The organism is Halochromatium salexigens (genome assembly GCF_016653295.1).
GTDB classification, from domain to species: Bacteria; Pseudomonadota; Gammaproteobacteria; order Chromatiales; family Chromatiaceae; genus Lamprobacter; species Lamprobacter salexigens.
Window position 1 is genome coordinate 1 of record NZ_NHSF01000015.1, and the last position, 56,819, is coordinate 56,819.

At 60.7% G+C, this 56,819-nt stretch carries 51 protein-coding genes (1 of these 51 running past the window's edge); 26 read left to right on the forward strand and 25 right to left on the reverse strand.

Features of this window, described 5'->3' with window-relative positions:
* Nucleotides 1-113 precede the first annotated feature (113 nt).
* Entirely contained in the window at nucleotides 114-1,451 is a 1,338-nt protein-coding gene (locus CCR82_RS02395; RefSeq protein ID WP_201243766.1) for a PD-(D/E)XK nuclease domain-containing ATP-binding protein, read from the forward strand.
* Between the two features lie 62 nt (nucleotides 1,452-1,513).
* On the opposite strand, the gene CCR82_RS02400 is transcribed toward CCR82_RS02395, so the two are convergent.
* Nucleotides 1,514-1,732 carry a hypothetical protein gene (locus CCR82_RS02400; RefSeq protein WP_201243767.1) on the reverse strand — a complete coding sequence of 73 codons (219 nt, stop codon included), beginning with the start codon at nucleotides 1,730-1,732 and terminating at the stop codon, nucleotides 1,514-1,516.
* 18 nt (nucleotides 1,733-1,750) lie between these two features.
* On the opposite strand from CCR82_RS02400, the gene CCR82_RS02405 reads away from it, so the two are divergent.
* The 3 genes from CCR82_RS02405 to CCR82_RS02415 are packed head-to-tail and all read left to right on the forward strand — an operon-like array spanning nucleotide 1,751 to nucleotide 4,380.
* On the forward strand, nucleotides 1,751-2,308 hold the full coding sequence (locus CCR82_RS02405; protein ID WP_338073082.1) for a DUF29 domain-containing protein: 558 nt from the start codon (nucleotides 1,751-1,753) through the stop codon (nucleotides 2,306-2,308).
* Nucleotides 2,309-2,340: 32 nt separating this feature from the next.
* Nucleotides 2,341-2,796: a Uma2 family endonuclease gene (locus tag CCR82_RS02410; RefSeq protein WP_201243768.1), complete on the forward strand. Its 456-nt coding sequence runs from the start codon at nucleotides 2,341-2,343 to the stop codon at nucleotides 2,794-2,796.
* 42 nt (nucleotides 2,797-2,838) lie between these two features.
* Nucleotides 2,839-4,380 (forward strand): PD-(D/E)XK nuclease domain-containing ATP-binding protein, encoded by a 1,542-nt coding sequence (locus CCR82_RS02415; RefSeq protein ID WP_201243769.1) that lies wholly within the window; start codon nucleotides 2,839-2,841, stop codon nucleotides 4,378-4,380.
* 9 nt (nucleotides 4,381-4,389) lie between these two features.
* Here CCR82_RS02415 and CCR82_RS02420 read toward each other — a convergent pair whose 3' ends face one another.
* On the reverse strand, nucleotides 4,390-4,554 hold the full coding sequence (locus CCR82_RS02420) for a hypothetical protein (protein ID WP_242513197.1): 165 nt from the start codon (nucleotides 4,552-4,554) through the stop codon (nucleotides 4,390-4,392).
* Nucleotides 4,555-4,565: 11 nt separating this feature from the next.
* Complete coding sequence (locus CCR82_RS02425) at nucleotides 4,566-6,533, reverse strand: hypothetical protein (RefSeq protein WP_201243770.1); 1,968 nt, start codon at nucleotides 6,531-6,533, stop codon at nucleotides 4,566-4,568.
* Nucleotides 6,534-6,665: 132 nt separating this feature from the next.
* Here CCR82_RS02425 and CCR82_RS02430 point away from each other — a divergent pair, with 132 nt between their 5' ends.
* The 11 genes from CCR82_RS02430 (at nucleotide 6,666) to CCR82_RS02480 (ending at nucleotide 15,798) form a co-directional block, all read left to right on the forward strand.
* On the forward strand, nucleotides 6,666-7,922 hold the full coding sequence (locus tag CCR82_RS02430) for a hypothetical protein (protein WP_201243771.1): 1,257 nt from the start codon (nucleotides 6,666-6,668) through the stop codon (nucleotides 7,920-7,922).
* Nucleotides 7,923-7,943: 21 nt separating this feature from the next.
* A complete protein-coding gene (locus CCR82_RS02435; RefSeq protein ID WP_201243772.1) occupies nucleotides 7,944-9,197 on the forward strand; it encodes a hypothetical protein in 1,254 nt (417 codons plus the stop codon).
* 81 nt (nucleotides 9,198-9,278) lie between these two features.
* The gene (locus CCR82_RS02440; RefSeq protein WP_201243773.1) at nucleotides 9,279-9,431 is read left to right on the forward strand and encodes a Uma2 family endonuclease; all 153 of its coding nucleotides are present in this window, start codon (nucleotides 9,279-9,281) and stop codon (nucleotides 9,429-9,431) included.
* Entirely contained in the window at nucleotides 9,428-10,267 is an 840-nt protein-coding gene (locus CCR82_RS02445) for a PD-(D/E)XK nuclease family protein (protein WP_201243774.1), read from the forward strand. Before CCR82_RS02440 ends, CCR82_RS02445 begins: the two co-directional genes overlap by 4 nt.
* Before the next feature lie 72 nt (nucleotides 10,268-10,339).
* Nucleotides 10,340-11,461, forward strand: coding sequence for an RNA/DNA-binding domain-containing protein (locus CCR82_RS02450; protein WP_201243775.1), 1,122 nt, complete (start codon nucleotides 10,340-10,342; stop codon nucleotides 11,459-11,461).
* A gap of 158 nt (nucleotides 11,462-11,619) precedes the next feature.
* Nucleotides 11,620-12,195 (forward strand): Uma2 family endonuclease, encoded by a 576-nt coding sequence (locus CCR82_RS02455; RefSeq protein ID WP_201243776.1) that lies wholly within the window; start codon nucleotides 11,620-11,622, stop codon nucleotides 12,193-12,195.
* Nucleotides 12,196-12,444: 249 nt separating this feature from the next.
* On the forward strand, nucleotides 12,445-12,759 hold the full coding sequence (gene relB, locus CCR82_RS02460) for a type II toxin-antitoxin system RelB family anti-toxin (protein ID WP_201243777.1): 315 nt from the start codon (nucleotides 12,445-12,447) through the stop codon (nucleotides 12,757-12,759).
* A complete protein-coding gene (locus tag CCR82_RS02465) occupies nucleotides 12,752-13,990 on the forward strand; it encodes a type II toxin-antitoxin system HipA family toxin (RefSeq protein ID WP_201243778.1) in 1,239 nt (412 codons plus the stop codon). The genes relB and CCR82_RS02465 overlap by 8 nt, the downstream gene beginning before the upstream one ends.
* A 216-nt stretch (nucleotides 13,991-14,206) precedes the next feature.
* Nucleotides 14,207-14,527, forward strand: coding sequence for a nucleotidyltransferase domain-containing protein (locus tag CCR82_RS02470; protein WP_201243779.1), 321 nt, complete (start codon nucleotides 14,207-14,209; stop codon nucleotides 14,525-14,527).
* Nucleotides 14,524-14,907 (forward strand): HEPN domain-containing protein, encoded by a 384-nt coding sequence (locus tag CCR82_RS02475; protein ID WP_200348903.1) that lies wholly within the window; start codon nucleotides 14,524-14,526, stop codon nucleotides 14,905-14,907. Before CCR82_RS02470 ends, CCR82_RS02475 begins: the two co-directional genes overlap by 4 nt.
* A gap of 348 nt (nucleotides 14,908-15,255) precedes the next feature.
* Nucleotides 15,256-15,798 (forward strand): Fic/DOC family N-terminal domain-containing protein, encoded by a 543-nt coding sequence (locus tag CCR82_RS02480; protein ID WP_201243780.1) that lies wholly within the window; start codon nucleotides 15,256-15,258, stop codon nucleotides 15,796-15,798.
* Nucleotides 15,799-15,864: 66 nt separating this feature from the next.
* Here CCR82_RS02480 and CCR82_RS02485 read toward each other — a convergent pair whose 3' ends face one another.
* Nucleotides 15,865-16,419, reverse strand: coding sequence for a Uma2 family endonuclease (locus CCR82_RS02485; RefSeq protein WP_201243781.1), 555 nt, complete (start codon nucleotides 16,417-16,419; stop codon nucleotides 15,865-15,867).
* A 570-nt stretch (nucleotides 16,420-16,989) separates the two neighbouring features.
* Between CCR82_RS02485 and CCR82_RS02490 the strand changes: the two genes are divergently transcribed.
* Genes CCR82_RS02490 through CCR82_RS02500 form a run of 3 tightly spaced genes read left to right on the forward strand, consistent with a single transcriptional unit; the run spans nucleotide 16,990 to nucleotide 20,269 of the window.
* A complete protein-coding gene (locus CCR82_RS02490; RefSeq protein ID WP_201243782.1) occupies nucleotides 16,990-18,099 on the forward strand; it encodes a Coenzyme F420 hydrogenase/dehydrogenase, beta subunit C-terminal domain in 1,110 nt (369 codons plus the stop codon).
* On the forward strand, nucleotides 18,096-19,364 hold the full coding sequence (locus CCR82_RS02495; protein ID WP_201243783.1) for a polysaccharide pyruvyl transferase family protein: 1,269 nt from the start codon (nucleotides 18,096-18,098) through the stop codon (nucleotides 19,362-19,364). Before CCR82_RS02490 ends, CCR82_RS02495 begins: the two co-directional genes overlap by 4 nt.
* The gene (locus CCR82_RS02500) at nucleotides 19,361-20,269 is read left to right on the forward strand and encodes a hypothetical protein (RefSeq protein ID WP_201243784.1); all 909 of its coding nucleotides are present in this window, start codon (nucleotides 19,361-19,363) and stop codon (nucleotides 20,267-20,269) included. Before CCR82_RS02495 ends, CCR82_RS02500 begins: the two co-directional genes overlap by 4 nt.
* On the opposite strand, the gene CCR82_RS02505 is transcribed toward CCR82_RS02500, so the two are convergent.
* The 3 genes from CCR82_RS02505 to treZ all read right to left on the reverse strand — a co-directional run bounded on the left by CCR82_RS02505 (nucleotide 20,258) and on the right by treZ (nucleotide 23,583).
* Complete coding sequence (locus CCR82_RS02505; RefSeq protein ID WP_201243785.1) at nucleotides 20,258-20,461, reverse strand: type II toxin-antitoxin system HicB family antitoxin; 204 nt, start codon at nucleotides 20,459-20,461, stop codon at nucleotides 20,258-20,260. The two genes, CCR82_RS02500 and CCR82_RS02505, sit on opposite strands and share 12 nt — an antisense overlap.
* A 33-nt stretch (nucleotides 20,462-20,494) precedes the next feature.
* A complete protein-coding gene (locus CCR82_RS02510; protein ID WP_201243786.1) occupies nucleotides 20,495-21,454 on the reverse strand; it encodes a glycosyltransferase family 2 protein in 960 nt (319 codons plus the stop codon).
* 104 nt (nucleotides 21,455-21,558) lie between these two features.
* Entirely contained in the window at nucleotides 21,559-23,583 is a 2,025-nt protein-coding gene (gene treZ, locus CCR82_RS02515) for a malto-oligosyltrehalose trehalohydrolase (RefSeq protein ID WP_201243787.1), read from the reverse strand.
* A 225-nt stretch (nucleotides 23,584-23,808) separates the two neighbouring features.
* Here treZ and CCR82_RS02520 point away from each other — a divergent pair, with 225 nt between their 5' ends.
* Complete coding sequence (locus CCR82_RS02520) at nucleotides 23,809-24,927, forward strand: NAD(P)/FAD-dependent oxidoreductase (protein WP_201243788.1); 1,119 nt, start codon at nucleotides 23,809-23,811, stop codon at nucleotides 24,925-24,927.
* Between the two features lie 65 nt (nucleotides 24,928-24,992).
* Here CCR82_RS02520 and CCR82_RS02525 read toward each other — a convergent pair whose 3' ends face one another.
* Together CCR82_RS02525 and CCR82_RS02530 are read right to left on the reverse strand one after the other, a co-directional pair.
* Nucleotides 24,993-25,643: an SOUL family heme-binding protein gene (locus tag CCR82_RS02525; protein WP_201243789.1), complete on the reverse strand. Its 651-nt coding sequence runs from the start codon at nucleotides 25,641-25,643 to the stop codon at nucleotides 24,993-24,995.
* A 28-nt stretch (nucleotides 25,644-25,671) separates the two neighbouring features.
* Nucleotides 25,672-26,736, reverse strand: coding sequence for an HVO_0234 family beta-propeller protein (locus CCR82_RS02530; protein ID WP_201243790.1), 1,065 nt, complete (start codon nucleotides 26,734-26,736; stop codon nucleotides 25,672-25,674).
* A 137-nt stretch (nucleotides 26,737-26,873) separates the two neighbouring features.
* On the opposite strand from CCR82_RS02530, the gene gltX reads away from it, so the two are divergent.
* Nucleotides 26,874-28,298, forward strand: a complete 1,425-nt coding sequence (gene gltX, locus CCR82_RS02535; RefSeq protein WP_201243791.1) for a glutamate--tRNA ligase — start codon at nucleotides 26,874-26,876, stop codon at nucleotides 28,296-28,298.
* Between the two features lie 87 nt (nucleotides 28,299-28,385).
* Here the strand turns inward: gltX and mepK are convergent, their stop codons facing one another.
* From mepK to CCR82_RS02550, 3 genes are all read right to left on the reverse strand, one after another.
* Nucleotides 28,386-28,922 (reverse strand): peptidoglycan L,D-endopeptidase MepK, encoded by a 537-nt coding sequence (gene mepK / locus CCR82_RS02540; protein WP_201243792.1) that lies wholly within the window; start codon nucleotides 28,920-28,922, stop codon nucleotides 28,386-28,388.
* 219 nt (nucleotides 28,923-29,141) lie between these two features.
* Nucleotides 29,142-29,360 (reverse strand): hypothetical protein, encoded by a 219-nt coding sequence (locus CCR82_RS02545; protein ID WP_201243793.1) that lies wholly within the window; start codon nucleotides 29,358-29,360, stop codon nucleotides 29,142-29,144.
* Nucleotides 29,361-29,520: 160 nt separating this feature from the next.
* Entirely contained in the window at nucleotides 29,521-30,378 is an 858-nt protein-coding gene (locus CCR82_RS02550) for a pentapeptide repeat-containing protein (protein ID WP_338073083.1), read from the reverse strand.
* Nucleotides 30,379-30,530: 152 nt separating this feature from the next.
* Here CCR82_RS02550 and CCR82_RS02555 point away from each other — a divergent pair, with 152 nt between their 5' ends.
* Nucleotides 30,531-31,829 carry an O-acetylhomoserine aminocarboxypropyltransferase/cysteine synthase family protein gene (locus tag CCR82_RS02555; RefSeq protein ID WP_201243794.1) on the forward strand — a complete coding sequence of 433 codons (1,299 nt, stop codon included), beginning with the start codon at nucleotides 30,531-30,533 and terminating at the stop codon, nucleotides 31,827-31,829.
* A 60-nt stretch (nucleotides 31,830-31,889) separates the two neighbouring features.
* On the forward strand, nucleotides 31,890-32,618 hold the full coding sequence (locus CCR82_RS02560) for a type 1 glutamine amidotransferase (protein WP_242513198.1): 729 nt from the start codon (nucleotides 31,890-31,892) through the stop codon (nucleotides 32,616-32,618).
* Nucleotides 32,619-32,669: 51 nt separating this feature from the next.
* On the opposite strand, the gene CCR82_RS02565 is transcribed toward CCR82_RS02560, so the two are convergent.
* Genes CCR82_RS02565 through CCR82_RS02580 form a run of 4 tightly spaced genes read right to left on the reverse strand, consistent with a single transcriptional unit; the run spans nucleotide 32,670 to nucleotide 39,188 of the window.
* Nucleotides 32,670-34,160 carry a ribonucleotide-diphosphate reductase subunit beta gene (locus CCR82_RS02565; protein ID WP_242513199.1) on the reverse strand — a complete coding sequence of 497 codons (1,491 nt, stop codon included), beginning with the start codon at nucleotides 34,158-34,160 and terminating at the stop codon, nucleotides 32,670-32,672.
* 34 nt (nucleotides 34,161-34,194) lie between these two features.
* Nucleotides 34,195-34,767, reverse strand: a complete 573-nt coding sequence (locus tag CCR82_RS02570) for a phosphate-starvation-inducible PsiE family protein (RefSeq protein WP_201243795.1) — start codon at nucleotides 34,765-34,767, stop codon at nucleotides 34,195-34,197.
* A gap of 46 nt (nucleotides 34,768-34,813) precedes the next feature.
* Nucleotides 34,814-35,035 carry a hypothetical protein gene (locus CCR82_RS02575; protein WP_201243796.1) on the reverse strand — a complete coding sequence of 74 codons (222 nt, stop codon included), beginning with the start codon at nucleotides 35,033-35,035 and terminating at the stop codon, nucleotides 34,814-34,816.
* A 46-nt stretch (nucleotides 35,036-35,081) separates the two neighbouring features.
* The gene (locus tag CCR82_RS02580; RefSeq protein ID WP_201243797.1) at nucleotides 35,082-39,188 is read right to left on the reverse strand and encodes a ribonucleoside-diphosphate reductase subunit alpha; all 4,107 of its coding nucleotides are present in this window, start codon (nucleotides 39,186-39,188) and stop codon (nucleotides 35,082-35,084) included.
* A 605-nt stretch (nucleotides 39,189-39,793) separates the two neighbouring features.
* On the opposite strand from CCR82_RS02580, the gene CCR82_RS02585 reads away from it, so the two are divergent.
* On the forward strand, nucleotides 39,794-40,606 hold the full coding sequence (locus CCR82_RS02585) for a c-type cytochrome (RefSeq protein WP_242513200.1): 813 nt from the start codon (nucleotides 39,794-39,796) through the stop codon (nucleotides 40,604-40,606).
* A 42-nt stretch (nucleotides 40,607-40,648) separates the two neighbouring features.
* Here CCR82_RS02585 and CCR82_RS02590 read toward each other — a convergent pair whose 3' ends face one another.
* Complete coding sequence (locus tag CCR82_RS02590; protein ID WP_201243798.1) at nucleotides 40,649-42,481, reverse strand: oxygen-binding di-iron domain-containing protein; 1,833 nt, start codon at nucleotides 42,479-42,481, stop codon at nucleotides 40,649-40,651.
* 162 nt (nucleotides 42,482-42,643) lie between these two features.
* Nucleotides 42,644-43,564 (reverse strand): transglycosylase SLT domain-containing protein, encoded by a 921-nt coding sequence (locus CCR82_RS02595; RefSeq protein ID WP_338073084.1) that lies wholly within the window; start codon nucleotides 43,562-43,564, stop codon nucleotides 42,644-42,646.
* Between the two features lie 88 nt (nucleotides 43,565-43,652).
* Here CCR82_RS02595 and CCR82_RS02600 point away from each other — a divergent pair, with 88 nt between their 5' ends.
* On the forward strand, nucleotides 43,653-44,057 hold the full coding sequence (locus CCR82_RS02600) for a GtrA family protein (RefSeq protein WP_201243799.1): 405 nt from the start codon (nucleotides 43,653-43,655) through the stop codon (nucleotides 44,055-44,057).
* A gap of 43 nt (nucleotides 44,058-44,100) precedes the next feature.
* A complete protein-coding gene (locus tag CCR82_RS02605) occupies nucleotides 44,101-45,087 on the forward strand; it encodes a glycosyltransferase (RefSeq protein WP_201243800.1) in 987 nt (328 codons plus the stop codon).
* A 49-nt stretch (nucleotides 45,088-45,136) separates the two neighbouring features.
* On the opposite strand, the gene lpdA is transcribed toward CCR82_RS02605, so the two are convergent.
* The 7 genes from lpdA to CCR82_RS02640 form a co-directional block, all read right to left on the reverse strand.
* Complete coding sequence (gene lpdA, locus CCR82_RS02610) at nucleotides 45,137-46,567, reverse strand: dihydrolipoyl dehydrogenase (RefSeq protein WP_201243801.1); 1,431 nt, start codon at nucleotides 46,565-46,567, stop codon at nucleotides 45,137-45,139.
* Nucleotides 46,568-46,591: 24 nt separating this feature from the next.
* Complete coding sequence (locus CCR82_RS02615; RefSeq protein WP_201243802.1) at nucleotides 46,592-47,062, reverse strand: DUF29 domain-containing protein; 471 nt, start codon at nucleotides 47,060-47,062, stop codon at nucleotides 46,592-46,594.
* A gap of 36 nt (nucleotides 47,063-47,098) precedes the next feature.
* Nucleotides 47,099-48,892: a dihydrolipoyllysine-residue acetyltransferase gene (aceF, locus tag CCR82_RS02620; protein WP_201243803.1), complete on the reverse strand. Its 1,794-nt coding sequence runs from the start codon at nucleotides 48,890-48,892 to the stop codon at nucleotides 47,099-47,101.
* 136 nt (nucleotides 48,893-49,028) lie between these two features.
* A complete protein-coding gene (gene aceE / locus CCR82_RS02625; protein WP_201243804.1) occupies nucleotides 49,029-51,710 on the reverse strand; it encodes a pyruvate dehydrogenase (acetyl-transferring), homodimeric type in 2,682 nt (893 codons plus the stop codon).
* A gap of 214 nt (nucleotides 51,711-51,924) precedes the next feature.
* Nucleotides 51,925-52,623 carry a hypothetical protein gene (locus tag CCR82_RS02630; protein ID WP_201243805.1) on the reverse strand — a complete coding sequence of 233 codons (699 nt, stop codon included), beginning with the start codon at nucleotides 52,621-52,623 and terminating at the stop codon, nucleotides 51,925-51,927.
* A 212-nt stretch (nucleotides 52,624-52,835) separates the two neighbouring features.
* A complete protein-coding gene (locus CCR82_RS02635; protein ID WP_201243806.1) occupies nucleotides 52,836-54,032 on the reverse strand; it encodes a RuBisCO large subunit C-terminal-like domain-containing protein in 1,197 nt (398 codons plus the stop codon).
* The gene (locus tag CCR82_RS02640; RefSeq protein WP_201243807.1) at nucleotides 54,022-56,319 is read right to left on the reverse strand and encodes a methyl-accepting chemotaxis protein; all 2,298 of its coding nucleotides are present in this window, start codon (nucleotides 56,317-56,319) and stop codon (nucleotides 54,022-54,024) included. Before CCR82_RS02640 ends, CCR82_RS02635 begins: the two co-directional genes overlap by 11 nt.
* A 303-nt stretch (nucleotides 56,320-56,622) precedes the next feature.
* On the opposite strand from CCR82_RS02640, the gene CCR82_RS02645 reads away from it, so the two are divergent.
* Nucleotides 56,623-56,819, forward strand: partial view of a DUF2726 domain-containing protein gene (locus tag CCR82_RS02645; protein WP_201243808.1) — the beginning only. It continues 427 nt past the right edge of the window; 197 of the gene's 624 nt are visible here — the first part of the coding sequence; its start codon is at nucleotides 56,623-56,625; its stop codon lies off the right edge, out of view.

Sequence of the window (56,819 nt, forward strand, 5' to 3'; positions counted from 1 at the left end):
AAACGCTTGAAGGCCGCTTGCAACGAGGATTACCTTGCAAAACTGCTCTTCGAGTGGCCCGAGAACAAGGAGGAAACAGGAGCATCAGGGAAAGCTAATATTAGCAAATCTTGATGCGATTGCCCTGGCGCTGGGATTGGTCGCGCATTTATCCGGTGATTCGGTTTAGCTTCGGCGGCGGGGTGGTCGGCACCCGCGCCGGGCTGGAGGCCAAGATCCGCGAGCAGCTCGCGCTCAACCAAGCGGCGCTCGGTATTCGCTGCGAACAGCCGACCAGTGATGGTGCCTTCGCCGAGCTGATCCGCAAGGCCCACGCCAATACCGGCGAGCGCGTGGTGGTGCTGGTCGATGAGTACGATAAGCCGATCCTGGATAATCTGCGCGATCCCGACACTGCGCGCACACTGCGCGACAGGCTGCGCAATCTCTACTCGGTGATCAAGGATTCGGATGCACACATCCGCTTCGCCTTCCTCACCGGCGTGAGCAAGTTCAGCAAGGTGAGCTTGTTCTCAGGACTGAACAATCTCTACGATCTCACCGTCGATGCCGACTATTCGGCCCTGTGCGGGTACACCGAGGCGGACCTGGACGCCGTCTTCGCGCCGGAGCTTGAGGGCTTGGACCGCGCACAGATCCGCGCCTGGTACAACGGCTACAACTGGCTCGGCGAGGCGGTCTACAATCCCTTCGATCTGCTGCTGCTGTTCAAGCAGCGCGTCTGTCGTCCTTGGTGGTTCGAAACCGGCACGCCGACGTTTTTGGTCGATCTGCTCACCGAGCGACAGACCTGGCTGCCTCAGCTCGGTCAGCTGGAGGCCGATACAGCGCTGCTGTCCGCCTTCGATGTCGACCACATCAGCACTGAGGCGCTGCTGTTCCAAACCGGTTATCTCACCATCGCCGAGTACAGCCGGCACTTTGGCGAAGACTGGTACCGACTCGGGTATCCCAATCAGGAGGTCTATCAGAGCCTCAACAACAGCCTGCTGCGCGCCTGGACACCGAGCGGCCAGCCGATGCTGGCCAATAAGCAACGCCTTGGCCGCCTGCTACTGGCGAACGATTTCGACGGGATGCGCGCGCTGTTCACGGCCTTCTTTGCCAGTATTCCGCACGATTGGTATCGCAACAACCCGATTGCCCAGTATGAGGGGTACTACGCCAGCGTGTTCTATGCCTACTTCGCCAGCTTGGGGCTGGATCTGACCCCGGAGGAGAGCAGCAACGCGGGGCGACTCGACCTGGCGCTGCGCTTCAATGCGCAGGTCTACCTCTTCGAATTCAAGGTGGTGGAGCTGGCACCCGAGGGCGGCGCACTGCAGCAGATCAAAGAGAAGGGCTACGCCGAGAAATACCGCGCCGAGGGGCTGCCGATCCATCTGATTGGGGTCGAATTCAGCCGCGAACAGCGCGGGGTGGTGGCGTTCGAGGCCGAGACGCTGGTTTAAGCTCATACAGCGCTCGCTCGCAGCAGAGCAGCCCGACCGAGGCGCGCAGCGCCTCGACCGTTTCACCAGGTTCTGGGCTGAAAGCGCGCGTCGTTGCGGATCTCGATCGCCTGCCCGGATTGGGCGAGCACGAACAGCCCCTTGCGGTAGGCGAAGCGGCCGACCTGGTCGTCGAGCGCGAGCAGATCGATCTCGGCGATCACCTCACCGTTGTCATCGTAGGCGGTGAGGTTGGGCGCGACATGCCAAGCGTAGCGCGGCCAAGCTAGAATAGCGCGCATCAAGGCGCAACCCTTGACATGCCGGTCGATCTCATTGTGCGCGGTTTCGAGGAACACTCACCCACTGCGGGTATCGCCAAAAGCGACAGCCAACGATTATTAACCATGACCGACCTGAACACCCTTTATCAAACCGATTACAGTGCTTGGGCCAAGCGTCACATCGAGCTTTTGCGCGACCGTCGTTTCGCGGAATTAGATATTGATCACTTGCTAGAAGAACTCGGCGATATGAGTAAGAGTGAGCGACGGGAACTCGCAAGCCGATTACTGATCCTGATCGCCCATTTGTTGAAATGGGAATACCAGTATCCACTGCTCTCCGAGCGTTGGCGTGAATTCGATGGTCGCAGTTGGCGCAACACCATCGTCGAGCAGCGCAAACAGGTGTCTGTGTTGCTCCGTCAAGCGCCCGGATTGAAGTCAACCCTCGGTGAGACGATCAGCGCTGTTTATCCCGATGCGGTTGACCTCGCGAGCAAGGAAACCCAGTTGCCACCCGAAACCTTTCCCGAGCAATGCGCCTTGACGGGTGCGCAGTTGCTCGACGATGATTTTTTCCCCAATTCGGCATAAGTTTGCCAATCAATTCGACCGAGGAAACACCGATGCAGTGGTCAGATGTCGTTGACAATGCGATGTTCGCCGATCTGCCTTTTAAGATTGAGCTGACGAAATTCGGCAAGCTGCTGATGAGTCCCGCATCCAACGAGCATGGTAGAATCCAAAGCCATCTCAGCGCCATGTTATTACAACAGCAACCGGGAGGGGATGTCGTCGCTGAATGCTCCATTGCCACCGCCGATGGGATCAAGGTCGCTGACGTTGCCTGGCTCTCTGCGGATTTCGTAGCGCGCCACGGCTTTGTCACGCCCTACCCGAAAGCGCCCGATATCTGTATTGAGATCGTTTCCCCATCCAATTCAATAGTGGAAATGAAGGAAAAGGCGAAACTGTACTTGGATAGCGGTGCCCTGGAGGTTTGGATCGTCCATAGTCTGGATCAGATCGAATTCCTGGGCGTTGATGGCAAGTTGTTGAAAAGCGTTTTAATTCCGTTGTGAACCCGCCATAAGCGCGCGTCGTTGCGGATCTCGATTGCCTGTATGCACCGTCAACGCCTCCCCATCGGCATCCAAACCTTGCGCGAGATACGCGAGGACGATCATTACTACGTCGATAAGACCGGCTATGCGCTGCGGCTGATCAAGGAGGGCAAGTATTATTTCCTGTCGCGCCCGCGCCGTTTCGGCAAGAGCCTGTTTCTGGATACGCTCGCGGAGCTGTTCAGTGGCAACCGGGCGTTGTTTTCGGGGCTGGAAGCCGATGGGCGCTGGGATTGGTCGCGCGCGTATCCGGTCATCCGGCTCAGCTTCGGTGGCGGGGTGGTTCAGAGTCGTGCCGAACTCGATCAGCGGATCCGAGCGCTACTGCGGACCCATCAGGAGGCGCTCGCGCTGACGTGCGTCGATGAGACCGATGTGGCGAGCTGTTTTGAGGAACTGATCCGCAAGGCCCACGCCAACACCGGCGAGCGCGTGGTGGTGCTGGTCGATGAGTACGACAAACCGATCCTGGATAATCTGCGCGATCCCGACACCGCACGCACGCTACGCGATGGGCTGCGCAATCTCTACTCGGTGATCAAGGATTCGGACGCGCATATCCGCTTCGCCTTCCTCACCGGCGTGAGCAAGTTCAGCAAGGTGAGCTTGTTCTCGGGGCTGAACAATCTCTACGATCTCACCGTCGATGCCGACTATTCGGCCCTGTGCGGGTACACCGAGGCGGACCTGGACGCCGTCTTCGCGCCGGAACTCGAAGGCTTGGACCGCGCACAGATCCGCGCCTGGTACAACGGCTACAACTGGCTCGGCGAGGCGGTCTACAATCCCTTCGATCTGCTGCTGCTGTTCAAGCAGCGCGTCTTTCGTCCTTGGTGGTTCGAGACCGGCACGCCGACCTTTCTGGTCGATGTGCTGACCCAGCGCGGCTATTTCACGCCCAATTTGGCGCATGTGTGCGCATCCGAGGCCTTGCTATCGACCTTCGATGTCGATCAGTTGGCACCCGAGGCGCTGCTCTGGCAGACCGGTTATCTGACCTTCACCGGGGCGCGGCAGATCGGCGTGCGTTGGGAATACAGCCTGGGCTATCCCAATCTCGAGGTCGAGTCGGCGCTGAACGATGCCTTGCTCAAGGGCTTGATGGGCGATGCCACGCTGGCCGAGCGTGCGATCAGTCGGCTCTATGACGTGCTGTTGGCGGCTGACTTCGAGGCCTTGCGTCAACACATCCAGAGCTTGTTCGCGGCGATTCCGCATCAGTGGCACGACGGCGGTCCGATTGCTCGTTACGAAGGCTTTTATGCCAGCGTGTTCTACAGCCATCTGGCGGCGCTGGGTCTGGATCTGGTGGCCGAGGAGGCCAGTCATCATGGCCGCCTGGATCTGCGTCTGCGCTTCAACGGCGCCATCTGGTTGTTTGAGTTCAAGGTGGTGGAGCTGGCGCAAATCAAGGCCCGCGGCTATGCCGAGCCCTATCGCGCGGAGGGGTTGCCGATCCACCTGATCGGTATCGTCTTCAGCCGCGAGCGGCGCACCCTGGTCGATTTTGCCATCGAGACGCAAGCCCCGGGCGAGCGATGAGCCTCAGTGTTACCAGGTTCTGGGCTGAAAGCGCGCGTCGTTGCGGATCTCGATCGCCTGCCCGGATTGGGCGAGCACGAACAGCCCCTTGCGGTAGGCGAAGCGGCCGACCTGGTCGGGCACCACCATGCCGGCCACGGCGCCCAGGAGCTGATACGCCCGTACTTGCGTCAACAGGTGGTCTGCTAGGGCGCTAGCAGCCGCGCAGTGCCGTCATGCGGGATCTCGACCAGCCAATCCGGGGTCTCGCCGGCGAGCAACTGATCATAAAACAGGGTGATGCCGTCGCGCCGTTCATAGGTCGCGACCGGGTCGTGCGGGCAGACGAGCAGCAGGTCGACGCCGCGTTGCGCGATGACCTTCCGGGCCGTCTCGGCGTCGCGAAAGAGGATCTGTGTGCCAGCCTCGATGCCGCTGTTGTTGCGGTGATAGGGCGCGGCGAGAACCTGATGCGGGGTCAGCCAGAGCAGCGGCGCGCCCAGGTTGACCGGCGCGGCGATCAGCAGGGGCGCTTGTGTGTGCCACGGCGGTTGATTCAGTCGCTCGGCGATGGCGTGCAGGTCGCAGGTTTCATTGTCGCTGTCGGCGGATGAGTCGCTGATCTTGGTCACCGTCAGCGTGACAACGAGCGGCAGCAGGGCGACCACCACCGCCGGCCCGGCGCGGCGCAGCAGACGCGGCAGCAGGCGCCGCGTCTCGCCGATGCGCGCGCCCACTGCCGCCGCCCACCAGGTCAGCGCCAGGCCGGCATAGAGGTTGGCGAGCGCGGCACCGCGCAGTTGCCAGCCCATCAGCAGCAGCCCGCCGGCGATCAGCAACGTCATCCCGAGCCAGCGCGTTCGGGCACGAGGCGAGCTAACCCGACTGCGCCAGGCGCTCAGCAGTAGCGCCAGCAGCGGCAGGACGATGAACGAGCTGGCCGTGGCGGGCCGCTCCCGGAGCCCCTTCAGCAGTGGTTGCGCCTCGCTGACGCGCGCGACCAGTTGCGCCGATGGCTCGGCGAGGCCAGCATAGGGTCCGCTGGCGCAATGCGGGATCAGCATGTAGAGCAGGCCGAGCAGGAGCAGGCCGAGGGGAATGGCGAGGAGGAGCCGCGCCTGTGCGTGCCCGAGGTGTTTGAGGTGGCCCATTGGGCCGACATTGCTGTGGTTCATGTGGCCAGACGGCACACGCTGGTCGGCCCGCGAGTGTCTGGGTCTGCCGCGCGCGAGCCAATGCTCAGCGGCGATGGTCCCGAGGCCGAACAGCGCCACCGCCGCCGCGAGCGCGACGCTGACCCAGGAGAAGGCATCGCAGGCGCTGGAATCGCGCGCGCCCGGTGCCAGCGCCAGCGGGATGAGCGCCAGTGTGGTCAGGGTCAGCGCCAGCCCGTAGCGCGCCAACTGCTCGGCGCCACGGCGCCCGTGCCGCAGCCAGCCAAGAGCGAGCAGGGCGGCGCCGAAGGCCACTGGCGGGATCGCCTCGGCGCCGATCCAGAGCCCGAGCGCACCAGCGATCCCGGCCAGCGGCGCCAGCCAAGGCGCCGGCGCGCGCCTGGCGAGCTGCACACTGAGCCGGGTGCCTTGCTGAGCGCCGAACCTTGTACCGTCCCGCGCACCAAGCGGCGTCCCGAGGAGGGCGAGGATGCGCAGCAGGGCGCCGGCGCTGAGGGTTGCCAGCAGCAGTTGCCAACCGTGATGATCGACACGGCCGGCGGCGAAATCCGCCAGCGGCACGTTGAGCCCAATCGCGACTAGCCCGGCGAACAGCAGCCCGGCGCGCCCGGTGAACGGCCGCGCGGCCCAGACGAAGGCGGCGAAGAAGGCCACCCCGAGCAGCGCCGGCACCAGATGAGCCGCGAGCAGCGCGGCCTTGTCGGCGCCGAGCAGCGGCTCGCTCAGCCAGATCACCGCCGCCAGCGGCAGATCCGGCAGCCGCGACCAGTGCATGTCGACGCCCGTCGGCGGATTCAGCCGGGGCTGCGTCAGTTCGTACCAAGCGCCGGTCTCCAGCCAGCGTTGCACCTGGAGCACGCGCATGATGTCATCGGAATCCTTGAACGGTAGCCCCTCGATGATCGGCGCGGCACCGGCGCGCCACAGGCAGAGCCCGAAGACGAGGACGGCGAGCACCAGCAGGAGGTAACGATGAACGCGGTTTGGGGGAGTGGACATGGTGAGATCGAAATACGGAGAGGTTGCTGGGTGATGGGCAGCGGACGGCTAGGCAGCGGATGCTAGAATAGCCGCTCTTTGGGGTTTCTTGGGGTGCTTGGAGCTTCCGCTCGCTGACAAAGAAAAATTACTATGGGCTGGTCAAAAAAAATTTCCGCTCCTTTTGAGCTGTTGCTGGTTTGGGTTTCAAAGGCTTCACTACGGCGATTCTTTCTTTCGATTTTCATTCCGTTAGTAATCATTTACGGCCTAACGGCTAGTTGGCAATTACCAGTTAATGGTGATGCCTTGACAAATGCAATTACGGCCTGGCATATAGGGAACAAAGGGACTGTTTATCTTACTGGCTACGGGCATTTGACGGAAAAGCCTTTTCATGGGCCCTTTGGTTATTATGTAAGCACACCTAAAGGAACAGTATCGCAGTATCCTCCAGGCGCCGCTTTATTAGCGGTACCAGTATATATGCTGGCGCATGGTCGATTACATGAGGCTGTTTTACTAAACCCTTCGAGACCTGAGATTGAAGCCGTAGCAGTATCCTTGCCTCCATTATGGCCTGCAACAGTAACCGCAGTGCTTGCAACAGCGGCCGCCATTGCCTTCCTTGGTTTAGTATTTCGTGGCCAAAGCCAACCACGAGAAGCTTGGATTGCTGCTTGGGTAGTTGGATTAGGAACGAGTGCATGGTCAGTTGCTTCGGATGCACTTTGGCAGCATGGACCTGCAATGTTTTGGATTGCTTTGGGGCTCTTGCTCAGTAGTCGTAAGAATTATTGGGCTTCAGGGCTTGCCTTAGGTGGAGCGGTGTTGACGAGACCTCACACAGCCTTTGTTTGTGCATGCCTTGGTATCGCCTGTGGTGTTTCTAATCGTTCAATTCGTCCAGTTATCAGCATTGGTGTTGGGTCTGCTCTTGGTCTCCTTTTTCTTCTTGTTTACAACGCACTAATATTTAGTGAGGTTTCGATATCAGGTGGATATGGCGATTCTTTTCAGAATAGGCTTGTCTCTTTTGATTTCTTGTTTCTATTTCTAAATATTTTGGGTGGATTATTAGATCCTCGTGTAGGATTTCTAATCTGGTCTCCTTTTTTGATACTTCTTCTGCCTGGTTTGCCTGTAGCCTGGAAGAACAGTGGGCCTTGGGCACGTGGAGCGGCAGTCGGCGGTTTAATCTATTTGTTATTACAATACAAAATGAACCGTTATTTGCCTGAATTCATTCCTTACCGTTACCCGCTCGAGGCTCTTGTCGCTTCGGCCCCGTTGTGGTTTGCTGCTTATCTGTATCACATTAAAAATAGTAATAATCGAATAAAGCGAATTTTTATTTATCTTCTTGCCTCAGGTGTTGTTTTGCACTTCGTTGCTGCCCTAGCAGGATGACTCGAGTCTCGGTTATCTATCATGAATACTTATGGTAATAAAAGAATAAATTTATTTGCGCATGAAGCCGCTAGCGTCTCATCGCTTTTTTTCTTCTTGTCAATTTTTTTACCCTTATTGATAATTTACGGGTTAACTGCACATTGGACGCTTCCTTATGATCCAGATGCGATGAGTAATGTCGTTGCTTCCTGGCATCTTGGAAACACTGGGTCTGTCATTTCTCATGGATACGAAGATTTTACATCTACGCCAAATCATGGCGCAATTGTTTCTTTTGTTGATTCTCCTAATGGTCCGGTATCAAAATACCCTCCCGGGGCGGCGATGCTGCCAGCTCCGTTGTATGCTCTTGAGCCATCCCAACTCTTGCCAGTAACTATCACTAATGCCTCAAGGCCAGAGGTAGGAAGCATCAACTTTTTATTACCTGCACTCTGGCCAGCGACTTTGAGCTGCGTTTTGGCAACTGCGGCTGCCATTGGGTTCGTTGGAATTTCTTTTCTTCAGATTGGTTCTCCACGGGATGCATGGATCGCCGCCATGATTGCAGGGCTTGGAACTTCAGCCTGGTCAGTGGCATCTGCTGAGTTGTTTCAGCACGGTCCGGCAATGCTCTGGATTGCGCTAAGCGTTTATCTTAGCAGCCAACAGCGCTATTGGGCTGCCGGTTTATCATTTGGTGCAGCGATACTGACCCGTCCGCTCACAGCAGTCATTCCAGCGATAGTCGGTTTTGGAATAGGTGTTTACGGACGTTCTTTTTTTCCAATTTTACGTATTGGTCTTGCTTCATCGCTTGGTGTGCTATTTCTTCTCTTATATAATTTACTCGTCTTTGATGCGCTTTCGATTACAGGTGGGTACGGAGACGGCATTACGCAAGGACTTGAAGCCTTTGATATTTGGTCTTATTTGATCACAATAATTGGTGGTTTATTTGATCCTTTTCAGGGCTTTTTGGTCCTATCACCTTTTTTTCTTTTGCTTATCCCTGGGCTCCTGCCAGCTTGGCGTCAGACTCCACCTTGGGTGCGAGTTTCAGCCCTCGGTGGTTTAGTTTATCTGCTGATGCAGTTCAAATTAAACCGTTACAACCCAGCTAATACCACCTTGTATCGATACCCACTGGAAGCTCTGACTGTTTCGGCCCCACTGTGGTTTGCAGCCTATCGTTTTTGGTTGAAAGATGCCGGTCCGACCTGGCGCCGACTCTGGCCTAAGGCAGTTGTGCTCGCGATAGGTATCCAGGGTATTGGAGTTTGGATCATCTAACTAGGTCAGCCAACAAGCTCAACAGCAGGTCATCGACAGTTTTCAGCAATGCATCCACCGATCAACCAAGGGGCACGCCCAATGACCAACCTGGCCCAACAGTTTAGCCTCAGCATCGATGACTACTATCGCCGCAACCCCTGCCTGCTGGTCGAGGTGCTCTCGGACTCGACCGCGCGGATCGATTGGCGCGAAAAGTTTTCCGATTTTGAATCAACCTGGAGCAGCCGATGACGACACTTGAATCGATCAAAGAGACCGTCAAGCGCGAGTTGCCCGCATGGCTCGAATCCGATCCTTCCTTTCGCGAAGCCATTCTTAGTCTGACCGCCAACCTCTACAGCCGCCGCGACGAGACCAACGCTTGGTTCCATCAAACGTTGGAGGAAATGCGCCGAGAGCGTGAACGCCAAGACGCACTTTGGAAAAAGAATGACGAACGCCTTGAGCGCGAGCGCCAGGAAGCCGAACGCAAGTGGGAAGCCAACCAGGCAGAGCTGCAAGCGTTGCGAGAGGAGCAGAACCGTAAGTGGGAAGCTAACCAGGCAGAGCTGCAAGCGTTGCGAGAGGAGCAGAACCGCAAGTGGGAAGAGCAGAACCGCAAGTGGGAAGTCAACCAGGCGGAGCTAAAAGGTCTCCATGAGGAAAGCCTTGCGCTGGGTAAACGCATCGATCGCGGCATCGGTGCCCTGGGCGCGCGCTGGGGATTGCGCTCGGAGCAGGCCTTTCGCGACGCACTGGCCGGCATCTTGGAAAAGACCTTTGGCGTCGAGGTGCTCAATGTGAGCGAATACGATGACAACGGCGAGGTGTTCGGCCGTCCGGACCAAGTCGAGATCGATGTCCTGATCAAAAACGGTCTGCTGATCCTCTGTGAGCTGAAATCCTCGATCGACAAAGCCGGGATGTATATCTTCGAGCGCAAGGCCCGGTTCTACGAGCGGCGGCACGAGCGCCAGGCCAACCGTCTCATCGTCATCTCGCCGATGATCGACAGCCGCGCTCAAGATGTTGCCAGGCGCCTGGGAATCGAAACGTACGGCGCGCCTGAAGACGTGTCGACTAATTAGGGGTCTTGCTGCTTCGGACAGGATGAACAACCGAGCCTTGAGGTGCTAACGATGACGGATGTGACAACGCTCTTGACTCAAGGCGAGCATGCGTCCCTGGAGTTCAAGACGCAGGATGTGCGTCCTGAGGCGCTGGCCAAGGAGTTGGTGGCCTTCTCCAATACGCTCGGGGGGGTCGTGCTGATCGGTGTCGCTGATGATGGCGCTATTCAGGGCGTGGCTGATCGCGCCCTGATCGAGCAGCGGGTGATCAATGTGGCGCGACACAATGTCGTGCCAGCCATCGATCCGGGACTGTCTTGGAGTCGTGTTGACAATCGGGATCTCTGCCAAGTGACGGTTGGTAAGGGAACGGCGAAGCCTTATCAGACGCTTGACGGGAAATTCTTGATTCGGGTTGGCTCAGCCAATCGGCAGGCCACGAAAGAAGAGCTGAGCCGACTGTTCCAAGCCGCGGGCTTGGTTCACTTCGATATCTCGCCGGTCGAGCAGACCGGACCGGAGGATCTCGATGAAGCTAAGCTTCAGAGCTATTGGCAGACCTCTTATCAGCTCGACTACTATCGCCTTGATCGAGATGAGCGCATTAACCTGTTACTCAATGCCGATCTGTTGAGCTTGCATGAGGGTATCCCTGTCTGCACGATCGGCGGTCTGCTGATGTTTGGTCGACAACCACAGCGCCGACTGCCGCAGAGTGCTATTCAGTTCGCTGCCTTCGATGGCATTGATATAACCGATCCCCTGCTAGATAAAAAAGAGCTCACGGGGGTTCTGCCAGATCTGATCGAAAACGCCGCGGCGCTAGTGCGCCTGTTGTTACCCAAACCATCGACACTCGATGGGCTGCGCCGCGATGAACAAGAGCAGATTCCGCCGGGGGTGTTGCGTGAGGCACTAGTCAATGCCGTGTGTCATCGTGATTATTCGATCTCGCAGCGTCGGATTCAGCTCTTTCTGTTTCGTGATCGGCTCGAGGTGCGTTCTCCAGGCCGTTTGCCCAATACCTTGAACTTACAGAAGATTCGTTATGGCAATTCCGCGCCAAGGAATCTCTTATTGCTCAAATACCTCGACAACATGCGCTACATCGATGGCTTGGGGCGAGGCATTCCACTGATGATAAAGACCTTGGGCGAACGCGTCAGCTTTGCCGAAACAGGTGAGATCTTCTCGGTGACAATCCGGCTGTAACCATGAAGCTAATGACCATTCAGGGCTATCAAGCAGTCATCTCGTTCGATCCCGAGTCAGCGCATGGAGGCGAATCTGGCTGTGCTGGAAGATTTGTTTGAGCATTTCAGTTCTCTGCCGTTCGATGGCACCAACCGATCAACCAAGGGGCACGCTCCATGACCAACCTGGCCCGACAGTTTCACCTGAGCATCGATGACTACCTTGCGGCTGAGGAGGGTGCTGATATTCGCCACGAGTACATCGACGGTGAACTCTATGCCATGACTGGCACTAGCGACCGGCATGGCCTCATTGTCGGCAACCTCTATGCTTTTTTGCGTCCGTTGCTGCGCGGTACGCCTTGCCAGCTCTTCGCCAACGATATGAAAGTAAGGCTCAGGATCGCCGATCAGGATATCTTCTACTATCCCGATCTGCTTCTGAGCTGCGATCCCGACGACCGCGAGACCTATTACCGCAGCAATCCCTGCCTGCTGGTCGAAGTGCTCTCGGACTCGACCGCGCGGATCGATCGGCGCGAAAAGTTCTTTGCCTACCAGACCATGCCCAGCCTGCAGGAATATCTGCTGATCGAGCAGAACAGTCGCGCCATCGAGATCCACCGCCGCGCCCGTGGCTGGGCCTTGGAGTGCATCACTGAAGGTGGCGTGCGGCTTGAGTGTCTGGATGTCGAGGTGTCGCTAGAGACGCTGTATGAAGATGTTAACCTAACGCTCTTTTCCGATTTCTGAATCAACTTGGATCAGCAGATGACGACGCTCGAATCGATCAAAGTGAATTTTTGCCATGATTGGCTTTGCCCTAAACGAGCTTGCCACACGAGAACGATGCGCTTAACCGACCAACAACGCCATCTCAACGGTCTGTGCGCCTACGTCGGTTGGCTGCGGACAGATGCATCTGTCCAGCGCATCCTGGCATAATGGCGCAAGATGCCCTAAACTCTATCAAGCTGCAAATTTGATAGATAATAGGACATCATGTGTTCCGATCAGGAAAGCATTGTTGGGCAGCTGAAGGCCGCGCGCGAAGCCGCTGGACTCAGCCAGCGTGCATTGTCGGCGATGACCGGCCTTCAGCAGGGACAGTTGTCAAAGATCGAATCAGGCTTGGTCGATCCCCGCCTCAGCAGTGTGCTGGAGATGGCACGCGCGCTGGAGCTCGAGCCGGTCCTGGTGCCCCGCCGTTCGCTGCTGGCGGTGAGGGCTCTGCTCGGCTTGGATGCAGATGCGGGTCGCCCTGCTTACCGCCTCGACGATGACGATGACGAAGCGGAGGACGAGGGCGATGCCTGAGCCGTTGAGCTTGGAGATCCTGCTGCATGAGCAGCCGATCGGCAGCCTGAGCCTGTTAGAGGGCGATCGCAGCATCTTGTCCTTTTCTCCAGCCTATATCGAGCAGGACGATCGCCCGGTGCTCAGCCTGAGCTTCAAAGATCGTTACGGGCAACTGATCACCGGGCAACGGTTGTATCAGACCCGGTTGATGCCGTTCTTTTCCAATCTGCTGCCAGAGGGGCCGCTGCGGACCTATCTGGCCGCCATGGCCGGGGTGAAGCCCGTTCGGGAATTCTTTTTGCTCTGGGCGCTGGGTGAGGATTTGCCCGGTGCTGTGAAGGTGCGGGCTCACAGCGGGCAGGGGCGTTGGCCGCCGCCGGCGTTGTCGGCTCGCACGGCGGTCGAGTCAGGCCCTGCGCAACCGCGGGGGTTGCTGCGGTTCTCGCTGGCCGGCGTGCAGCTGAAATTCTCGGCCGTGATGGGAGCGAGGGGTGGGCTGACGATCCCGGCGCAAGGTGTTGGCGGCGGCTGGATCATCAAGCTCCCTTCGGCTCAGTATCCTGGCGTGCCGGAGAATGAGTATTCGATGATGACGTTGGCGCGGATGGTCGGGATTGAGGTGCCCGCGTTCGAGCTGGTTGATCTCGACCGGGTGGCCAATCTGCCCGAAGGCATTGAGCGCATCGGGGCCAAGGCGTTTGCGATTCGTCGATTTGATCGCGCCGATGATGGGCGGGCGGTCCATATCGAAGATTTCGCGCAAGTCTTTGGCGTCTATCCCGATGAGAAGTATGGGCGGGCGAGCGCCCGCAATCTTGCCACGGTGATCGGCACCGAATGCGGTTTGGGCGATGTCGTGGAGTTCATCCGGCGCTTGGTCTTCAATACGCTGATCGGCAATGCCGACATGCATCTGAAGAACTGGTCGCTGATCTATCCAGATGGGCGTCATGTGCGGCTAGCCCCAAGCTATGATGTGGTTTCGACGCTAGCCTATATCCCCGATGATCGAGCAGCGCTGAAGGTCAGTCGCTCGGCGCGCTTCGATGCGTTCACGCGCGAGGAGTTGTCGCACCTGGCAGACAAGGCGCAGCTGCCGCGGCATTTGGTGCTCGACACGGCCAGCGAGACGGTCGAGCGCTTTCGACAAGTTTGGGATGCGGAGAGGCCGCATCTTCCGATGGCATCATCGGTTGCGGAGCGCATCGATTGGCACCTGGGCCGCATACCCTTATTGGCTGAGACTTGATCGTTTGGCTCGCTACTTCACGCTGCTCTGGCATAACTCGCACCTAGGGTCCGAGGCGGATCGGCGGTTTTATCAGGCCTTGGTGGGTTAATATCTGGCACCCAGTCGCCTCTCATCAGCGAAACCGGCGACGCCAATGTCGCGAACTTCGCCCGGAGCAGACGAACAGATCGACCCCCTTAAGTTCAGCCGGCACCTGACCGCGGACAGGCGCTTATGAAGCTACCACCCTCAGAAGCCATTCCCGACGTTTTCGCACGCGAAGTCCGCCGGCGCCTGGGCACACACGTCAAGGATCTGCGCCTCTTTGGTTCGCGAGCCCGAGGCGACGCTCAACCCCATTCCGACTACGATATGCTGGTGATCGTCGATCGGCGCTCGCCGGACATCCGCGCCGCGATTCTGGAGATCGAAGTCGACCTGATCGACCGCTATGAGGCCTTGGTGACATCCATCGTCAGAACCGAAGACGAATGGAAACAGCGGCAAGGCACTCCGCTGGCCCTGAATATCGAGCGCGAGGGGCGGCGAATATGACACCTCACATCGAATCGGTCTTAAGGAAAGCCGTTGAGAAACTCCGTGTTGCCGAAATGCTCGTCGCAAACGGCGCCTGGGATGATGCCGTTTCGCGCGCCTACTATGCCGCTTTTCATGCCATCAGCGCCCTGCATCTGTCACAAGGCCAGACGTTTTCTTCTCATGCGCAATCGATCGGACGATTCAATAAGGATTTCGTGAGGACCGGCATGTTTTCCAAAGAATTTACAGCCATCCTGACACGCCTGTTCGAGGATCGTCAGAGCGGCGATTACGATGTGTCCGGTTTGGTAACGGCCGAAGACGCACAGCGTGATGTAGACGATGCCCGACGCTTGCTCGAAGCCATCGATGCTTATTTACGCACAGCATCATAACGTGCCAACCGCGTCAGCTTCGACGACCCGCGCCTACGCGCCCTGCTGCGCGAGATCCACACACGCGGCCACGAGATCGGCCTCCACCCCGGCTACAACCAGCACTGGCAAAACCGCGACACAGGCCAGCGTCCGACTCGCCTGCGGCCTCGCCGCCGACCTGCTCAAACGCCGCTCGCCCAGCCTGGCCTGGCGCAACCTGCGCGGCCAATGGTGTGCCCGTCGCGGCGATTACAGCGTCAGAACCGAAGACGGATGGATCTTCAACGCGGCGGGGGCGATCAGTGGCAGCGCATCTAATCAAAGACTGCTTTAATGTTAAGGGTTCACATTATAGATGCCTTTATCATGAAACGGACCACGGGCACTGACGTCACCTCGACAACGCTGAGCGAACCGGTTCGGGCCTTCGTCCCGCATCCTCTGCCGCCGAGCAATCCCGAGCTGTCTCCAGAAGCGTATGCCGACCTGAATCATCAGGCCGAGTTCGCGCTCGCCCGCCTGTCTGGCGTGTCCGGGCTGGTGCCGTCGGTGGACTGGCTGCTGTACAGCGCCATCCGCAAGGAAGCGCTGCTTACCTCGCAAATCGAAGGCACCCAGGCGACATTGACGGATCTGTTCGATGAGGAAGCAGGTCTCGCGGTCAGCAACACGGACGATGTTGAGGAAGTCTCCAACTATCTGCGCGCCTTCCGGCTTGTGCGGGACAACCTGCGCGACCCCAATGGCCTGCCCATCAGCGTGCGCCTCACCGGCGCCATGATCATGGGAGACGAGCCCCTGCTCGGCGCCATTCCTATGGAAGACATGGACCTGGTCGTCGTGCCAGCCCAACAACGGGTCGACGTCAATCCTGCTAGCCCCAATGTGCCCATGTCGCTGGCTAAATAAGACGGCAGCCTCGGCGACCAATCGCCCTGCGAATGCCTCCAGGGCGGCGGTTGGCTCAAGGCCGCATCACTCCAAGATTGCCGCCAAGTCCAGCTCCATGGCCTCAAAGGGCGGTATCCGCACAGGTTTGCGTCTGTGCTCCGTCGCCTTGAGCGTCGCTACCACCCGATAACCATCGTCTTCCAGCCCATGGGCGATCAGCGCCCGCTCTTCTGGCCAGATCAGCCAAAACCAAGGCACGCGATGGCGTTGCAACAGGAGTGGAATGGTCACCGTATCCTTCTTCTCATGGCCTGGGGATACGATCTTGCAGACCCAGTCCGGCGCTCGATCAATGACACCGTTTGGCGGATCAGGCAGTCGCTCACGGCGCCAGCCGGCCAGATCGTGGGACGGACACTCGTGGGTCTCGTAGGCGACGCTTACGTCCGTCACGATCCACCAGCCACCCGCTCCGCTCTCGTCAGCGAAGGGGCCAAGGGTGCGATCGGTCTTGCTCTGAGCCCGTGCGTGCGCGAATCGCGTCATCGGCCGACGGATGATCTCCCCGCCGATCAATTCCACGCGCTCATCTAGGCGCATCAGCAGATCATCGACCGTCTTCAGTTTGACGGCTTCCATCGTAGTTTGCTGGACTCGTTGTGCCAGGATTGGCAGGTAACCTTAGAATGCCCTAGAGCAGCGGTCAATGTTGGCCTGGCTTGCTTAACCACATCGATCGCGAAGACACCTAAAGTCCGGGCTAGAATCAGACGGCCAGCCCAATAGCACCAACCGATCACCCAAGGGGCACGCTTCATGAGCAACCAGACTCGACTGTCTGCTGATCGAGCAGAACAGTCGCGCCATCGACTCCACCGCCGTGCGCGTGGCTGGGCCTTGGAGCGCATCAGTTAAGATGGAGTGCGGCATGAGTCTCTGGATGTCGAGGTGTCGCTGGAGACGCTATACTAAGATGTCACGCTGCCAGACTTTCGGCCTTAATGCCTGCGGGACAACTGCCGAGCTGGGACAACTGCGCGCTAGCGTCCGACATCCTGTTCACTGATCCGCTGCTGCCGATACGGTCGCAAACTCGGCTAATGGTCAAGTAGATTGATCCCTTTTTGGCAGCGCCGGCGCCGTGGTTAGCTAAGACATCAAGCCATACGTGCTAGTGGATAGAAGCCGTGAACAGAAGGGCAGCCCATCATGCTTGGTAGGATTATTGATCAACTGCTCAAGAAACACTGGTCTCAGGAAGAAATTGATCGTTATGTCGGACGATACCAGAAGGCCTACCTGACACATGCGACCGATGCTAGCATACGTAAACAATCTGCATCAGGTGGCTCGACGACTGCTCTATTGATCAATGGCTTGGAACGCGGCTTCTTCAATGGCGCTGTTGTGTGCAAAACTGTGATCGAAGAAGGGAAGGTGCGTGCCCGCTTCTGTATTGCAACTACAGTTGAGGACATCCTTGACGCACGCGGTAGCAAATATGTGGAAACACGTTTTTTACGCGAAGTGCTACCTTTAATTCGCGATTTTGATGGGCAAGTGGCTGTAGTCGGGCTGCCCTGTGATATTGCCGCTCTTCGGCATCGTTGTTCCAAAGAACCAGCACTTGCTAGCAAACTGGTGCTGACCTTGGCCTTGGTTTGTGGACACAACTCTCGTACTGCACTAATCGATGCGGTTACTACTCGCATTAAGCGTGAAACGGGGGCGGATATTGCGCATTACCACTTTAGGTTAGGCCACTGGCGCGGCTGGCTCGAGGCTGAACTCGAAGATGGTCGTTTGGTACGAAAACCAAGCAAAGTATTTAATGACTACCAAAATTTGTTCTTTTTCAGCGAGCGCAAATGTCTAGCTTGTTATGATCATTATGGCTATTCGAGCGATCTAACACTAGGTGATATCTGGCTCTTTCGGCTACAGGCGGACCCGATTAAGCATACTGCCATCATCATTCGAACGCAGGTTGGCGAAAATTTTTTCGATGCAGGTGTTTGTTCCGATAAGCTTAGGGCAACGGAGATCGATATACGCGATATCCTTGATGGGCAATCGCGAATTGGTCCTTCGCATTACAATGTAACGGCTCGATCGAAAGCTGGTCAGTGGCTTGGTGTTAAATTGCCCGATCCTGTTGGGGAGCGTGTGACCTGGCATGCCTACATTAATGCATTGATGACCATCTCTGCTCTACGTTTAAGTGAAACTGGATGGGGTCGACGTTTGATCTTCGCAATCCCTAGGCCCTTGCTTAAGTTTGTTCTCTATATTAAGAAAGGACTGGAGTCTTTTAGATGAATGCCGTCGCTATCATTGGTGCAACATTTCATGGGAATCGTGGGGCCGAAGCGATGCTAAGCGCGACTATTAGTGCATTAGAGGAGCGCTGCCCTAATAACCTTCAATTTAATATCTTCAGCTATTATCCTAGCGCAGATCAGCGTTTGATCTCAGATTCTCGGGTTAAAATCTATTCTGCGAAACCAGCTTATCTCGTTTCAATCTTGTTGCCAGGTTCTCTATTTTATAAACTGTTTGAATGGTTGCATTTAGGGTTCTTGCGGCGATACTTGCCAACCTCGGTTCGGGCGCTCGCGGAGTCGAAGGTTCTTCTTTGCCTTGCAGGTGTCTCCTTCGTTGATGGGCGAATTAAATTTCTACCCTTCAATGTCGCAACACTTTGGCCTGCGCTGATCCTTGGTGTACCAGTTGTTAAGCTGGCTCAAGCCATGGGTCCGTTTGAGAATTGGCTCAATCGTTTGTTAGCTCGACTCGTGCTGTCACGATGTTTTTGTATCTTTGCGCGTGGCGAGCGGACGTTTTCCTATCTGCAAACGCTGCAGGGTCTAAGTTTAAGGGTTCAGCGTGCTGATGATACCGCTTTTCTTTTTTGCCCAGAAGACTGTATAAGTCAAGCATATCCAGGACTGGAGTCTCGGTTACAGCGCTTGTCTGACAGTCAAAAGGCCGGCCACCTCATCATCGGCTTGTGTCCAAGTTCGGTGATTGAAAAACATTGGCGCAGAGCTGGAAAAAACTATGTGGCTTGGTTTCAATCATTGATCCATGCTTTAGTAACAAAGGGATACGTTATTGCTTTATATCCGAATGCGACACGAGGCGAGGATATGAAAAAATTGCACAATAATGATCTGCCTATCATTAATACTGTCTTTCTGAACTTGGAGGCGGACATACGAAACTCAGTCGTTGCTTTTGAGGGTTCTTGGAATGTTGCACAAATTCATAATATTGTAGCTGCCTGTGACATCCACGTTGTGTCGCGTTTTCATGCGATGATAGCGGCACTAAATGCGTCAGTTCCTGTTCTTGTGATTGGTTGGAGTCACAAGTATGCAGAGGTTATGGACGGTTTTGGTCAGGCGGATATGGTGCTTGATAATCGCATGTGCGATTTGCAACTGGTCATGAAAAATATTGATCGGTTGTCAAGCGAGAGATATGCGCGATCCTCTTGTATTGCCAAGGCGCTGACAAAAAAAAAGGAGTCTGCGCGCCATCAGTTCGACCATCTGCTGGTATCGCTTGATAATTGTTTATGAATAATAGTCAGAGGCTCTGGGTTGTAGCCAAATGGACTTGGTTTATTTTTGTTGTTCTCTTTGCCATTTTCTATGCTTATGAAAATGCAAGCGGCATTGAAGATGGCATTAGACGTTTAGATATTGCTCTGCTATTTGGGGCGATGTTGCTAATTATTGCAGGGAAACTCGGCCTTGTCATAACTATGTGGGCGGCATCGCGGCAATATTCGATCCTTTTGAACTGGCGCGAAACATACTGTATCTATAATTTGACACAACTTGCTAAATATATACCAGGATCGATTTGGCAGTTTGTTGGCCGTATTGCAATGCTTAAGGCACATCAGGCTAAGTCGTCATCTATTCGTGATGCCCTTATTGCCGAGCATGCTTGGGTTATTGGTTCGGCTCTTACGATTTCGGTGCTACTGGGGTTTTTAATACATGCTGATTTGATTAATAGCTGGCTGCACTGGTTTCATCTAAAATGGTATTGGTCTATTATTTCTTTTTTTTTAGTAATTTTCTTTTCTTTTGCTATGGCGTATTTTTTTGGTCAAGCGAGATTTTTTGGTCGTTGGCTGTATGGTTTACGCCCGCCATTTTTAGTGCTGCTTTCTTTGATTTTGGTTTGGCTCGCTCTTGGTTCCGCTTTGTGGTTGACGTTAGGGCCGTTTGCTGCAGTTTTGCCTTCTCTTTCTTACGTGGTTGCGGCTTATTGTTTCGCTTATGTTGTCGGTTTTTTGGTTCCTTTTGCTCCGGCTGGAATAGGTGTTCGTGAGGCTTTACTTATTTTGGCTTTAACATCTTATGTTGGCGCGGAATTTAGTTTTTTTCTTGCTGCTTTTAATCGCATACTCTATTTTTTTGCGGAAATTTTATTGTCGATCCCCTGTGTATTTTTTAGAAGATCAAGTTGGTAGTTGGTCCCGATCACAGGTCTTCAATAACAACCATTCTTCCAGCACTTCAGCTAGTTCCGCTCGGCAGGCTTCTACCGTTTCTGCATTCGCCCAAACCCCTTCAAAGCCGGGAATCTCGGCAAACCAGGTTTGGTCTTCTAGCTGCTTATAGCAGCTTCGGCTTAAAGCCGATTGGATGTATTGGGTGAGCATTGGTGCAATCCTGAGAGTCTATAGTGGGTTCGTTCAAATTGAAGTTGTTATGCCATCATCTGGCTTCTCGACCCCAGCACGAAAACGAATATCCTCCAATAACTTTCGATTCGCCGCCAACAAATCCGCCAGAAAGGCGACCAAAATCGTCTGAAAGCCCATTCCCAATAGCACGGCGGCGAGGATCAGCGACTGCACATGGCCGGAGCCGCTGCCGCTGAGGTAGACCCCGAGAAAGCGCAACCCGATCAGGAAACCGAGGCCGAAGAGCAAAACCCCAATGCTGGCGAAGAACCGAAACGGCCGGTAGATGACGAAGATGCGGACAATGGTGACGGTGCTGAGCCAGATGTAGGAGGGGATGCTGCGCATCAGCCGCGAGGGACGCAGGTTGGGATTGACGCGCACCGGTACCGTGGCGATGGCCATCTGGTGTTGGCCGGCCTGGACGATGGTCTCGAGGGTATAGCTGTAGCTGCTGAAGACAATAAGGCGCTGGGCGGCGTTGCGGCTGATGGCGCGAAAGCCGCTGGTGGCGTCGGGGACTTGCGTCCCGCTGGCCAGGCGCACGATCAGGCTGCCGAGCCGCTGCAGGCGCTTCTTCAACGGCGAGAAATGGTCGATCTGCTCGATCGGCCGGCTGCCGATGACCAGCTCGGCCTCGCCGGCGAGCACCGGGGCGGTGAGGGCAGGGATGTCACGGGCGTCGTATTGGTTGTCGGCGTCGGTGTTGACGATGACGTCGGCGCCTTGTTGCAGACAGACGCTGATGCCGCTACTGAAGGCGCGCGCGAGGCCGAGGTTGCGGCTGTGGCGGACGATATGGTCGACGCCGCGTTGCAGCGCGACTTCGGCCGTCTGGTCATTGCTGCCGTCGTCGATGATGAGCCATTCGACGCGCTCGAAGCCCGGGACCTGGCGCGGCAGGGCGTCGAGGGTGAGGCCGAGTGTCTCGGCCTCGTTGTAGCAGGGGATTTGGATGATGAGCTTCAAGGGTAGCGGTTGGCCCGATCACGGGTTTTACAGGTGAGGGGGCAGCGTTGAGCGTTGCGATGATGCGCTTGAGAATACCAAGCTTCTTGGGCCATGACACTGTTTCACTGGCCCATGGCGTCACTGGGTGATTGATTTGAAGGCGAAGTCGCGCATTTCGTCCTTCGGTACGCCTCGATTGACCACTGGACCGACCAGGGCGCGAGCTGTCTTTTACCCATCGTTGCAGCGGCGGTTGTCGGTTGAGTCCCTGATTCTGGGTCTGGCCGATGGTCGAGGATGAGGGCGGACCGACGTGGTGGCTCGAGCGTGCTTGGCAGCTCGGCTGGTTCCGCGTTGAGGTTGGCCATGAGCCGGAGCCGGTAATGATCGCTCGTGTCCCAGGACGCTGAGAGACGGCCGCGGCCAAAGACGACGGCCTCGCCCCCCTGTAGGATCAGCGGGATCAGCGGTGCGATCCGTGCTCGGCGCAGGGCGAGCCATCTTTGGCAGGCGCGGAAGCGTCGTTGTTGCGAGCCGTCAGGCCTCTCGGCATGGATCGACGGGTTGACGAGGTGGTCGAGCCAGCGCCAGTCCAGGCATGAGCGGTTGAAGGTCTCCGGAGCATTGGGGTCGGGGATGGTGGCGCGGCTGGCGGGGTCGGCAAAGGCGGCGCTGCGGGCGAACTCGCGGCGTCGGCCCTCGCGCACCGCGTCGGCCAGCTCGGGGCCGAAATCGCAGAAGAACAGGAACGGGCGCTCGGCGTCGAACTCCTCGCCCATGAACAGCAACGGCGGTGAGGGCGCGAGCAAGAGCAGGGCGAAGGCGGCATCCAAGGCCTCGCGCGGGATCAGTTGGTGCAGGCGCTCGCCGAAGGCGCGGTTACCAGCCTGATCATGGTTCTGCAGGAAATTGACCATCGCCGCCGGCGGCAGGTGCGCACTCGCGGTGCCGCGCCGATGGCCCTCGCGAAAGGCCGAAGGCTCACCCTGATAGGCGAAGCCTTCGGTCAGCGCGCGGGCGATCAGGTCGGTCGTCAAGTCCTCGGGGCTTGGGTCGGCGCTTGTGCCGGAGTCGGAGACGAAATCCTGATAAGGGCCATCCGTCTCACCGGTCAGCAGGTGATGCAGTGCATGGTGGAGATCATCATTCCACTGGGCGGTGAAGTGACGGGGTTGACCTGCGGAGTCGCGCTCATACCGGCGCGCGTCATTATGATCATTCTCGAGGATCAGATGGATCTGGCGTTCGCGGCCCGGGCCGGCTTGTACGCGCGCTGCCAGTTCGTCGAGCAGGTCGGGCTGGCTGGTATCGATGAGGCGGTCGACGGCATCCAGCCGCAGGCCGTCGAAGCGATATTCCTCGAGCCAGTAGAGGGCATTCTGGATGAAGAACGCGCGCACCCACTGCGCCTGTGGGCCGTCGAGGTTGATCGCCGCGCCCCAGGGCGTGTGGCGGTCTGGATGGAAGAAGGCCGGGGCATAGCAATGCAGGTAATTGCCCTCGGGGCCGAAGTGGTTGTAGACCACATCGAGCAGCACCATCAGGCCGCGTTCGTGGGCGGCGCGGATGAGCCGCTTGAGCGCGTCGGGAGGGCCATAGCAAGCATCGGGGGCGTAGAGCAGGGCGCCGTCATAGCCCCAGTTGCGCTGGCCCGGGAAGTCCGCCAGCGGCATCAGTTCGAGGGCGGTGACGCCGAGTTCGAGCAGGTGGTCGAGGCGGCGTTCGACGCCGGCATAATCACCGCTGGCGCTGAAGGTGCCAACATGCAGCTCATAGAGCACCGCCTCGTGCCAAGGCCGGCCGCGCCAGGCAGCCTCGGCTGCGCCCCAGTCGAAGGCGAGCGGGTCGATGAGTTGGCTGGGGCCATGGACATCCTCGGGCTGGAAACGCGAGGCGGGGTCGGGGACGGCAAGACCCTCGTCGATCCGATAGCGATAGCGGTCACCAGCGCGCGCCTGGGCGAGCGTGAGATGGTGCCAACCCTCATTGGCGCGGTGCACGCTGAATGCTTGCTCTGCCTGCGCGGGGCCGGCGCTCCAAAGCAGCTCGACGTGCCGTGCGGCGGGTGCCCAGAGTCGAAAACTGACGCTGCCGTCGGCGGCGATGGCGGTGCCAAAGGGCATCTGCTGTTGATATCCGGTGGGCATAGACGTTGTCCGCGTGGCTGTTGTTGCTTGCCGGAACGATCTCCACCGGCGTTGGTCACACTCCTTCGCTCACTTTTGCTGTCGATCTCTCGTGATGCTCATGATAATGGTCTCTTCTGCTGCCACTGTTGCCGCTTGTGTCCCCGTCTCGGCTCACCGAGCCGCCGCCGATGTCCAGTCTGGCGCCGCGCTCGCGGCGCGGCTCGCAACGCAGGTGCTCGGCGGATGATAGCGCCGGCAGAAGAACGCGGGCTGCGGATCGCGGTGATCGGTGCTGGTCTCTCCGGGCTGGCGGCGGCACGGATGCTGGCCGATCAGCGGCATCGGGTCAGCCTGTTCGAGAAATCGCGTGGCTGTGGCGGGCGGGCGGCGACAAGGCGCGCCACGCAGCCGAGCGGAGAGACGCTGCATTTTGATCATGGCGCGCAGTATTTCACAGCGCGCGATCCGCGCTTTCAGCGTTGTGTGCAGACCTGGGCCGAGCGTGGTCTGGTAGCGCCTTGGGATGGGCGTATCGGGGCTTTCGATGGGGACGGATTCACCCCCGCTGGGCAGGAGACGACCCGCTGGGTGGGGGAGCCTGGAATGAGCGCGCTCGGTCGCGCGCTGGCCGAGGGCCTGGATGTGCGACTGGAGACGCGGGTGAGGCCGCCACGCTGGTGCCGCGGCCGTTGGCAGCTCAGCGATGAGGCCGGCCAGGAACTCGGTCGCTTCGAGCGGGTGGTGGTCAGCGCGCCGGCGCCGCAGAGCGCCGAGCTGTTGATGGACGCACCCCGGCTCGCGGCGCAAGCGGCCTGTGTCGACTACACCCCTTGCTGGACCCTCATGCTCGGGTTCGCTGCGCCGGTGCCACTGGCGTTCGACGGGGTCTTCGTCAATCAGGGACCGTTGCGCTGGATCGCGCGTGATAGCAGCAAGCCGGGACGGTCGGTGCCCGCTGGAAACTCGCCTGGGGATGCAGTCGGGGGGTCGTCCGTGGGGCCGGCTGCGGAGCAGGCTGCAGGGTCAACTGGGCGCGGGGACTGCTGGGTCTTGCATGCCGAGCCGGGTTGGACGCGCAAGCACCTGAATGATGCACGCGAGGAGGTGGAAGCGGCCATGCTCGCGGCCTTTGCCGCCCTTGTCGAGATGGCTGGCGGAGCACTGCCGGCGATCACCTGGCGCCAGTCGCACAGTTGGCTCTACTCGCTGGTCGAGACGCCGCTGGAGGAGGGCTGTCTCTGGGACCCGGCACTGGGTATCGGTGCTTGTGGCGACTGGTGCAACGGCGCCCGTGTCGAGGACGCCTGGCTCAGCGGCGAGGCGCTCGCCGGGCGCATCTTGGCAGCGATGGCATCAGGATAGGCATCAGGATAGGCATCACTCACAGACGCTAGGGCCTGATGCACCGCAGCGCCGGTTCGGCTGGCTCACGGTTGGGGCGAGACTTCGAACATGACCTCGTTGCGGCGCAGCGGTCCGGGCGTGAAAGGATCGTTGTAGTAGGCATAGATCGGCTCGCCGCGCGGCTCGAGGCCGCGTGTGCTCATCCAGTCCTTGAGCCGCGCTTGTTGCTCGGCGATGGCCTGATCGTTGGCCCTGCCGCTGAAGCGCACGGCGGCAACGCGCCGCGCCGGGATCCGCTCCAGTGTCACCTCGGTATTGCCCGGAGCCGGTAGATCCTCGAGCCGGTACTCGGCCGGCATGATGAACTGGACGCGCCAGCGGCCGTCCTGCGCTGACGTCTGGGTCACCGGTGCCGTCATCGCGATCTTCTCATCCGGTGCGACCGCGCGCTGCTGCACCGGCGCGGTCATCGCGATGCGCTCGCCGCCGCGCTCCTTGGCGAAGATGTAGCGCGCGAGCGGACCGAAACCGCTGCTCAAGCTCTGCTGGCGGTCGCCGCTGCCACTGACCTCGGCGACGACCAGCGGTGGGTAGTCGCGCAGCTCGAAGTCGCCGTCTTGGCTGACCACCTGATAGTCGGGCTTCTCGACGTTCTGGATCACGAAGACGAAAACCAGCAGGCCGACGATGCCGACCACGGCCGCGAGGCCGAGCAGAATGAGGATGAGCTTCATGGTGATCCTGTCTTGGAGGGGTGTGTCGTTAAGGGGTTTCCGGGGTGTCATCGGCCCGGCTCGGCATCAGCCAGCCGCCGAGCAGCAATAGGATCAAGCCGCCCAGCGAGATCCAGTACCAGCCCTCGAGCCCCATGGGGCCGAATTGGTAGACCGAGCCGGCGCTCAGCATCACGCCCTCGCCATAGGGCACGATCCAGCTGACGCCATAGCGCACATGCTCCGGCGGCGTCTCGATCAGCTCGGCATAGGCCAGGGCCTCGGGCGCGGCGCCAGACTCGTCGAGTTCGACTCGCCAGAGGCCATCGTCACTGCCGATCCAGAGGCGCTCGCGCTGCTCGGCCTTGGCCGGCTCGAGGTAGAGCGAGAGCATGCGGCTGTTCTCGAGTCCGACCTTCAACCGCTGCCAGGGTGCCATCGGGGTCTCCTGCCAGAAGAGCCCGCGATCGGTGCCGGCGATCAGCCGACCACCCTCGGTGAGGGCGAAGCTGAAGACGTTGCTCGCCTCCGGCAGACCGTCGCGATTGGGCTGCCAGTCGAGCAGGTCGTCGGCCTGGGTGCTGAAGACGCCCGCGCCGATGCTGCCCAGATGCAGCCAGCGTGCATCGCCGTTGCGCTGGGTCTCGAGCCGGTAGACGCTGGTGCCTTCGAGCGTGCGCTGCCATTGACCATCGCCCTGCACATACAGCCCGTCGCCAGTGGCGACCAGTAAGCGGTCGTTGGCGAGGAGTTCGTCGCGGACGCGGACCTCGAGGGCCGGCATCCCGGCCGGGGCATTGAACAACCCGCCGCCGGTGCCGATCGGGCCTTTGGAGGCATCGCCGGCGAGGTCCGCCGAGAGCGCGGTGACCGGGTGACCGCCGAGGTCGATCGCGACGCGTGTCCATTGATCGTTGGCGAAGCGCCAGAGTCCACCGTCCTCGGTGCCGGCCAGCATCGAGCCATCCTCGGCACGGGCCAGATCGGTGATGTGACCGCTCTCGATAGGGGCGTTGCGGACCAGCCGCTCACCGCCGGGGATGAGCGGCCCGGCGATGAGCAGGATGAGCCCCAACACGGCAAGGCCGATGGCGACGGGACGACTGGCTTTCATGATGACTCCTCACGTATTCGATGGTGAACCCTAACAGGTATCGATGCCCCGGCCCCGACGCAAGTGGGAAACCGGGGCGGCTGCCTCTGCTATCATCGCCGGCCTTGGCATGTTGCAACAGACTCGAGAGCAGCGCGATGACCGTTCGTACCCGTTTTGCCCCTTCCCCGACCGGCTACCTGCATGTGGGTGGCGCCCGCACCGCGCTGTTCAGCTATCTGTTCGCGCGCCGTCATGGCGGGCAGTTCGTGCTGCGCATCGAGGATACCGATCTCGAGCGCTCGACGACGGAGTCGGTGAACGCGATCATGGAGGGGATGACCTGGCTCGGCCTCGAGTACGACGAGGGGCCCTTCTTCCAGACCGAGCGCTTCGAGCGCTATCAGGCGGTGATCGATGCGCTGCTCGACAAGGGGCTGGCCTACCGCTGCGATTGTCCGAAGGAGCGCCTCGAGCGCCTGCGCGAGACGCAGATGGCGGCCAAGGTCAAGCCGCGCTACGACGGCCACTGTCGCGGGCGCCAGATCGACCCCGAGCAACCGCATGTGGTGCGTTTCAAGAATCCGGTCGATGGCGCGGTGATCGTCGACGATCTGATCCGCGGGCGCGTGCCCTTCGCCAACAGCGAACTCGACGATCTGATCCTGCGCCGCAGCGACGGTTCACCGACGTATAACCTCACGGTGGTGGTCGACGATGCCGAGATGGAGATCAGCCATGTCATCCGCGGCGATGATCATCTCAACAACACCCCGCGCCAGATCAACATCCTCAAGGCACTGGGCTACGAGCCGCCTCAGTATGCGCATGTGCCGATGATCCTCGGCCACGACGGCAAACGTCTGTCGAAGCGTCACGGCGCGGTCAGCGTGGTGGCCTATCGCGATCAGGGCTATCTGCCCGAGGCCCTGCTCAATTATCTGATCCGCCTCGGCTGGTCGCACGGCGATCAAGAGGTGTTCTCGCTCGATGAGATGATCGCGCTGTTCGATATCGCGGATGTGAACACCGCCGCCTCGGCGTTCAATGTCGAGAAGCTCGACTGGCTGAATCAGCACTATATCCAGCATGCCGACCCGCTGCGCATCGCCCGCCTGCTGAGTCCGCACATGGGCGAGATTGGCATCGATCCCACCGAGGGGCCCGCGTTGGTCGACGTGGTGCGCGCCCAGGCCGCGCGCGCCAAGACCCTGACCGAACTCGCCCAGATCAGCGCCTTCTGCTACCAGGACTTCGACGACTACGACGAGACCGCCGCGAAGAAACATCTGCGCCCGGTCGCGCGGCCAGCGTTGGAGCGTCTGCGCGCGGAGCTGGAGATGCTGGCGCTCGAGGACTGGGAGCCGGAGACCTTGCACCGCGTGGTCGAGCGCGTCTCCGAGGCACTGGAGCTGAATATGGGCAAGGTCGCGCAGCCATTGCGCGTGGCCATCGTCGGCCGCGCCGCCTCACCGGGGATCGATGTCACGCTGCAACTGGTGGGCAAGGCGGCCACCTTGCGCCGTATCGAGCGCGCGCTGGCGTTCATCGATGCGCGCGCCGCTCAGGGCGCTCAGGGCTGATGCGCTGCGTCTCGCGTGCGGCAGCGTGCCCGCGTGCCAGCGTGCCGCCCGCGCACGCCCCGCGCTCAGCGGGACGGGCGCAGGCGATCAGGCGCCCCACTGCCTGACGTTGCCGGTGTCGAGATGGACGAAATCCGAGCGTGAATAGTAGCCGACGCCACCCCGGCTGAGCCGCACGGCGATATCGCGGATGTGGTGCGTCGGCATGTCGCCGAGGCGCACATCGAGGGCCTTGCCGCTCATGTGCAGGCTGCGCTTGGCGACACCGCTCGAGGTGCGTCTGAGCATGGCATTGGTCTTGGGCGAGCGATAGCCGCTGACGATCTCGAAGACAGCGTCTTCGTGGCCGAGGGCCTGTTTGACATCGAACAGGAGGTCGTACAGCTTGGGATCGATGGTAGTGACCTCATTGGTGCGGAAGTCACGGAAGAATTGATTGAGCCGCATCAGCGAGCTGCGCTGGTAGTGGTCGCCTTGACGGTAGGTCAGCGTCAGGCGTTCGTCGGTGTGCAGGTGGTGGAAGGAGAGGACGCGTGGCTGGTCGAGCTGGCGGCGTTGGCTGCGCGCGACGGCGGGCGCTGAAGCAGCAGCCAAGGCGGCACCGAGGAAAATCCGTCGGTTCACTAGTATCCCCCTAGAGTCGAGCATAGTGTTGGGCGCCCCGAGTATAGGCCGAGGGGCGCTAAAAGCAATGGCGATTTGGTCACGGCTTGACGAATGCCAGGCGTGCTCTAAACTACATCAAGGAAAGCGGTTAAGCAACGGTTTGGGCTGATAAAACCTGATAGCTGTTCGAGTAGCTCAGGGGCTCGGGTGCCGCGTTGTGCGCGTCTTGGGCATCTCTCAGTCCTCGCCGATGACGCGGTTGTCTTTGGGCCGGGAGAGCAGCCGCTCGGCCTCCAGCTGGTGCTTGGCAAAGATCATCCGGTAGTCGGCGTCGTCAGCCTCGTCGCGTTCGGCACGCAGGTTGCGCACGATTGCGCGCGCATCTTGGTAGCGCTCCTGGGTCTCGATATGGGTCAGGCGCATGTTGGGAGTGATTTTGTAGACGAAGTAGGGCATACCACAGGGTCCGATGGTGTGTTGATTGCTGGGAAGGAGGCTCGATGATGTCGCCAATCTGGGGGCAAGGGGCGCTTGATCCAGCCCCTGTTCATGGAACAAGGGCTTCATGGCCGGCGGCCGTCTGGAGCGTTTCCGCTTGCCCCCTGTCAGTGCCCGATTACCTGAGATTCTTCTTATAGCTTGGAATCTTGGCATTCAGCGCCTTGGAGACGTTGGCGAATTCCATGGTCACGCTCGCCAATTGCACGCCGTTGAAATCGGTCTCGGTGACGATGGCGCCGCGCAGGATGGCACCGCCGAGCACCGCGCCGGCCAGATTCACGCCGGTCAGATCGGCGTTGCGGAAATTGGTGTTCTGGGCCGAGACATTGCGCAGGCGCGCGCCAGCGAGGTTGGCACCTTCGAGGTTGGCGAGGTTGATCACGGTGAAACCCTCGGGCTGGCTGCTGGTCAGATCGGCGTCTTGCAGGTTGGCCTTGACCAGGTTGGCGTCGTTGAGATGGCAGTCGCGCAGATCGGCGCCGCTGAGGTTGGCCTCGCGCAGGTTGGCCTGAATGAAGAGCGCCCGGCTGGCGGTGATCTGGCTGAGATCGCTATGGCAGAAGTCGGTGCCGCGCAGATCGGCGCCGCTGAGTCTCGCCCGCTGGAGGTTGGCGAAACGGATCTCGGCCTTGCGCAGATCGGCGCCTTCCAAGTTCGCCTCGCTGAGATCGGCGCCGGAGAGCACGGCGACGCTGGCCGGTCGCTCCGAGCCGGCGCGCACCCGGCTCAGGTTGGCGCGGCTCAGGTTGGCCTCGTTCAAATGGGCGTTGAGCAGACTGGCGCCGGTCAGGATCGCCTCGCGCAGGTCGGCACTGACCAGATCGCTGAACTCGAGATTGGCGTCGCTGAGATCCTGCCCGCGCAGGTCGGCGCCATTGAGCCGCATATCGCGCAGATCGGCGCCGACCAAAGTCTCGCCCTCGAGCGACGCGAGCACCTCGCCGGTGTCTTTGTGCTTGATCTCGACCATCATCTCCTCCTCCTCGGGTTGGCGGGCACGCTAGCCTGTTGCTGTGATGGGTTGGCCGGCGCATTCCGCTATGCTATCCACCCGATGCCGCCTTTGCACCAGACTTTGCATCAGATATGAGCGCGTGCGGCGGCGCTGCCACTGAGGAGAAGATGATGAAGCTCGAGACACTCGCCATCCACGCCGGCTTCGAGCCAGACCCGGCCACCAAGGCGGTCGCGACACCGATCTACCAGACCACCAGCTACGCCTTCGACGACACCCAGCATGGCGCCGACCTGTTCGACCTCAAGGTGCCGGGCAACATCTATACCCGGATCATGAACCCGACCAGCGATGTGCTCGAGAAGCGCGTCGCGGCATTGGAGGGCGGGGTCGGGGCGCTGGCCTTGGCCTCGGGCATGACGGCGGTGACCAATGCGATCTTCACGCTGGCGCAGGCCGGCGACAACATCATCGCCGGCTCGACCCTCTATGGCGGCACCTACAACCTGTTCGCACACACCCTGCCGCGACTCGGCATCGAGGTGCGACTGGTCAAACCGAATGACATCGACGCCATGGCCGCGCGGATCGATGCCAACACCAAGGCGGTGTTCTGCGAGTCGATCGGCAATCCGGCCGGCAATGTCGCCGATCTCAAGGCGATCGCGGACCTGGCGCACGCGCACGGCGTGCCGGTGATCTGCGACAACACGGTGCCGAGTCCCTACCTGTGCCGGCCGTTCGAGCACGGCGCCGATATCGTCGTGCATGCGTTGACCAAGTACATGGGCGGTCACGGCACCACCATTGGCGGTGCGCTGGTCGACTCCGGCCAGTTCCCCTGGGCCGAGCACGCCGAGCGCTTCCCGATGCTCAATGAGCCGGATGTCTCCTACCACGGCGTGGTCTACACCGAGGCGCTGGGGCCGGCGGCCTACATCGGCCGCGCGCGCGTGGTGCCGCTGCGCAACATGGGCGGCGCCATCTCGCCGTTCAACAGCTTCCTGATCCTGCAGGGGATCGAGACGCTACCGGTGCGCATGGATCGCCATTGCGAGAACGCGATCGCGGTGGCCGACTATCTCAAGGGCCACGATAAGGTCGAATGGGTGCGCTATGCCGGCCTGCCCGAGAGCCCCGACTATCCGCTGGTGCAACAGTACATGGACGGCGCCAAGGCCAGCTCGATCCTCTCCTTCGGCATCCGTTCCGGTGCGGGGGGCGGTGCGGGAGATGGCCGCGCGGCCGGGGGGCGTTTCATCGACGCGCTCAAGCTCGCGGTGCGCCTGGTCAACATCGGCGATGCTAAGACCCTGGCCTGCCATCCGGCGACCACGACCCATCGCCAGCTCTCGCCCGAGGAGCTGGCCCGCGCCGGGGTGAGCGAGGATCTGGTGCGCCTGTCGATCGGCATCGAGCACATCGATGACATCATCGCTGATTTGGAGCAAGCCTTGGCGGCGGCCTAAGCCGCGCCAGAAACGCCGGCAGCAGACCCCTTGGACCCCGTTCCAAGGGGTCTGAGCGGCATGTCCCTGAACCCCCAGCGAGCCGAGCAGAATGCGATGAAGATTCACTGTCTGATGCATGTGCCCTTCGAGGGGCCGGCCCAGATGGCCGATTGGGCCGAGAGTCGCGGTCACCCGATCGCGTTCAGCCATCTGTTCGCCGGCGATGCGCTGCCCGCACTCGATGCCTTCGATCGCCTGGTGGTGATGGGCGGACCCATGGGCGTCGGGAACGAGGACCGCTACCCGTGGCTGAGCGCCGAGAAGACGTTGATTCGCTCGGCCATTGAGGCTGGCCGCTCGCTGGTCGGCGTCTGCCTTGGGGCGCAGTTGATCGCCGAGGCACTCGGGGCACGGGTGAGCCGGAACCCGCAGCAGGAGATCGGCTGGTTTCCGATCCGGCTCACCGAGGCTGCACGCACGCACCCATTCTGCCAGGATCTCCCTGCCGAGCTGCAGGTGCTGCATTGGCACGGCGATACCTTCGCGTTGCCGCCCGGTGCCTTGCATCTGGCGGCAAGCGAGGCTTGTACGCAGCAGGGCTTTTTGGTCGATGAGCGCATCCTGGGCCTGCAGTTCCATCTGGAGATGACACCGACGAGTCTGCGCACGCTTTGCAGCTATTGCGCCGATGAGCTGGTGGCGGCGCCTTATGTGCAGAGCGCAGAGCAGATGCTCGCCGTCTCGCCCGTGCGCTATGAAGAAACGGCGCGGGTGTTGGAGGTGTTGCTCGATCGGCTTGCGGAGTGAGGGAGGTCGATGAGTGGCCCTGTCGCACCGCGCTACGGTGTAACGCCGCGTTCAATCCCAACTCAGCGCCCCACCGGTCTGATACTCAGTCACGCGGGTCTCGAAGAAGTTCTTCTCCTTCTTCAGGTCCAGCACCTCGGACATCCAGGGGAAAGGGTTGCCGACCTCCGCGTACTGCTCCGGCAGCCCGATCTGGGCGCAGCGGCGGTTGGCGATGAATTGCAGGTATTCCTCGAACATCGGTGCGTTCAGACCCAACACTCCGCGTGGCATGGTCTCGTGGGCATAGTCGGCCTCGAGCTGCACTGCGTCGCGGATCATGGTGATCAGCTCCTGTTTGAAGTCTTCGGTCCACAGGTGCGGGTTCTCGAGCTTGATCTGATTGATCACGTCGATGCCGAAGTTCATGTGCATCGACTCATCGCGCAGGATGTACTGGAACTGCTCGGCGGTGCCGGTCATTTTGTTGCGCCGGCCCATGCTCAGTACCTGCACGAAGCCAACGTAGAAGAAGATACCTTCAAAGATGATGTAGAAGGCGACCATTTCGCGCAGTAGCTTCTGGTCGTTCTCGGGCGTGCCAGTGTGGAAGTGCGGATCGGCCAGGTATTGGGTGTAAGGCAGCGCCCACTCAGCCTTGCGCGCGACCGAGGGCACCTCGCGGTACATATTGAAGATCTCGCCCTCGTCCAGCCCCAGGGATTCGACTACATATTGGTAGGCGTGGGTGTGCAGCGCCTCCTCGAAGGCTTGGCGCAGCAGATACTGGCGGCACTCGGGGTTGGTGATGTGACGGTAGACGGCGAGCACCAGGTTGTTGGCGACCAGCGAGTCGGCGGTGGAGAAGAAGCCGAGGTTGCGCTTGATGATGGTGCGCTCGTCGTCGGTGAGGCCGTTCGGGTCCTTCCAGAGCGCGATGTCGGCGTTCATGTTGATCTCTTGCGGCATCCAGTGATTGGCGCAGGCGTCGAGATACTTCTGCCAGGCCCAATCGTACTTGAAGGGCACGAGCTGGTTGAGATCGGCGTGGCAGTTGATGATGCGCTTGTCGTCGACGCGGATGCGCCCGGCGCCGAGCGCGAGATCCTCAAGGCCAGTGGCACCGCCTTCGGCCTGGGGGTTGGTATTGCGACCGGGTTCGGGCTTCGGCGGCCGCTGCGACGGCGCGCGAGTTAGAACCGACTCGTCAGCGAGTAATGAAACCTGGGCTGGACCGGGATTCGGATTGACCACTGGGGCACTGCCGGCGGTGGCCATGAGAGCGGTGTTGGAGACGATGCCATGACCGGGACGAACGTGATCGCTGTCCTCTCGGGCTGGTGGGGAAGTGGTATCGGTCAGGGCAAAGCCGTCGTTTTGGTGCTTGCCGCTTGCCTGGTCATACGCGTCGCTTGCGTCACGGCGGTACCCTGCTTCGGCTGCGAATAGACCTTGCGCCTCGGGCTCGGCTTCCGCGTAGGTCTCGGCATCATGCAGCGGCCGATGCTTGCGCGCGGCTGGATTTGGGCAGGCAGTCGCAAGGGGATCGTCCCAATTCAGCATGCTGTGGTACTCCGTTGTGGTGGTGGCTTGGGGGTTAATGAGTGTTCTTCTCTTTGGCCTTGCTGCCGGGTAAAAGCGCGCTTGCTGCCACGGGCGGCTTATCCTTGGTGTCGACGTTGCGATCGGCGAGCGAGATCAGCCAGTAGGTGACGCCCAGACCAACGACGATGATGCCTATACCAATGAGGTCAAACGCGTTGTACTCGGCCATATCGAGAATGATGACCTTTCGTGCGATAGCCATGATCGCGGTCGCGACCACGAGTTTCATCGGGAATACATCAGATCGGATGTAGATTCTGACGTTCGAGAAGATCTCATAGGCGATCAGTACCGCGAGGAAGGCACCGAAGGTTTTGATGATATCCGGGATCAGGAAGTACGGCGGTTGCGCCAGATTGAGATAAATGGTGTGGATCACGCTGAGCACACCAACCAGGATCACCAAGACCATCCCGATGGCGAGTACATAGGCAGCGCCGCGCATAATCCGATGCAGCCAGCGCAGGATCGGGTCTTCCTCGTTGGTGGGCAGTTCGTCGTGACAACTGCTTTTTTGGCCCTGGTTGTCGTCCTCGTTGTAGCCCTCGTTGTTAGCGTTCGTCATCAGGTCAGTGCTCTTGGTTCGGGAATAGGATCGGGGTCAGACGGTTTCAAAGGTCAGTTCCACTGCGACGCCACATCAATAGCCCAAAAAAGATCCCTGCGAGCGGAAATGCAATCATAGAAACTATAAAACCAACTAAGCTTACATTTCCGAAAAAAAGCATCATTGCTTGATAAAGAAGTGCTGTTGAGATACCCCAAAAGACAGCACCGCGCCAAAAGATATAGCGCCACTTCCTTTTTCTGGGTTCTTTAGGCTTGGTTGACATGATCAGCTGGTCTCACAAAATTAAAGAGGCTATAAGGAGCAGCGCATCACTGACAGCTCTCGCACTCCGGATCATCGATCGAGCAGGCCTTTGGGGCGGATTCTACTGGCTTGCCGCGGCCGTTTGATTTCGCCTTTCCTGGTGAGACATAGGCACCACCGACTGCGGAGAGGCGATTCGCTTTGCTCGAGTCGTCCATCGTCGACTTTTCGACGTGCGTCGCGCCCATCGAGCGCAGGTAATAGGTAGTCTTCAGCCCCCGCACCCAGGCCAGCTTGTAGAGGTTGTCGAGCTTCTTGCCGCTCGGCTCGCTCATGTACAGGTTCAGGCTCTGTGCCTGATCTAGCCACTTCTGCCGTCGGCTGCCGGCCTCGACCAGCCAGCGTGGGTCGACCTCAAAGGCAGTGGCATAAAGCTCCTTCAGCTCATCGGGGATGCGGTCGATCTGCTGTAGGCTGCCGTCGTAGTACTTCAGGTCGCTGACCATGACGCTGTCCCAGAGTCCAAGCGCCTTGAGATCGCGTACCAGGTAGGGATTGACGACGGTGAACTCGCCCGAGAGGTTGGACTTCACGAACAGGTTCTGATAGGTCGGCTCGATCGATTGGCTGACGCCGACGATGTTGCTGATGGTCGCAGTCGGCGCAATCGCCAGACAGTTGCTGTTGCGCATGCCGATTGTCTGCACCCGCTCGCGCAGCCCATTCCAATCCAGGGTGGTGCTGGTATCCATCTCCAGATAGCCGCCGCGGCCTTCGGCGAGTCGCTGAACGCTGTCGATCGGCAGGATGCCCTGGCTCCAGAGGCTGCCGTCGAAGCTCTGATAGCGCCCGCGCTCGGCGGCCAGCTCGCTGCTCGCCTCGATCGCGTAGTAGCTCAGCGCCTCCATGCTGTGATCGGCAAAACGCACGGCGTCCTGGCTCGCGTAGGGGGTGCGCAGCTCATAGAGCGCATCCTGGAAGCCCATCAGCCCGAGGCCAACCGGGCGGTGGCGCAGATTGGCATTGCGCGCCTGCGGCACGTTGTAGAAGTTGTAGTCGATGACGTTGTCGAGCATGCGCATCGCGGTGCGCACGGTCTTGCGCAGCTTGGCGGTGTCGAGTCCACGTTCGGTCACATGCGCGGCCAGGTTCACCGAGCCCAGGTTGCAGACGGCGATCTCCCGATCGTTGGTGTGCAGGGTAATTTCGGTGCAGAGGTTACTGCTATGCACCTGCCCGACATGCTGATTGGTATAGCGCAGGTTGCAGGGGTCCTTGAAGGTGATCCAGGGATGGCCGGTCTCGAATAGCATCGCCAGCATCTTGCGCCAGAGATCGACCGCTTTGATGCGCTTGGTCACCTTCAGCTCACCGCGTTCAGCGCGGGCCTCGTAGCCGAGATAGGCCTCTTCGAAGGCTTGACCGGTCAGGTCGTGCAGGTCCGGCGTTTCATCAGGCGAGAACAGGGTCCAGTGCTGATCCTCGGCCACGCGCTTCATGAACAGATCCGGCACCCAGTTGGCGGTGTTCATATCGTGCGTACGGCGGCGGTCATCGCCGGTGTTCTTGCGCAGCTCGACGAATTCTTCGATATCGATGTGCCAGGTCTCGAGATAGGCGCAGACCGCGCCCTTACGCTTCCCTCCATTCCGAACCAGGGCAGCAGCAGTCATATAGCTCTTGTCGCCCTCGACCTTGAGGTCGTGGACTTCCGCTGCGGGCGCGATTGGCTCGACGGCCTTGACGCGCGTAAACACCCAGTTGCCGAGCCGGAACCAGTTGTGCTTGGTCAGCGCGGGCACGTCGAGCAGCGCGGCGATGCGCGGATCAGCCGGGATGCGCAGATCGAAGGCGCGCGAGACGCCGGTGAAGGCGACCACGCTGCCGTCCGAGCGAGTGCCCTGATGGTCGCCGGCGCGCTCGCGGTATTGGCCGGCGCAGGGGATGCCAAGCCGCAACAACTGGTAGCGCAGCCCTTCGGCGAGCGGCGCTGAGCTGCTGGTGAAGTAGATCTCCTTGCTCCGACTGATGCCGCCATCGGTCTCGAGCAGCCCCTGGATCAGCGCCAGCGTCTGGTTGTGCGGCAAATGGCTGAAGCGCCGAGCGATGCGCTTGTTGCGGGCGGCGTCGTAGAGATCCTCTTCGGTAAAGGGCAGGTGCGCCAGATCTTCGCCGACCCAGCGCCCGGTGGTCGCGCAGCGGGCGAGTCCACAGCCGACCGCCCACTTGATCTGTAGATAGGTCTCGCTACGGCCGTTTTCCCAATAGTGGATGCCGCGCGCGTCGAGGTAATCCCGAACGAACTGAAGATGACTGCCATCACAGGTCGGATTGCCGCACACCCCGAATTCCCGACCTCGAGTCAGATGCCCATCGCCGAGCAGGATGCCGTAGAAGCGCGCGTCTTCCTCGGTGAGCCCGTCAACGGGCACGACCTCGCTCGGGATGACCTGTGCGACATAATCGCCAGCGCTGAGCGCTCCAGCCTCGACCCAGTCGGGCCGATAGCGACCGTTCTCGATCTGGTTCAGCGTGCGCTCGATCGACTGTTCAGTCGGCACGCCCTGAATGGCCCAGAACGGATGGCCTGCGGTGACCTTGAGATCATTGACCGAGTCCTTGATCCGCACCTGGACCATGGGCGCATCCTTCTGCGCGTAGACGAAATGCTCGGTGACCTCGCGGTAACGCCCGCGCTGACCGAGCACCAGATCGCCGACCTTGATATCGGCGATCGCTTTGGGGCCGTCGGCGGTAAAGACGGTCGTCTCGGGTGCGAAGCATTGATTCACGGCCACCGCCGTATCGTTGGCGACCTTGAGGAAGGGCACTACACCCTGACTCTTGCCATTGGTGCCCTTGATATGAGCACCCATGCCGCGCACGCGCGACCAGTCATTACCGAGACCGCCGGCGAATTTGCTCAGCAGGGCGTTATCCTTGATCGCGCCATAGATGCCATCGAGATCATCCGGCACCGTGGTCAGATAGCAGGAGCTGAGCTGCGGGCGCAGGGTGCCAGAATTGAACAGCGTCGGCGTGCTGCTCATGAAGTCGAAGCTCGACAGCAGCTCATAGAACTCGATCGCACGCTCTTCGCGGTCGATCTCGTTGATCGCCAGGCCCATCGCGACGCGCATGAAGAACGCCTGCGGCAGCTCGATGCGCGGCCCTTCGGCGGTATGGATGAAGTAGCGGTCATACAAGGTCTGCAGACCCAGATAGGTGAACTGCAGATCGCGCTCGGGCTTGAGCGCGGCGCCAAGCCGGGCCAGATCGAAGCGTCCGAGCTGTTTGTCGAGCAGCTCCAGGTCGCCGGCGGTCTTGATGTAGGCGCTGAAATAATCGGCATAGCGCTCGGCGAGATCGGCCTGGGTCTCGACGCCGAGCGCCATATCCAGCGCGCCCAGCGCCTCGCGTCGCATCACATCGAGCAGCAGCCGTGCTGCGGCCTGGCTGTAGGCCGGCTCGCGCTCGATCATCGCCCGCGCCGACAGCACCAACGCCTGGCCGACATCGGCCTCCTTGACCCCATCGAAGAGATTGCGCAGCGTATCGGTGATGATGGCCTCCGCATCAACCCCCTCGAGCCCCGAGGCGGCCTCGCGCGCGAGTCGGCGCAGACGCTCGATGTCCAAGGGCTGGGTATTGCCATCGGCCAGGGTGACGTTGAGGCCCGTTTCGGCAGCCGCTGTCGTCTTGCTCGTCGCCGCCTTCTCAGCCCGCTCACGGGCGCGCGCATCACGATAGATCACATAGTCACGCGCGACCTTGTGCTCGCCGGCACGCATCAGCGCGAGTTCGACCTGATCCTGGATGTTCTCGATGTGCACGGTGCCGCCGCCGGGCAGGCGACGGGTCAGCGCTGAGAGGACCTGCTCGCTGAGGTCGTCGACGAGGTGATGGATGCGGCTCGAGGCGGCCGCGCCGCTGCCCTCGACGGCGATGAAGGCCTTGGTCATCGCGACCTTGATCTTGCTGGGGTCGAAATGGGTGACCTTGCCATTGCGGCGGATGACCTGGACGTGACCTGGCTGATGGCTCGCGACATCGCCGCTTGGGGCCGCCACCCTTGCCGCCGCCCTGCTGCGCGCCTCCGACTGGACATTGAGCCCATTGGGTTGCTGCAGCGGTTGCGGTGTGTCGGCGGGCTTGTCGGGGGCGGCGGCCATAGGTCACTCCTCGGGTCGTGGTGTTAGCGGCTTGAGGCTTGCGGATGAGCGGTTGGACTGAGTCGAGTCGGGTCGGGTCGGCCCGGGCTCGGCAATGACGGCCTGGTGAAAGCGGGCGGCCGAAGATCGCCGGCAGTGGCCACGGGGCACTGATCCGGCAATCGAGCTGAACGAGAAGGTCCGCAATATATACTCATCAGATTGAGTGTCAACCACTATATCTTGTGTTTTTGCCCGCGTGGATGCTGCGAATCCATAGTGGGTAATCTGTGGATAACATGGGTGCTGTGGTTGCTCGAGGGCGTTGTTGAGGGTTTTGGCTGTGTATAACTTTCATCGCGCCTCAACCCCGATCAGGCCGCATTTCCGCACTTAAAAAAGGCCTTTGAAGGGGGGCTGGGGTTTGAAGTGCCATAGCCCCTCGGTTTTGCCGTCGAGGCTGTCCCGTGATCAGGTTGAGTGGCTATACTCACCTCACGCGGCGCGCTCGGATGAGAGGCGGGAGCGATGATCGCGCGCCCTGGCAGGGGTGCAGTCGGCCCGCCTCGAGCCAACCCGTAGAATGACGAAACGACAGCCTCGAAGGCGTCAAAGGAGGAAAGATTATGCGTCGAACAATGCTCGTCGCCAGCGCGACCCTCATGGTGTGGACGCTAGCGCTACCACTGCTGGCGGACACCCTGAGTGGTGACCCTGCCGAGCCGCCAACCGAGACCTCAGCTGAGATTGCCCAGCGCGAATATGAGGAGGTTCTGGCGCTCACGCCTGATGCCGAGCGTGGTCGTGAGGTCTATCTCACCTGTGCCGTCTGCCATCTGCCCGAAGGCTGGGGCAGTGTGGACGGCAGCTATCCGCAAATCGCCGGTCAGTTGCCCACGGTAATCATCAAGCAGCTTGCCGATTTTCGCGCCGGCAATCGCGAGAATCCGCTGATGTATCCCTTCTCGGTGCCTGGCATCCTGGGTGGGCCACAGGAGATTGCCGATGTCGCGGCCTATGTCTCGCAATTACCGATGACGGCCGAGAACGGGCTCGGGCCAGGCTCCGATTTAGAGGCGGGCGAGGCGCTCTACATCGAGCATTGCACCGACTGCCACGGGGCGGCTGGAGAGGGCGACGAGGCTGAGCATATTCCCATGATCGCCGGGCAGCATTTTGCCTACCTGATGCGTCAGTTCGATGCCATTCGCAGTGGTGAGCGGAAGAACGCCGACTCGAAGATGACCGAGGAGATCCAGGATCTCACTCAAGCGGAACAGGTTGCGCTCTTGGACTATACGGCCAGGTTGCGCCCAGCCGCCGGGAAGTTGGCGCAAGAGGGCTGGCTGAATCCGGATTTTCCGCATTATCTCCGCGATGCGATGGGGCTGCGAGTAAAGCCTCCTGCTGGGCTCAAGAGCGTGCCGGTCTCCGAATAGCGCCTGAATAGTCCCAGAATAGCCTCAAGCAGAGCGCCTGGCTTAGGACGGGGACTCGTCGCCCTCGGATTCGGAAACCTGAAAGCGGTTACGGCCAGCGCGCTTGGCTTCATAGAGCGCCATGTCGGCGCGGTGGATGAGGCTGTTGATCTCCTCCTCCGGCGCGCGCTGGGCAATGCCAAGGCTGGCCGTAACCCGCAGTGGCTCGCTGCGATCAATATCGAACGCATGCGCCGCGATCACCCTGTTCAGGCGTTCGGCTAGCTCGATCGCGCCCTCGATCCGCTGTCCGATCACCAGCACCAAGAACTCCTCGCCGCCGAAGCGCACCGGTACATCGACGCTGCGGCATTGCGCCTGGATCAGCTCGGCGACCTGCTGGAGCACGCGATCACCGGCGCCGTGTCCATGGGTATCGTTGATCTGCTTGAAATGATCGAGATCGATCAGCAGGGCGGCGACGGGCGGCGCCATATCCCGCTCCTGCAGCGCGAGGTGGCGGCTCATCACATCCTGCATATAGAAGCGCGTGAAGAGCTTGGTGAGCGGATCGCGGATCGAGCGCTGATAGGCACGCTCGCGCTCGAAATCGATCGAGCGGTAGATGACCTCGCGCTCGAGCGCGATCTTCAGCGGCTCGATCATCTGCGCGATCAGTTGCGCCGTGCTGGAGGTGATCAGCGGGGGTTTGTCGAAGATCAGGATCGCGATCGCCTCGATCTGCTCACTTTGGTTTGCCGTCAGCGGCACCGCGATCGAGGCTCCCTCATCGCCTTCCGGTTGTAGGCAGAACCCCTCCGGATAAAGCTCGTGATCGGCAAGTGCCGGTTCCTCGGCGTGCGCGCGATACCAGTCGCTGAGGTCTTGGCCGACGAAACGGCAGGCACTGGGCACGGATGGGTCGACGATACCGACGAAGCGCGCCTTGGCCTTGAGCGACAGGATCTGTTCATCCGGCAGGGCGGCGTAGTAGTCGATGTGGCTCACTGGCAGGCTGCGTTGCACGACCTCGAGCAAACGCGTGGCGATGTCGCGAAAATCGCGGTAGAGCAACATCGTCTCGGTGATATCGCGCAGCGTGCGATTGAGCTGCGAGAGGCGCTGGATATCGGTGTCGCCCTGGCCGAGCAGATAGAGGCCGCAGTCGAGGTGGCGCAGTTTATCGATGATGAAGCCGACCAGGTGTTGCGGGATGATCGAGCCGTGCTGGGCGGCGATCATCTCCACCGGATGCTGCTCGATCTGGTTGAGGGCGTAATCGAGGATATCGCTGCTCGGCATGTAGTGCTCATGGAACGGGCGCACCGCATCGAAGTACGACTCATCGAGCGCGATCAACTGCGGCTGTTCGGTGAAGCCGCCGAACAGATCGCTGGAAAACAGCACACCGCTGCGGCGATCGAAACTGCAGAAGGCGCCCGGGAAGTGCGCATAGGGCGTGAAGATGAATTCGAGCGTGCGATCCTCGAGTTCGAGTCGCCACTCGTGCTCATCGACGAGCCAGAACGGCAGTTCGAGCCCATAGTGCTTGAGCAGCGCCTTGGCGCGCCAATGCGTGACCACGGCCGCGTCGCGGCGTGTGTTCAGCCGGTCGATCATCGGCAGGGCGGCGGCGATGTCCGGATCCTGGTGATGGCAGACGAACCAGCGAATCGCGCTCAGCGGTAGCACCTCCTCGATCTTGCGCAAGGTATGGGCAAAGGTCAGCCGCGAGCCGGGATCGAACAGCACTGATTGGTCGCCTTGCTCGAGCAGGTAGACATGGCATTGGAAGTGGTCATCCGGGATCACATGACCGACCCACCAGACGCGATCGGCGATTTCGATCGCATGCTGGGTGTCGGCGTTGCGGAGGGCTTCAAGGCGAGTAGGCATCGGTGACAGGGTCCGTCAAGCGGCGTCCGATGCCGGGCGAAGATGATGTTCCAGCGGTGAAGTTAGAACGAGTGCGCCAGAGGCTGGCCCGCGTCTGGCGCGGAAATCATCCCTCTAATTGTACACGCATTGCTCATGTCGTAACGGGGCTTCTGGCCGAGATCATCGGGGGCGGGGCTCGGAGGTGACGGGCGTTGCGTTGAGCCGTGCGGTGATGCGTTTGACGTAGGCCTGAGTTTCGGGATAGGGCGGGATGCCGCCATGGCGTCGAACCGCGTTCTCGCCAGCGTTATAGGCGGCGAGGGCAAGCTCGCGATCGCCGTCGAAATGATCCAACAGCCAACGCAGATAGGCCATGCCGCCGCGCATGTTCTGCACTGGGTCCCAGATATCCTGGACGCCGAAGCGTTGGGCAGTTGCCGGAATCAATTGCATGAGCCCGCGCGCGTCCTTGGGTGAGTGGGCGGTGGGGTCGAAATTGGATTCGGCCTGGATCAAGGCCAACACGAGCTCGGGATCGAGCCGGAAGTTGGGCGCGAGTTGGCGGACCAGTGCGATGATATCGGCGCGGGCGAGCTTGCGGACCTGAACCCCGTCCGGCGTTTGGGTTGCAGGGGGCGTGTTGGCGCTGTCGGCATTGCCCGGTGGTGGCAGGCGGCGTTCCACCAGAGTGTCGGTGAGCAGGCAACGCGGCTGCTCGGCCAGCGGACGATCGAGCGCCCGGAGCCGACGTAGTTGCGATTCCGCTTGCGGATGGCCAGCGGCGCGTGCGTTTTGGAACCAAGCGGCCGCCATGACTTCGTCGACGGTGCCAAGGCGTCCGCTGGCATAGAGCCAGCCGAGATGAAAACCGGCGTCGCCCAGGCCGAGATCCGCAGCTTGGCAATAGAAGGTCAGTGCCCGGTCGAGTTGTTGTGGAGCGCCGACACCGTGCTCGAAGCGTTTACCTTGCGCGATCAACTGGCGCGCTTCGGCGGTCTCTTCAGCGGTGGCTGCGCAGACCAGCCCGGCGGGCGTTAGGGCGAGCATCAGTCCCAGCCCGAAGAGCGTTAGCTGCGAAATGCGATTTGCCGACAGTGTCACTGCTGTTTCCTGGTCCCAAATCAGTGTTAACGAGCGTATCACGTTCATTCTGGACGACCTACACTCCTGCATCCTGGGGGAGATGACGATGACGGAGGCCTTGTCGCGACAGATCTGGCGCTTTGGTTTGGTGGGGTCGCTCGGTTTTGCCGTGGATGCCTTGGTCTTGACCTGGTTGGTTCGGGTTGGCGACTGGGGCGTGTATGAGTCGCGCTGGCTGTCTTTTGCGTTGGCGGTGACGGTGACCTGGGGGCTGAACCGGCGCTTTACCTTTGGTCAGCAGGCCTCGCGCAATCGATCACGCGAGTATGGGCGGTATGCCGCGGTGCAGGGGCTCGGCGCGCTGATCAATCTAGGCGTCTATGCGGCGGTGCTGATGATCTGGCCAGTGCTCGCGGCTTGGCCGGTACTGCCCTTGGCCGCGGGCTCTGGGGTCGCGATGTTGTTTAATTTTGTTGGTGCGCGGTACTTCGCCTATGTCCCGAGCGCCTAGGGGTGTGTCAATGCCTGATTTTACTGCGCCTGATCCTACGGCGATGGAATCGTCACCGAGTCTCTGTCCGCGGGTGGCGGTATTGATCCCCTGCCTAAATGAAGAGGCCTCAATTGCAACTGTTGTGCGCGATTTTCGCGCCCTGTTGCCGACGGCGAGGGTGTATGTCTATGATAATCATTCCTCGGATCGGACCGCGGCGGTCGCTGCCGAGGCGGGGGCGATCGTCCGCCACGAGGAACGCCGGGGTAAAGGGCATGTGGTCTGCCGGATGTTCAGTGAAGTCGAAGCGGATCTTTATCTCTTGGTCGACGGCGATGGCACCTATGATCCGGTGAGCGCGTCAACGCTGATCGAGCGGCTTACTGCGGAACGGCTGGATATGGTCTGCGGTGCTCGGGTCGAGCGTGGCGATGATGCCTATCGGCTCGGACACCGTTTTGGGAATCAGGTGTTGACGGGGTTGATCGCGGCACTCTTCGGTCACCGTTTTCGCGATATGCTGACTGGCTATCGGGTCTTTACGCGCCGCTTTGTGAAATCGTTTCCAATGCTGTCGGATGGCTTCGAGATCGAGACCCAGCTCAGTGTGCATGCGTTGCAGATGCGGCTGCGGGTGGCTGAGCTAGAAACGCCCTATTGCGCGCGCCCGGCGGATTCGCCGAGTAAATTGCGCACTGTTCGCGATGGACTGCGCATCTTGCGCACGATTGGCATGCTGGTGAAGGAAGAACGACCGCTGTGGTTCTTTTCGATTCTGTTCGCGCTTCTCGCGAGCGGTTCGATTCTGCTTGCGGTGCCGATCATGCTTGAGTTCATGCAGACGGGATTGGTGCCGCGGTTTCCGACGGCGATTCTGGCCACAGGGATGATGCTGCTTGGGTTCTTGCTGCTCACGAGCGGCTTGGTGCTCGACTCGGTGGCGCATGGTCGGCGGGAGCTGAAACGCCTGCATTACTTGGCGTTGCCGCCATATCTAAGTCATGCAATACCTCGCCGGCCTGGACAGCTGCCTGAACGGGGGGATTGAACCGCGTCTTAACCTATTTTAGGAGCGCGGTGGGAAGTGATCGCGTAGCTCAAGGCTTTTTCGGTGGCATCAGATCCGTAATCGTGCCCTGTGCCATCTCGGCGGCGAGGCCGATGGTCTCGTTCAGGGTCGGATGCGGATGGATGGTCATGCCGAGGTCTTCCATGTCGGCCCCCATCTCGAGCGCCAGCACGGTCTCGCCGATCAGCTCGCCGGCGTTGGGGCCGACGATGCCGGCGCCGAGGATGCGCTTGGTCTCGGGGTCGAACAAAAGCTTGGTCAGCCCCTCGTCGCGGTGGATGCCAAGTGCGCGGCCGCTGGCAGCCCAGGGGAAGACGCCTTTTTCGTAGGCGATGCCCTTGGCCGCGGCTTCGGTTTCGGTGAGGCCCATCCAGGCCACTTCGGGGTCGGTGTAGGCGACCGAGGGGATGGTCATGGGGTCGAACAGCGCCGGCTCGCCGGCGATGACCTCGGCGGCGACCTTGCCCTCATGGGTGGCCTTGTGCGCGAGCATCGGCCCGCCGACGACATCGCCGATGGCGAAGATGGTCGGCACATTGGTGCGCATGTGCTGGTCGGTCTTGATGAAGCCGTGCTCGTCGACCTTGACCCCGGCGGCCTCGGCATTGATCAGCGCGCCATTGGGGCGCCGCCCAATGGCGACCAGCACCTTGTCGTAGCTGGCCTCGCCGGCGTGCTTGCCCTCGAACACCACATCGATGGCCTTGGAGTTGGCCTGCATGGTCGCGACCTTGGTCTCGAGCCAAATGTTGTTGTAGCGCTTCTTGACCACCTTCTGCAGCGCGCGCACCAGATCCTTGTCGGCACCGGGCATGAGCTGGCCCTGCAGCTCGACGACATCGATCTTGGCGCCGAGCGCGGCATAGACGCTGGCCATCTCCAGGCCGATGATGCCGCCGCCGACGACCAGCATGCGCTCGGGGATGCCGTCGATCTCGAGCGCATCGGTCGAGTCCATCACGCGCGGATCATCGTGCGGGAAACCGGGGATGCGAATCGGGGTGGAGCCGACGGCGATGATGCACTGATCAAAGCTGACCACGACCTTGCCCTCACGGCTGTCGACGCCGATGCGATTCGGGGTCTCGAAGCGGCCGGTGCCTTGGACGACTTCGACCTGGCGCTGCTTGGCCATGCCGGCGAGGCCGGTGGTGAGTTTCTTCACCACCTTGTTCTTGCCGGCGCGCATCTTGTCGAGATCGATCTCGGGCGCGGCGAAGGTCACGCCCATCGCGCTCATGGTCTTGGCCTCCTCGATGATCTGCGCGGTGTGCAGCAGCGCCTTGGACGGGATGCAGCCGACATTGAGGCAGACGCCACCGAGGCTGGGATAGCGCTCGATGAGGACCGTGCGCAGGCCGAGATCGGCGGCGCGAAAGGCGGCGGTGTAGCCACCGGGCCCGCCGCCGAGGACGACGACTTGGGCGCTGAGTTCTTTATTGGGAGCGGTGTCGCTCATGGAGTCTTCTCGTTCAGGTGTTTGCTACTCGACGTCGGGATAGAAATCCGGGTCAAGGATCTGTGCTTGCGTGTACGGACAGGATGCGGGGAAGGTCTTGAGTGGCAATTCTGACTCGCGTGCCGCCAACTCGACGGCTTGTGAATAGGCTTTGGTGACCGCCTCGTTGATCTTCCCTTTGAGCCCCGGAGACTCTTCGAGCAGGTAGCCTAACGCAAGCCGCTGCTCTATGAGCGTGTTGCGCCAGCTCTTGCCTTCGTATTCCGCCCAACGCTCGGAGAGTTGTCGATACTGGAACTGCCATTTCAACAGATGGGCGAGCAGGATGCGCAGCCGGCTCACAAGCTCATGCCGCTGACTCTTGCCCATGTCGTCCAGCTCCTCCACCAGATGGTCTAGGTCCAGCTCCGAGAAGCGCCCCTGGCGGAGCAACTCGGCGGTTTCTGCCGCCCAGGAGGGATAGTCCAGATCGTACAAGGTGCTCAGTGCGTTCATCAGATGCCTCGTCCGGCCCGCGTCGGAGTGGGCACTTTACAACAGCAGCCGGCGGATATCTGCAAGTAGGCTGGCGAGCAAGGTTGTGAAACGCACCCCATCGGCGCCATCGACCACGCGATGGTCGTAGGACAGCGACAGCGGCAGCATCAGCCGTGGCTCGAAGCTGTCACCATTCCAGACCGGTTTGGTCTCGGTGCGTGAGACCCCGAGGATGGCGACCTCGGGGGCGTTGACGATGGGCGTGAAGGCGGTGCCACCAATGCCGCCGAGGCTGGAGATGCTGAACACGCCGCCTTGCATGTCGCCCGGCAGCAGCTTGCCCTCGCGCGCCTTGGCGCTGAGCGCCATCAGCTCGCCGGCGATCTCGAACAGGCCTTTCTTGTCGACATCGCGGATCACTGGCACCACCAGCCCATTCGGTGTGTCGACGGCGACGCCGAGATGGGTGTAGTGCTTGAAGATCAGGTGCTCACCGTCGGGCGAGAGTGAGGCCTTCAGCGTTGGCATCTGCGCCAGCGCACCGGCGACGGCCTTCATCAAGAACGGCATGAAGGTGAGCTTGACGCCGGCCCGCTCAGCGGTCTGCTTCTGCCCCTTGCGGAAAGCCTCGAGTTCGGTGATGTCGGCCTCGTCGAACTGGGTGACATGCGGTACCGACAGCCAGGCGCGGTGCAGATGGGTGCCGCTGAGCTTCTTGATACGCGCGAGCGGCTGGGTCTCGGTCTCGCCGAACTTGCTGAAATCGACCTCGGGTGCGGCCGGGAGCTGGAACGGCATGCCGCCGGCTGCAGCCGGAGGGCCACCAGCGGAAAGGGTCTTCTTGACGTAGCCCTGCACATCGTCCTTGAGGATGCGCCCCTTGCGGCCGCTGCCCTTGACATGGGCGAGATCGACGCCGAGTTCGCGCGCGAAGCGTCGCACCGCGGGGCTTGCATGCGGGGTGCGACCGCTGGCGATGGCCTGCATGTCCGCTGGGCGGGGCAGGACTGGGGCCTTGCGGCGCTCGGCTTCACCAGGTGCGCGGCTTGCCGGTGAGACTTGCGTGTCCTCCTGCTGGACGGTCGCCGCTGGGGCTCTCGTGTCTTCAGGCTTAGCGGTTGCCGCAGGCGCTTGGGCGGTCTCAGCCTCTTCGGCGGAAGGCGCACCAGATGCATCAGCGGTTGCCGCCTGAGCTTCTCCCTTGAGCGTGAGCAGCAGATGACCCTGATTGATCTTGTCCCCCGCCTTGATATGGACCGCCTCGACGGTCCCGGCGGTCGGCGAGGGGATCTCCATGGTCGCCTTCTCGCTTTCGAGGGTGACGATGGACTGGTCCACCTCGATCTGGTCGCCCACATTGACCAGGACCTCGACGACCGGGATGTCGGCGAAGTCGCCGATATCCGGCAGCGGCACCTCGATCTTGTCGGCGGTGCCGGCCGCTGGGTCGGAGGTGACTTCCGACGAGGCGGATTGTGAGCGGCTGCCGTCCGTTTCCTGGCCCGCATTGGCCTTTCGGGTCTCCGAGCCAGCCTCCGAACCAGCGCCCGTGTCGCCGCTCGACGAGTTCGAATCCGAACTCGAGGAACCAGCATCGCCACCGGCTGCACTGGTGTCGATCCGCATCAGTAGATGCCCTAGACCGACCCGCTCACCGACCTTGACGTTGACCTCGGTGACCTCGCCACCGAGCGGGGACGGGATCTCCATGGTCGCCTTGTCGCTCTCCAGCGTCAGCAGCGACTGTTCCCGTTCGATGTGATCGCCGGGGGCGACAAGGATCTCGATGATCTCGACATCGGTAAAATCACCGATGTCGGGAAGCAGAATGTCTTCTACCGTTGCCACGCTGCTGTCTCCTGTGCCCAGAGGGGATGCCGGTGGGGATGCGCGATGAGGAAATGCCGTAGGCGTTGCGGTACTGTTGGCGTGGTTGCTCGACACTGCATGGCACGAGGCTTCATTGCACGATTCAGCAGGGCGTTCATTGGGTCACCGGGTTCGGCTTGTCCGGGTCGATCCGATACTTCTCGATCGCTTCGCGCACGCGCGTGGCGGGGATGCGGCCCTCGTCGGCGAGAGCCTTGAGCGCGGCGACAACGATATACCAGCGATTGACCTCGAAGAACTTGCGCAGCTGGCTGCGCATGTCGCTGCGGCCAAAGCCATCGGTGCCAAGCACGCTGTAACGGCGCGGCAGGTAGGGCCGGATCTGATCGGCGTAGGCGCGCATGTAGTCGGTCGCGGCAACGATCGGCCCGGCGCTGTCGGCCAACTGCTCGGTCACATAGGCGGTGCGCGGCGTCTCGTCCGGGTGCAGCAGGTTCCAACGCTCGACATCGATGCCATCGCGGCGTAGTTCGTTGAAGCTGGTGACGCTCCAGACATCGGTGGCGACCTCGAAGTCCCTGGCTAGCAGCCCGGCGGCGGCTTGGACCTCGCGCAGGATGGTACCGCTGCCGAGCAACTGCACGCGCGGTGCCGAGTCCGAGGCACCCGCTTCTGTTTCCGTCTCCTCGGCCGATGGCAGTCGGTAGATCCCGCGCCGGATGCCGTCCTCGACAGCCTCGGGCATCGCTGGCTGCGGATAGTTTTCGTTCATCACCGTGATGTAGTAGAAGCAGTTTTGCTTCTCGGCGTACATCCGGCGCAGGCCGTCCTGGACGATCACCGCCAGCTCATAGGCGAAGGCCGGGTCGTAGCTGACACAGTTGGGGATGGTCGCGGCGGCCAGATGGCTGTGGCCGTCCTGATGCTGCAGGCCCTCGCCGGCGAGGGTGGTGCGCCCAGCGGTGCCGCCGAGCAGGAATCCACGCGCCTGCATGTCGCCGGCGGCCCAGATCAGGTCGCCAACACGCTGGAAGCCGAACATCGAGTAGTAGATATAGAACGGGATCATCGCCTGGCCGTGGTTGGCGTAGGCGGTGGCGGCGGCGATCCAGGACGACAGGGCGCCGGCCTCGTTGATGCCTTCCTGCAGGATCTGGCCGTTCTTCTCCTCGCGATAGTACATCACCTGATCGGAATCGACCGGCTCGTAGAGCTGGCCGACGTGCGAGTAGATGCCGAGCTGGCGGAACATGCCCTCCATGCCGAAGGTGCGTGCCTCATCGGGCACGATGGGGACCACCCGCTTGCCGATGGCCTTGTCGCGGATGATCATCGTCATCAGCCGGACCATGGCCATGGTGGTCGACATCTCGCGTTCGCCGCTGGATTCGAGCAGTTGCGCGAAGGTCTCTAGCGCTGGCACCTCAAGCGCCGGGGCGTCATCGAAGCGGGCTGGTAAGGGGCCACCGAGCGCCTCACGGCGTTCATGCAGGTACTTCAGCTCCGGGCTGTCGGGTGCTGGCTTGTAGAAGGGCGCGGCGCCGATCTGCTCATCCGAGATCGGGATATTGAAACGATCGCGGAAGGCCTTGAGATTCGCTTCGCCCATCTTCTTCTGTGAATGGGTGATGTTCATACCTTCGCCGGCAACACCCATGCCATAACCCTTGACGGTCTTGGCGAGGATCACCGTCGGCTGACCCTCGTGGCGCATCGCGGCGGCATAGGCGTTGAAGATCTTGACCGGATCATGGCCACCGCGATTGAGGCGCCAGATGTCCTCGTCGGTCATGTTGGCGACCAGGTCGGCGAGTTCGGGATACTTGCCGAAGAAATGCTCGCGGGTGTAGGCGCCGCCCTTAGCCTTGTAGGCCTGATAGTCGCCGTCGACGCATTCCTCCATGCGCTTGAGCAGCAGGCCCTGATTGTCGCGCGCCAGCAGCGGGTCCCAATAGCTGCCCCAAATGACCTTGATGACGTTCCAGCCGGCGCCGCGGAACACGGCTTCCAGCTCTTGGATGATCTTGCCGTTGCCTCGCACTGGGCCGTCAAGGCGCTGCAGGTTGCAGTTGATCACGAATACGAGATTGTCGAGCCGCTCGCGCGCCGCCAACGAGATGGCGCCGAGTGATTCCGGCTCGTCCATCTCGCCGTCGCCGAGGAAAGCCCAGACCTTGCGGCCCTCGGTGTTGAGGATGCCGCGATCATTCAGGTAGCGCATGAAGCGCGCCTGATAGATGGCCATGATTGGGCCCAGGCCCATTGAGACGGTCGGGAACTGCCAGAAGCCCGGCATCAGCCAGGGATGCGGATAGGAGGAGAGCCCGGGCCCGTCGACCTCCTGGCGGAAGTTGTAGAGCTGCTCCTCGCTGATGCGGCCCTCGAGGTAAGCGCGGGCGTAGATGCCGGGCGCCGAATGTCCCTGCATGAAGACCAGATCGCCGCCGTGGTCCTTACTGCGGGCGCGGAAGAAATGGTTGAGGCCGACATCGTAGAGGGTGGCGCTGGAGGCGAACGAGGAGATGTGGCCGCCGAGTTCGGCGGAGAACCGATTCGCCTGCACCACCATGGCCATCGCGTTCCAGCGGATGAACGAGCGGATACGCCGCTCCATCGCCCGATCACCGGGGAAGCGCTCCTGCTTCTGCATCGGGATCGTGTTCACGTAGGCGGTGTTGGCGCTGAATGGCAGATAGGCACCGGAGCGGCGGGCTTTATCGGTCAGGCGCTCAAGCAAGTAGTGAGCGCGCTCGATGCCCTCGTGCTCGAGCACGGCATCCAGGGACTCGAGCCACTCTTGGGTCTCCTGGGGATCGATGTCGGGCTTATTGGACATGGCGTTTCCTAGGGCGAGGGCGCACTGATGCAGCGGAGCAAGCGAAAGCCGCCAAAGCTACCGGAGCTGTAGTGGGTTGGCAAATACTGATGATTGAGTTTCCGCAAAAAGCCCCCGGCTGACGGGGGCTTGTGATCGAAACGGTGGCGTGCTCAGTGGATGTTGAACACGGCCGGTCGATCAAGAGTAAAGCCCAAGGTCTGGGCTCATGCAATCAACTCGCTTGGTTGGAGGCTGGAGCTGAATCAACGGTCTGGTCGTTGGACTCGACGTTGCTGTCAGCCTCGCTCTTGTTGCTCTCCGATGCACAGTCCCGAGCGGGAGCGGCGTAAGGCATTGGCCGCCGTGCCTGGCGGTTGCAGAGCCGGTCCTGTCGGCGCTGCTCGGCAAGGGCCCGACGTTGTTCGGCGATGGCTTGCATTGCGGCGCGGCGCGCGTCCGCTTGCTGCTTGAGCGCGGTGCGATAGGCGTCGATCTCCGCCTTGCGCTCCTCGGGGTTGAGTGAAAACTCCGGCATTGCGGGCAGGTCATCGTAGCCGGGGATCTCGGGGATGGCCGGGCGTTCACCGAAGGTGGGCATCTCGGGCATCGCTGGACGCTCGCCGAACGTGGGTGGCTCGGGCAGGTTCTGGGCGCTCATGAAATCAGGCCGTTCCGGCATCGGCAGGTCGTGAGCGTTGCGCCGCGCATCCATCGCCTGGCGGTGCGTTTCCATCCTCTCGATGGCCGCTTCGCGCTGACGCTTGGTCATTTGCCGGAGCTGCTGTGGCGACGGCGGTGCAACCGCATAGGGCGTGCCATAGGCATAGGGAGCATGAAAGGGGCCCGCGTAAGGCGGGCTCCACCAGGCTGCGGCGGTCATCGAGGCGAGGGCGAGCGTCGCGGCTGACGCGGAGAGGATGAGACGTTTCATGGGCAGACCTTGACTCAGTAAATCGAATGAGAATGGGGGATGTCGCAAACCGTCCTGCCTCCTTGACGTTTCTTGTTATCCGGCTGGCGGTCACGCCCAGCATGCACGCCACATCGAGGGCAGGATGCTCGTTAGTCTATAAGAAAATAGTAAAGTATCAACCAAGGAAAGGTGTGGCTCCGCGCCCTAGACCTCTCTGTCATTGATGGTTATCAATGATTCGACAGTTGCTCGGCGGACTGCTCGACGAGGGTCAAAAAGTCACGGCAGCGTGCCGTGAGATCCGGGCTAACGTGCAGATCGCCGCCGATCAGCAGCATGCTGTCGTGGCCATAGAAGCGCACTAGCTCGGGCACCTGCTCCAAGCGCATCCCGCCAGCGGGTACCGGCCAGATCGGAGCCAGTCGCTTCAACGGAGTCCTCGCGGAGGTCGCGATCTCACGACACTCAGTGGTACTAAACGCGAAACGCCCACCGTAGCTCGGGAAGATGGTCGCATCGGCACCGGCGAGGCGGGCGAGGGTGCCGAACAAGACGCCATGCGCGACACCCTGATTTGGTCCCAGGCTTAGGCCACCGAGCAGCGCCGGATGACTCAGGAGGGGGAGTGCGAGTTGATCATCATCGGCTAGGCGCCGCAGGCTATCGAGCCCGGTCAGGCCTGGACAGAGCAGCAGCCCACCGGCGCCTTGCGCGCGAGCGCGTGCCGCGCGTGGGACGATCTCATCGGCGGGTGCGGTGACGTTCGGCAGATAGAGGCTGGTGCGTCCGGTTTTCTGGTTGGCGCGGGCTACCGCCTCGGCGCAGCGGCTGACACGCTCATCGAACGGACAGAAGCGCTGATCGCTCAGGCCATGGTCATCCTTGATCAGGTCGATGCCGCCGAGGGCCAGCCGATAGGTCAGGTCTGCTAGCTCGATCGGACTGAGCCCCATCGGCTTCAGGGCCGTGCAGAGTAATGGGCGATGCCTGACACCTAGGCGTTGGCGCAGTCCTGCGATGCCAAAACGCGGTCCGCGGTAATGCTGCAGCAAGCGTGGTGGCAGTTCGATGCGCTGCAGTCGGATGCCGGGTTGAAGCGCGACATTGCCGAACAGGACATTGAGTAGCTGCGTAAACTCGCGCCCAGCGGTCTCGATCGGGTAGCGGATGCCGACCTCGCAGCCGCTGTTACCATCATCGATTGGACAGGGCGCAATCGCGGTGATTTCGCCGACGATCTGTGCGCGAATCGCCTCGCTCGGGATCAGCGCATCCGGGAACTCGACTGTCTGTTCGAGGCAGATCGCGCGGGCGCGCGACTCCGCCTCGCTTGCAGAACCGCTGAGGCGATAGACTGCGGTGAAGCGCTCGCCACTGAGTGAGAGGTGAGACTGCTCATTCCCGTCATCCCTGGCATCAGAATTCATCGTGCGTCTGTCGAGACTGCTGTTGCAGTAACGGGGGGTGTTGACTGAACGCGTGTTCGTCGCCGCTCGAGTCCGCTCCGGTGTCGTCGGTCCTGACGCCATCGACGAGATAGCGTAGATCGGCAACGATCTGCTTCAGCTGGTTGGCCTGGTTGGCCAATTCTTCGCTTGCTGCGGACGATTCCTCGGCGTTGGAGGCGCTGATCTGGGTCACCTTGTCCATCTGCGAGACCGCGAGGTTGATCTGCTCGACACCACGCGCCTGCTCGTCACTGGCTGTGGCTACCTCGCTCATCAGCTGGGTGACTTGGGTGCTGGCGTGCACGGTCTCCTCGAACAGGGAGACCATCTCCTCAGCGACGGCTTTGCCGAGGTACTTCTCCAACTCGGCGGAGACATCCTTGATGCGGGCGGCGTTATCCTGCGCGGACTTCATCAGCTCGTTGGTGTTCTTGACCTCCTCGGCACTGCGCTGGGCCAATTTGCGCACCTCGTCGGCGACTACGGCAAAGCCCTTGCCCTGCTCACCGGCGCGCGCAGCCTCGACTGCGGCATTCAGCGCCAGTAGGTTGGTCTGGAAGGCGATGCCGTCGATGGTGGAAACCACCTTGGCGGTGCTGTTGGTGCTTTCTTCGATCGCCTTGATGGCGGTATCCAGTTTTTCGATACGCTTTCGCACCTCTTCCGCGGTGGCGCGGGCGGCCTTGACGCCTTGGTCGGCCTTGTCATTGGCGGTGCGGCTGAGGGTATCGGCCTCGCGGGCGTGCTCGGCATTCTGCCGCGTGCCGGCGGCCATCTCTTCGACACTGGAGCTCGTTTCCTCAAGGCTGCTGGCTTGTTCACCGGCGCCCTCGGCCATCTGCTGACTACTGATATTGACATGGCCACTGACAGTGGCCACCTGCTCGCTGCCGTCTTGTAGATCCTTGACGACGCGATTGATGGGGCCGACGATCGAACGGGTGATAAGCCAAGCGAGGACGATGCCCAACACCAGCGCGACAACCAAGCCAATGCCGACCACCAGGCTGCTGAGGGTCATGGTGTTCTTGGTGTCATCGGCAATCTGTTGCGTGTTTTCCAGACCGGCATCAGCCGTGGCCTTGCACGCCGTGATCAATTGTCTCCCGGCGTCCGTGCGTTCCAACGCGAGCCTCTCCCTGATATTCCAGTTTTCGACTAAGCGTTCCATGGCCGTCTGATAGCCGGTCGCTGCGCTGCCGGTCGCGGCGATCTGATCCAGCAGGGCCGTATCGGTCACGCTGTCTTCAAGCGTGGTCAGCAGATCCTGGATCTTTGGCATATTCGTGTCCAGGGCATCCTCGATATAGCTGAGGTCATTGAGCGCCTGGGCCTTAAAGGCACTGATCCGGGTCTCGTTGCCAAGATCGACGATCTGGTTGGCCAAGGTAATCGCGCGATGGCCGTTCGTCATGTCGGTGGCCAATGCCTCGATCTGATTCTCCAGAAACGCTTTGGATGCATCGACGAAGCGACTCGCTTCAAGGTCCATGGCCTTGCGGAGCTGGCCGAGGAGTTGTTCATTGGCGGCGAAATCCTTGTCCGCCTCCATCCCATAGGCCACGATGGCAGCCTGATAATCGGCCGCGCTTTGTTCGATTGTATCCAGTTGCGTGATATCTTCTTGCAGGCGCGTGATCGGTCTGATCACATCGATCTCGGGGGCGATGGCCGTCAGATGCTCAATCGCCTCTTGCCGCAGCGCTGGTTGCCGCATTGCTTGAGCCTGGAAGTTAGCGACGCGCGCGCTGCTGCCAAGCTCGACGATACGGTTGACGGCCTGGACTTTCGCGAGTCGCTCCTCGAGTGCTTGCTCGAATAGTGCATTTTCGAGCTCCAGAAACTTGTTCGCGGCTTGCATGTAGTCAGCCGCGTTGTCATCGAGTTGCTGGCGGTTGGCTTTAAACCGCTCCGTCAATTGGCGTGTCTGTTCCATCAAGTCGACGTAGGTGTCGCGCGCCTGTTGGGCAGTTGCGATCTGGCCACTCAATGCGGATAGATGTGAGGCGGTTTTGTTGAGCGCCGTTGCATCGGCAAGCGCTTCGTCTAGTAACGCCGCTTCGGCTTCGGCCTCCTGCCAATGGTTGTCGGCCCCGGTCAGGCCATAACCGCGCATGGCATACATGAGGCGGTTCGCGGCACCGCGCAGGCGAGAGGCGACCTCAACTTCGGGCACATACTCTTCGGCCAACATCACCGATTTGTTCTTGACGGCAAGCATGTTGAGGGTGGCAATGCCGCCGAGGAGCGCGATGATCGCAATCAATGCCGCGAATCCTAAAATAATCTTGCTGCTAAGCTTGAGGTCTTGAAACATATTGTCCTTAAAATCCATTGTTTATAAAGGAGTGTATGGGGCTTCCAAGCAGGCGGCGAAGCGTTGGGCTTGCGCGTATGCTGATGCTGATGCTGATGCTGATGCTGATGCTAACGCGCGAACAGCCAATGCGACAGCATGGGCGCCAAGACGCATCGAAATGCGTCACTCGGTTCGGCACTATAGCCCAAAATCTGGAGCGCTATAAACGTTCCCGGTTGGTCTTCCGGCAAAACCGATGAGGTGCATCAGATGGCTCCGCTGTATGTGTTGTTAGCGCTTGCGAGTGGGCTCTTGCTGGCGCTGATCGGGTCGCTACTGCGCGGGCGAGGAGCGCGTTTGCGTGGTGAACCCTTCGAACGGCGGTCGCTGTTGTCGGCTGATGAACGGTGCTGCCATCAGCGGATTCAGAAGGCGGCAGGCGAGGGCTATGCAGTATTCCCTCGGGT

Coding starts and splice junctions, on each gene's coding strand:
- CCR82_RS02585 (WP_242513200.1), top strand. CDS start 39,794: ATGCGTCGAACAATGCTCGTCGCCAGCGCGACCCTCATGGTGTGGACG.
- CCR82_RS02565 (WP_242513199.1), bottom strand. CDS start 34,160: ATGCTGAATTGGGACGATCCCCTTGCGACTGCCTGCCCAAATCCAGCC.
- CCR82_RS02475 (WP_200348903.1), top strand. CDS start 14,524: ATGACACCTCACATCGAATCGGTCTTAAGGAAAGCCGTTGAGAAACTC.
- CCR82_RS02495 (WP_201243783.1), top strand. CDS start 18,096: ATGAATGCCGTCGCTATCATTGGTGCAACATTTCATGGGAATCGTGGG.
- CCR82_RS02530 (WP_201243790.1), bottom strand. CDS start 26,736: ATGAAAGCCAGTCGTCCCGTCGCCATCGGCCTTGCCGTGTTGGGGCTC.
- CCR82_RS02485 (WP_201243781.1), bottom strand. CDS start 16,419: ATGGAAGCCGTCAAACTGAAGACGGTCGATGATCTGCTGATGCGCCTA.
- CCR82_RS02470 (WP_201243779.1), top strand. CDS start 14,207: ATGAAGCTACCACCCTCAGAAGCCATTCCCGACGTTTTCGCACGCGAA.
- CCR82_RS02580 (WP_201243797.1), bottom strand. CDS start 39,188: ATGGCCGCCGCCCCCGACAAGCCCGCCGACACACCGCAACCGCTGCAG.
- CCR82_RS02570 (WP_201243795.1), bottom strand. CDS start 34,767: ATGACGAACGCTAACAACGAGGGCTACAACGAGGACGACAACCAGGGC.
- CCR82_RS02500 (WP_201243784.1), top strand. CDS start 19,361: ATGAATAATAGTCAGAGGCTCTGGGTTGTAGCCAAATGGACTTGGTTT.
- CCR82_RS02630 (WP_201243805.1), bottom strand. CDS start 52,623: ATGAAACGTCTCATCCTCTCCGCGTCAGCCGCGACGCTCGCCCTCGCC.
- relB (WP_201243777.1), top strand. CDS start 12,445: ATGTGTTCCGATCAGGAAAGCATTGTTGGGCAGCTGAAGGCCGCGCGC.
- CCR82_RS02405 (WP_338073082.1), top strand. CDS start 1,751: ATGCCGGTCGATCTCATTGTGCGCGGTTTCGAGGAACACTCACCCACT.
- CCR82_RS02575 (WP_201243796.1), bottom strand. CDS start 35,035: ATGTCAACCAAGCCTAAAGAACCCAGAAAAAGGAAGTGGCGCTATATC.
- CCR82_RS02480 (WP_201243780.1), top strand. CDS start 15,256: ATGAAACGGACCACGGGCACTGACGTCACCTCGACAACGCTGAGCGAA.
- CCR82_RS02425 (WP_201243770.1), bottom strand. CDS start 6,533: ATGTCCACTCCCCCAAACCGCGTTCATCGTTACCTCCTGCTGGTGCTC.
- CCR82_RS02590 (WP_201243798.1), bottom strand. CDS start 42,481: ATGCCTACTCGCCTTGAAGCCCTCCGCAACGCCGACACCCAGCATGCG.
- CCR82_RS02605 (WP_201243800.1), top strand. CDS start 44,101: ATGGAATCGTCACCGAGTCTCTGTCCGCGGGTGGCGGTATTGATCCCC.
- CCR82_RS02490 (WP_201243782.1), top strand. CDS start 16,990: ATGCTTGGTAGGATTATTGATCAACTGCTCAAGAAACACTGGTCTCAG.
- CCR82_RS02560 (WP_242513198.1), top strand. CDS start 31,890: ATGTCCCTGAACCCCCAGCGAGCCGAGCAGAATGCGATGAAGATTCAC.
- CCR82_RS02555 (WP_201243794.1), top strand. CDS start 30,531: ATGAAGCTCGAGACACTCGCCATCCACGCCGGCTTCGAGCCAGACCCG.
- CCR82_RS02545 (WP_201243793.1), bottom strand. CDS start 29,360: ATGCCCTACTTCGTCTACAAAATCACTCCCAACATGCGCCTGACCCAT.
- CCR82_RS02635 (WP_201243806.1), bottom strand. CDS start 54,032: ATGAATTCTGATGCCAGGGATGACGGGAATGAGCAGTCTCACCTCTCA.
- CCR82_RS02400 (WP_201243767.1), bottom strand. CDS start 1,732: ATGCGCGCTATTCTAGCTTGGCCGCGCTACGCTTGGCATGTCGCGCCC.
- treZ (WP_201243787.1), bottom strand. CDS start 23,583: ATGCCCACCGGATATCAACAGCAGATGCCCTTTGGCACCGCCATCGCC.
- CCR82_RS02440 (WP_201243773.1), top strand. CDS start 9,279: ATGACCAACCTGGCCCAACAGTTTAGCCTCAGCATCGATGACTACTAT.
- CCR82_RS02415 (WP_201243769.1), top strand. CDS start 2,839: ATGCACCGTCAACGCCTCCCCATCGGCATCCAAACCTTGCGCGAGATA.
- CCR82_RS02505 (WP_201243785.1), bottom strand. CDS start 20,461: ATGCTCACCCAATACATCCAATCGGCTTTAAGCCGAAGCTGCTATAAG.
- CCR82_RS02445 (WP_201243774.1), top strand. CDS start 9,428: ATGACGACACTTGAATCGATCAAAGAGACCGTCAAGCGCGAGTTGCCC.
- aceE (WP_201243804.1), bottom strand. CDS start 51,710: ATGTCCAATAAGCCCGACATCGATCCCCAGGAGACCCAAGAGTGGCTC.
- gltX (WP_201243791.1), top strand. CDS start 26,874: ATGACCGTTCGTACCCGTTTTGCCCCTTCCCCGACCGGCTACCTGCAT.
- CCR82_RS02615 (WP_201243802.1), bottom strand. CDS start 47,062: ATGAACGCACTGAGCACCTTGTACGATCTGGACTATCCCTCCTGGGCG.
- CCR82_RS02455 (WP_201243776.1), top strand. CDS start 11,620: ATGACCAACCTGGCCCGACAGTTTCACCTGAGCATCGATGACTACCTT.
- CCR82_RS02430 (WP_201243771.1), top strand. CDS start 6,666: ATGGGCTGGTCAAAAAAAATTTCCGCTCCTTTTGAGCTGTTGCTGGTT.
- CCR82_RS02465 (WP_201243778.1), top strand. CDS start 12,752: ATGCCTGAGCCGTTGAGCTTGGAGATCCTGCTGCATGAGCAGCCGATC.
- CCR82_RS02435 (WP_201243772.1), top strand. CDS start 7,944: ATGAATACTTATGGTAATAAAAGAATAAATTTATTTGCGCATGAAGCC.
- lpdA (WP_201243801.1), bottom strand. CDS start 46,567: ATGAGCGACACCGCTCCCAATAAAGAACTCAGCGCCCAAGTCGTCGTC.
- CCR82_RS02550 (WP_338073083.1), bottom strand. CDS start 30,378: ATGATGGTCGAGATCAAGCACAAAGACACCGGCGAGGTGCTCGCGTCG.
- CCR82_RS02520 (WP_201243788.1), top strand. CDS start 23,809: ATGATAGCGCCGGCAGAAGAACGCGGGCTGCGGATCGCGGTGATCGGT.
- CCR82_RS02600 (WP_201243799.1), top strand. CDS start 43,653: ATGACGGAGGCCTTGTCGCGACAGATCTGGCGCTTTGGTTTGGTGGGG.
- CCR82_RS02395 (WP_201243766.1), top strand. CDS start 114: ATGCGATTGCCCTGGCGCTGGGATTGGTCGCGCATTTATCCGGTGATT.
- CCR82_RS02525 (WP_201243789.1), bottom strand. CDS start 25,643: ATGAAGCTCATCCTCATTCTGCTCGGCCTCGCGGCCGTGGTCGGCATC.
- CCR82_RS02410 (WP_201243768.1), top strand. CDS start 2,341: ATGCAGTGGTCAGATGTCGTTGACAATGCGATGTTCGCCGATCTGCCT.